Annotated in this window: 51 protein-coding genes and 10 pseudogenes (2 of these 61 running past the window's edge); 23 read left to right on the top strand and 38 right to left on the bottom strand. The window is 40.6% G+C overall.

Annotation, left to right across the window (positions count from 1 at the left end; genetic code table 11):
- The 6 genes and pseudogenes from traC to WH390_RS15385 form a co-directional block, all read right to left on the bottom strand.
- On the bottom strand, positions 1-1995 hold the 5' portion of the coding sequence (traC, locus tag WH390_RS15410) for a type IV secretion system protein TraC (protein ID WP_032116556.1). Its footprint begins 591 nt before the window's first position; 1995 of the gene's 2586 nt are visible here — the first part of the coding sequence; its start codon is at positions 1993-1995; its stop codon lies off the left edge, out of view.
- Positions 1995-2525, bottom strand: coding sequence for a type IV conjugative transfer system lipoprotein TraV (gene traV, locus WH390_RS15405; RefSeq protein WP_032116557.1), 531 nt, complete (start codon positions 2523-2525; stop codon positions 1995-1997). The genes traC and traV overlap by 1 nt, the downstream gene beginning before the upstream one ends.
- Positions 2519-2905 carry a hypothetical protein gene (locus WH390_RS15400; protein WP_032116558.1) on the bottom strand — a complete coding sequence of 129 codons (387 nt, stop codon included), beginning with the start codon at positions 2903-2905 and terminating at the stop codon, positions 2519-2521. The genes traV and WH390_RS15400 overlap by 7 nt, the downstream gene beginning before the upstream one ends.
- Positions 2906-2938: 33 nt before the next feature.
- On the bottom strand, positions 2939-3229 hold the full coding sequence (locus WH390_RS15395; protein ID WP_032116559.1) for a hypothetical protein: 291 nt from the start codon (positions 3227-3229) through the stop codon (positions 2939-2941).
- A complete protein-coding gene (locus tag WH390_RS15390) occupies positions 3226-3981 on the bottom strand; it encodes a TrbI/VirB10 family protein (RefSeq protein WP_395971292.1) in 756 nt (251 codons plus the stop codon). The genes WH390_RS15395 and WH390_RS15390 overlap by 4 nt, the downstream gene beginning before the upstream one ends.
- Positions 3982-4106: 125 nt before the next feature.
- Positions 4107-7076 (bottom strand): annotated as a pseudogene (locus WH390_RS15385) (Tn3 family transposase).
- A 171-nt stretch (positions 7077-7247) separates the two neighbouring features.
- Between WH390_RS15385 and WH390_RS15380 the strand changes: the two are divergent.
- Both WH390_RS15380 and WH390_RS15375 read left to right on the top strand, forming a co-directional pair.
- Positions 7248-8269, top strand: a pseudogene (locus WH390_RS15380) (tetratricopeptide repeat protein).
- On the top strand, positions 8266-8823 hold the full coding sequence (locus tag WH390_RS15375; protein ID WP_032116350.1) for a recombinase family protein: 558 nt from the start codon (positions 8266-8268) through the stop codon (positions 8821-8823). Before WH390_RS15380 ends, WH390_RS15375 begins: the two are co-directional and overlap by 4 nt.
- A gap of 156 nt (positions 8824-8979) precedes the next feature.
- Here the strand turns inward: WH390_RS15375 and WH390_RS15370 are convergent, their stop codons facing one another.
- From WH390_RS15370 to WH390_RS15350, 5 genes are read right to left on the bottom strand one after another with little or no spacing between them, the layout of a single operon-like run.
- Positions 8980-9513 (bottom strand): hypothetical protein, encoded by a 534-nt coding sequence (locus tag WH390_RS15370; RefSeq protein ID WP_395971289.1) that lies wholly within the window; start codon positions 9511-9513, stop codon positions 8980-8982.
- Positions 9510-10190: a type-F conjugative transfer system secretin TraK gene (locus WH390_RS15365; RefSeq protein WP_406850736.1), complete on the bottom strand. Its 681-nt coding sequence runs from the start codon at positions 10188-10190 to the stop codon at positions 9510-9512. Before WH390_RS15365 ends, WH390_RS15370 begins: the two co-directional genes overlap by 4 nt.
- A gap of 29 nt (positions 10191-10219) precedes the next feature.
- Positions 10220-10789 (bottom strand): type IV conjugative transfer system protein TraE, encoded by a 570-nt coding sequence (traE, locus tag WH390_RS15360; RefSeq protein ID WP_395971286.1) that lies wholly within the window; start codon positions 10787-10789, stop codon positions 10220-10222.
- Positions 10790-10798: 9 nt separating this feature from the next.
- The gene (gene traL, locus WH390_RS15355; RefSeq protein WP_395971284.1) at positions 10799-11095 is read right to left on the bottom strand and encodes a type IV conjugative transfer system protein TraL; all 297 of its coding nucleotides are present in this window, start codon (positions 11093-11095) and stop codon (positions 10799-10801) included.
- Positions 11096-11449, bottom strand: coding sequence for a type IV conjugative transfer system pilin TraA (locus tag WH390_RS15350; protein ID WP_290604123.1), 354 nt, complete (start codon positions 11447-11449; stop codon positions 11096-11098).
- A 338-nt stretch (positions 11450-11787) separates the two neighbouring features.
- Between WH390_RS15350 and WH390_RS15345 the strand changes: the two genes are divergently transcribed.
- From WH390_RS15345 to WH390_RS15335, 3 genes are read left to right on the top strand one after another with little or no spacing between them, the layout of a single operon-like run.
- On the top strand, positions 11788-12201 hold the full coding sequence (locus WH390_RS15345) for an N-acetyltransferase (RefSeq protein ID WP_290604125.1): 414 nt from the start codon (positions 11788-11790) through the stop codon (positions 12199-12201).
- A 3-nt stretch (positions 12202-12204) separates the two neighbouring features.
- Positions 12205-12906 carry a PAS and helix-turn-helix domain-containing protein gene (locus WH390_RS15340; RefSeq protein ID WP_290604126.1) on the top strand — a complete coding sequence of 234 codons (702 nt, stop codon included), beginning with the start codon at positions 12205-12207 and terminating at the stop codon, positions 12904-12906.
- A 53-nt stretch (positions 12907-12959) separates the two neighbouring features.
- Entirely contained in the window at positions 12960-14258 is a 1299-nt protein-coding gene (locus tag WH390_RS15335) for a cytosine permease (protein WP_395971281.1), read from the top strand.
- Here WH390_RS15335 and WH390_RS15330 read toward each other — a convergent pair.
- The 4 genes from WH390_RS15330 to WH390_RS15315 form a co-directional block, all read right to left on the bottom strand.
- A complete protein-coding gene (locus WH390_RS15330; RefSeq protein ID WP_395971279.1) occupies positions 14211-14507 on the bottom strand; it encodes a hypothetical protein in 297 nt (98 codons plus the stop codon). The genes WH390_RS15335 and WH390_RS15330 overlap by 48 nt on opposite strands.
- Complete coding sequence (locus tag WH390_RS15325) at positions 14504-15097, bottom strand: helix-turn-helix transcriptional regulator (RefSeq protein WP_406850735.1); 594 nt, start codon at positions 15095-15097, stop codon at positions 14504-14506. Before WH390_RS15325 ends, WH390_RS15330 begins: the two co-directional genes overlap by 4 nt.
- A gap of 245 nt (positions 15098-15342) precedes the next feature.
- Positions 15343-16194: a plasmid replication initiator TrfA gene (gene trfA, locus WH390_RS15320; RefSeq protein ID WP_395971275.1), complete on the bottom strand. Its 852-nt coding sequence runs from the start codon at positions 16192-16194 to the stop codon at positions 15343-15345.
- Between the two features lie 136 nt (positions 16195-16330).
- Complete coding sequence (locus tag WH390_RS15315; protein WP_395971273.1) at positions 16331-16504, bottom strand: hypothetical protein; 174 nt, start codon at positions 16502-16504, stop codon at positions 16331-16333.
- Between the two features lie 1105 nt (positions 16505-17609).
- On the opposite strand from WH390_RS15315, the gene WH390_RS15310 reads away from it, so the two are divergent.
- The 3 genes and pseudogenes from WH390_RS15310 (at position 17610) to WH390_RS15300 (ending at position 20663) form a co-directional block, all read left to right on the top strand.
- Positions 17610-18587, top strand: a complete 978-nt coding sequence (locus WH390_RS15310) for an IS1595 family transposase (protein ID WP_395971593.1) — start codon at positions 17610-17612, stop codon at positions 18585-18587.
- Positions 18586-18810, top strand: a pseudogene (locus tag WH390_RS15305) (HU family DNA-binding protein); the annotation flags it as partial. The gene WH390_RS15310 and the pseudogene WH390_RS15305, both read left to right, overlap by 2 nt.
- 401 nt (positions 18811-19211) lie before the next feature.
- Positions 19212-20663: a UvrD-helicase domain-containing protein gene (locus tag WH390_RS15300; RefSeq protein ID WP_406850734.1), complete on the top strand. Its 1452-nt coding sequence runs from the start codon at positions 19212-19214 to the stop codon at positions 20661-20663.
- A 54-nt stretch (positions 20664-20717) separates the two neighbouring features.
- Here WH390_RS15300 and WH390_RS15295 read toward each other — a convergent pair whose 3' ends face one another.
- On the bottom strand, positions 20718-20945 hold the full coding sequence (locus WH390_RS15295) for a hypothetical protein (RefSeq protein WP_406850733.1): 228 nt from the start codon (positions 20943-20945) through the stop codon (positions 20718-20720).
- 555 nt (positions 20946-21500) lie between these two features.
- Between WH390_RS15295 and WH390_RS15290 the strand changes: the two genes are divergently transcribed.
- The 6 genes and pseudogenes from WH390_RS15290 (at position 21501) to WH390_RS15265 (ending at position 26443) form a co-directional block, all read left to right on the top strand.
- On the top strand, positions 21501-22322 hold the full coding sequence (locus WH390_RS15290; RefSeq protein WP_395971265.1) for an IS630 family transposase: 822 nt from the start codon (positions 21501-21503) through the stop codon (positions 22320-22322).
- 107 nt (positions 22323-22429) lie between these two features.
- Positions 22430-23143, top strand: a pseudogene (locus WH390_RS15285) (reverse transcriptase N-terminal domain-containing protein); the annotation flags it as partial.
- 57 nt (positions 23144-23200) lie between these two features.
- Positions 23201-24360 (top strand): IS3 family transposase gene (locus WH390_RS15280; RefSeq protein WP_395971263.1). Its coding sequence is split into 2 segments (ribosomal slippage): positions 23201-23480 and positions 23480-24360, totalling 1161 coding nucleotides; the frame shifts between segments, so codons are not numbered across the junction.
- A 279-nt stretch (positions 24361-24639) separates the two neighbouring features.
- Positions 24640-24894 (top strand): YoeB-YefM toxin-antitoxin system antitoxin YefM, encoded by a 255-nt coding sequence (yefM, locus tag WH390_RS15275; protein WP_395971261.1) that lies wholly within the window; start codon positions 24640-24642, stop codon positions 24892-24894.
- Between the two features lie 103 nt (positions 24895-24997).
- The gene (locus WH390_RS15270) at positions 24998-25252 is read left to right on the top strand and encodes a Txe/YoeB family addiction module toxin (protein WP_395971585.1); all 255 of its coding nucleotides are present in this window, start codon (positions 24998-25000) and stop codon (positions 25250-25252) included.
- Positions 25253-25621: 369 nt separating this feature from the next.
- Complete coding sequence (locus tag WH390_RS15265) at positions 25622-26443, top strand: IS630 family transposase (RefSeq protein WP_395971259.1); 822 nt, start codon at positions 25622-25624, stop codon at positions 26441-26443.
- Between the two features lie 22 nt (positions 26444-26465).
- Here WH390_RS15265 and WH390_RS15260 read toward each other — a convergent pair.
- Positions 26466-27252, bottom strand: a pseudogene (locus tag WH390_RS15260) (IS3 family transposase); the annotation flags it as partial.
- A 558-nt stretch (positions 27253-27810) separates the two neighbouring features.
- Between WH390_RS15260 and WH390_RS15255 the strand changes: the two are divergent.
- From WH390_RS15255 to WH390_RS15230, 6 genes are read left to right on the top strand one after another with little or no spacing between them, the layout of a single operon-like run.
- Entirely contained in the window at positions 27811-28710 is a 900-nt protein-coding gene (locus WH390_RS15255; protein WP_395971257.1) for an NAD-dependent epimerase/dehydratase family protein, read from the top strand.
- Between the two features lie 18 nt (positions 28711-28728).
- Positions 28729-30027 carry a glycosyltransferase gene (locus tag WH390_RS15250; RefSeq protein WP_395971255.1) on the top strand — a complete coding sequence of 433 codons (1299 nt, stop codon included), beginning with the start codon at positions 28729-28731 and terminating at the stop codon, positions 30025-30027.
- A gap of 28 nt (positions 30028-30055) precedes the next feature.
- Entirely contained in the window at positions 30056-31084 is a 1029-nt protein-coding gene (locus WH390_RS15245) for a radical SAM/SPASM domain-containing protein (RefSeq protein WP_406850732.1), read from the top strand.
- A gap of 26 nt (positions 31085-31110) precedes the next feature.
- Positions 31111-32826 carry a methyltransferase gene (locus WH390_RS15240; RefSeq protein WP_406850731.1) on the top strand — a complete coding sequence of 572 codons (1716 nt, stop codon included), beginning with the start codon at positions 31111-31113 and terminating at the stop codon, positions 32824-32826.
- Positions 32801-33793, top strand: a complete 993-nt coding sequence (locus WH390_RS15235; RefSeq protein WP_395971249.1) for a phytanoyl-CoA dioxygenase family protein — start codon at positions 32801-32803, stop codon at positions 33791-33793. Before WH390_RS15240 ends, WH390_RS15235 begins: the two co-directional genes overlap by 26 nt.
- Positions 33794-33826: 33 nt before the next feature.
- Complete coding sequence (locus tag WH390_RS15230; protein WP_395971247.1) at positions 33827-35098, top strand: hypothetical protein; 1272 nt, start codon at positions 33827-33829, stop codon at positions 35096-35098.
- 20 nt (positions 35099-35118) lie between these two features.
- Here the strand turns inward: WH390_RS15230 and WH390_RS15225 are convergent, their stop codons facing one another.
- From WH390_RS15225 to WH390_RS15205, 5 genes and pseudogenes are all read right to left on the bottom strand, one after another.
- Positions 35119-36162: a threonine aldolase family protein gene (locus tag WH390_RS15225; RefSeq protein ID WP_395971245.1), complete on the bottom strand. Its 1044-nt coding sequence runs from the start codon at positions 36160-36162 to the stop codon at positions 35119-35121.
- Between the two features lie 334 nt (positions 36163-36496).
- Positions 36497-36900 (bottom strand): annotated as a pseudogene (locus tag WH390_RS15220) (type II toxin-antitoxin system VapC family toxin).
- Complete coding sequence (gene vapB / locus WH390_RS15215; RefSeq protein WP_026823397.1) at positions 36893-37132, bottom strand: type II toxin-antitoxin system VapB family antitoxin; 240 nt, start codon at positions 37130-37132, stop codon at positions 36893-36895. Before vapB ends, WH390_RS15220 begins: the two are co-directional and overlap by 8 nt.
- 105 nt (positions 37133-37237) lie before the next feature.
- A complete protein-coding gene (locus WH390_RS15210) occupies positions 37238-37627 on the bottom strand; it encodes a hypothetical protein (protein WP_406850730.1) in 390 nt (129 codons plus the stop codon).
- A gap of 167 nt (positions 37628-37794) precedes the next feature.
- Positions 37795-38953, bottom strand: a protein-coding gene (locus WH390_RS15205) for an IS3 family transposase (RefSeq protein WP_395971238.1) whose coding sequence is annotated in 2 segments (ribosomal slippage) — positions 37795-38680 and positions 38679-38953 — 1161 coding nt in all. Because the reading frame shifts where the segments join, the coding sequence is not laid out codon by codon here.
- Between the two features lie 157 nt (positions 38954-39110).
- Here WH390_RS15205 and WH390_RS15200 point away from each other — a divergent pair.
- Positions 39111-41636 (top strand): conjugal transfer protein TraG N-terminal domain-containing protein, encoded by a 2526-nt coding sequence (locus WH390_RS15200; RefSeq protein ID WP_395971236.1) that lies wholly within the window; start codon positions 39111-39113, stop codon positions 41634-41636.
- A gap of 209 nt (positions 41637-41845) precedes the next feature.
- Here the strand turns inward: WH390_RS15200 and WH390_RS15195 are convergent, their stop codons facing one another.
- From WH390_RS15195 to relB, 6 genes and pseudogenes are all read right to left on the bottom strand, one after another.
- Positions 41846-42787 (bottom strand): Rpn family recombination-promoting nuclease/putative transposase, encoded by a 942-nt coding sequence (locus WH390_RS15195; protein WP_395971234.1) that lies wholly within the window; start codon positions 42785-42787, stop codon positions 41846-41848.
- On the bottom strand, positions 42784-43725 hold the full coding sequence (locus tag WH390_RS15190) for a replication initiator protein A (RefSeq protein WP_395971448.1): 942 nt from the start codon (positions 43723-43725) through the stop codon (positions 42784-42786). Before WH390_RS15190 ends, WH390_RS15195 begins: the two co-directional genes overlap by 4 nt.
- Positions 43726-44668: 943 nt before the next feature.
- The gene (locus tag WH390_RS15185) at positions 44669-45667 is read right to left on the bottom strand and encodes an IS110 family transposase (protein WP_395971452.1); all 999 of its coding nucleotides are present in this window, start codon (positions 45665-45667) and stop codon (positions 44669-44671) included.
- Positions 45668-46177: 510 nt separating this feature from the next.
- A pseudogene (locus WH390_RS15180) lies at positions 46178-46491 on the bottom strand (transposase); the annotation flags it as partial.
- Between the two features lie 189 nt (positions 46492-46680).
- Positions 46681-46944: a type II toxin-antitoxin system RelE/ParE family toxin gene (locus WH390_RS15175; protein ID WP_202962599.1), complete on the bottom strand. Its 264-nt coding sequence runs from the start codon at positions 46942-46944 to the stop codon at positions 46681-46683.
- Positions 46931-47173, bottom strand: coding sequence for a type II toxin-antitoxin system RelB family antitoxin (gene relB / locus WH390_RS15170; RefSeq protein ID WP_026824132.1), 243 nt, complete (start codon positions 47171-47173; stop codon positions 46931-46933). Before relB ends, WH390_RS15175 begins: the two co-directional genes overlap by 14 nt.
- Before the next feature lie 147 nt (positions 47174-47320).
- Here relB and WH390_RS15165 point away from each other — a divergent pair, with 147 nt between their 5' ends.
- Positions 47321-47461 (top strand): hypothetical protein, encoded by a 141-nt coding sequence (locus WH390_RS15165; protein WP_395971455.1) that lies wholly within the window; start codon positions 47321-47323, stop codon positions 47459-47461.
- 9 nt (positions 47462-47470) lie between these two features.
- Here the strand turns inward: WH390_RS15165 and WH390_RS15160 are convergent, their stop codons facing one another.
- The 5 genes from WH390_RS15160 to WH390_RS15140 all read right to left on the bottom strand — a co-directional run bounded on the left by WH390_RS15160 (position 47471) and on the right by WH390_RS15140 (position 52999).
- Complete coding sequence (locus tag WH390_RS15160; RefSeq protein ID WP_032115191.1) at positions 47471-48439, bottom strand: IS110 family transposase; 969 nt, start codon at positions 48437-48439, stop codon at positions 47471-47473.
- A gap of 454 nt (positions 48440-48893) precedes the next feature.
- Positions 48894-49889, bottom strand: coding sequence for an IS110 family transposase (locus WH390_RS15155; protein ID WP_032114711.1), 996 nt, complete (start codon positions 49887-49889; stop codon positions 48894-48896).
- 82 nt (positions 49890-49971) lie between these two features.
- Positions 49972-50325, bottom strand: a complete 354-nt coding sequence (locus WH390_RS15150; RefSeq protein WP_395971578.1) for a hypothetical protein — start codon at positions 50323-50325, stop codon at positions 49972-49974.
- A 3-nt stretch (positions 50326-50328) separates the two neighbouring features.
- Positions 50329-51294 (bottom strand): Rpn family recombination-promoting nuclease/putative transposase, encoded by a 966-nt coding sequence (locus WH390_RS15145; RefSeq protein WP_395971576.1) that lies wholly within the window; start codon positions 51292-51294, stop codon positions 50329-50331.
- 226 nt (positions 51295-51520) lie between these two features.
- Entirely contained in the window at positions 51521-52999 is a 1479-nt protein-coding gene (locus WH390_RS15140) for a UvrD-helicase domain-containing protein (protein ID WP_395971574.1), read from the bottom strand.
- 1 nt (position 53000) lies between these two features.
- Between WH390_RS15140 and WH390_RS15135 the strand changes: the two genes are divergently transcribed.
- Positions 53001-53684, top strand: a complete 684-nt coding sequence (locus tag WH390_RS15135) for an IS6 family transposase (RefSeq protein ID WP_395971333.1) — start codon at positions 53001-53003, stop codon at positions 53682-53684.
- A gap of 45 nt (positions 53685-53729) precedes the next feature.
- Here WH390_RS15135 and WH390_RS15130 read toward each other — a convergent pair.
- From WH390_RS15130 to WH390_RS15110, 5 genes and pseudogenes are all read right to left on the bottom strand, one after another.
- A pseudogene (locus WH390_RS15130) lies at positions 53730-54152 on the bottom strand (IS21 family transposase); the annotation flags it as partial.
- Positions 54153-54369: 217 nt separating this feature from the next.
- Positions 54370-55389, bottom strand: coding sequence for an FAD-binding oxidoreductase (locus WH390_RS15125; protein WP_406850761.1), 1020 nt, complete (start codon positions 55387-55389; stop codon positions 54370-54372).
- A gap of 85 nt (positions 55390-55474) precedes the next feature.
- Positions 55475-55735 (bottom strand): annotated as a pseudogene (locus WH390_RS15120) (integrase core domain-containing protein); the annotation flags it as partial.
- Positions 55736-55967: 232 nt separating this feature from the next.
- Positions 55968-56825 (bottom strand): sugar phosphate isomerase/epimerase family protein, encoded by an 858-nt coding sequence (locus WH390_RS15115; RefSeq protein WP_395971570.1) that lies wholly within the window; start codon positions 56823-56825, stop codon positions 55968-55970.
- A 187-nt stretch (positions 56826-57012) separates the two neighbouring features.
- A pseudogene (locus WH390_RS15110) lies at positions 57013-57671 on the bottom strand (IS91 family transposase) (it continues 557 nt past the right edge of the window).

The raw sequence follows: 57671 nt of genomic DNA, 5'->3' as shown, positions 1-57671 counted from the left end.
GAGCAAATCACGATTGGCTTTTAAGCCACCGAGTTCGGTGACCACAAAGCGCATATCGGGCTTTAAGGTCGGCTCGCTGCTGTTAAAATATTTGCCATATATCCCTTTGGTGGTGTATTTGTTTAGCAGTACCAGAATTTCATCAATGCGACCGGTGATACGGCTAGCTTCCTGGATTTTACCGCGATGTTTTTTTAGATAATTAACGACATCATCGATACGCATATCCTGTTTTTTGTTCGGCCAGGATTCAGTGATGGCTTCGAGTATCAATGATTCATGCACTTCATCCATCAATCCATTGGGACTGGCCAGAATGCACAACTGGTCACGAATGCGCTCAGCGCTCAAGGTGATATCGGTAATGTTGGCAAACGGATTAAAGCGCAAGGTTTCTCCGTTAATGTAGGTGCCACCCACACTCTGGCAAAACGCCTTGTAACTATCACCAATATCAAAAATGGACAAATACCCGCCACTGTCTAATACCTGCCTGGCAATCGTTTGTGCCAACACCGATTTCCCTGCGCCTGAGGTGCCCGATTCAAACCAGTTAAAGTTAGTATTCGGCAAACTTGCGTCAAAAATATCGAGAAACGCCAGTTGATGGCGGTAACTCGGGAACACTATCCCCGCCTGACTGAGTTTGTTATCGGCGATAATCGGCATGAGATTGACCGCCTGAAAAGATTCTGCCCGTTGAATGGCACCCGTTTTCAAGAAGTCTTTCCAGAGCTTCGGATTATCACCTACCGCGAAAGGCAAATGACCCAGGAAGTTTCGCATCTGCATTAAATCCGCTCTCACCATATTAAGCCCCTGCATCGAAAAGGCTTTTTTGGTGCGTTCAGCTTCTTTAGCCGCTTCCTCTTCATCATCACGACAAAAGAGCGTGACGCCAAAATAATAACCGGACAGTGACGTCGCGGTAGAGAGCAACCCTTCGCGCAAACTTTTCCATTCGGCGTGCTGGCGTTTGGTTGAGGGAATATATTTGGCGTAGGAGGAGACGACCTTTTGCTCCAAACTCAAGAAATTCTTATTGGCTTCGGCCTGACTACGAGACTGGTCTTCGGTTTGTATGATAAAACTCATCACAAACGGGCAACGGATGCCGTTTTGCGGATTGAGTAAATTAGAAATGATGTTGCCGTTTTGCCAGAGATAGTGCTCTCTGGGATTACTGTCGAGATTAAAATGAATGGCACGGGTCGAAAACGGGTTATCTTCTTCATTGCGACCGGTAATTTCCACATACCCAGGCTTAAACCAGTAGCAGGTGTTGTTCTGCACAATCTGCTGATTAATGTCTTTGTCTTCTATCCATTCTGATGAGTACGGTTTTAATCTTTCTGTGTCGGGGTTAGTCATTTCGCGCATCATCTGCAAAAAGCGGGTGATTGACGCATTTTCGGCATGAATATCCGAGGCATTGAGTGCACTTAACAGGTTACGGCGGATTTCACGCACTTTAATGATTTCACTTTCCGTTATCCGCTTCCATGGCTGGCAGAACGCAAAAAACAGATGGTAATCTCTCAGCGTCAACGGCAGATTTTGCGGATTGGTAAATTGATTACGCGCCGCGTCAAGATAAAATCCCTGCGTAATTTGATTGCATTCGTCGGCACGATTGCCCTGCCAGCTAAAATCACGCAATCCGGTGGTTAATTTCTCGTACACCGTTTGATTGGACAGTAAAATCACCTGCAGCGGAATATCGCGCGGCAGATTGTTTTTCACCAGCTCTTCGAGTGATTCCACCAGTTTTTCATTGGCACCGATTAAGGGTTGCGCTTCCAGTAAAAAACCTAATGAGTTCTCGTTAATAAAAAGCTGATGGGCGCTGTCATAATCCCTGTAGGGCAATAGGTCGCGTAAATGCGGATAATCCATCGCCTCGAGCTTTTTCGCCGTTTCACGGGTGGTGTCTTTTTCCATCAAGGCGTTACCCACCAGTTCAATGATTTTAAGTGGATTGACGTGTTTTAACATCAAATCGTCTCCACATTTGCCCAGGTGGCCGGGGTGGTAACGAAATAAACCACTTCGCCGGTATGGACGACCTCATCCGGTGACACATAAGGCGCTATCCAGGCACGCGTAATGCGTTCCGATTGTCGAGAGGGGGTGCGGGTTTCAGACAGACAAGGACTTGCCGGACACGCAGCACTGGATTGTACGGGGGCGTTATTCGTTAGCCAGCGTGATGTAGGCGATTTGACCGTCGTCGAGCGCGGATAGTTTGCACTTATCGCGCGCTCAGTTAAAAATGTCACCGGTGTTTGTAGATTGCTTAACTGAATTAAGCGGTAAGCCGATAGCGTAAATCCTTTAGCGGACTTGACCACCTCCCCTTTATGTTGGGCGACTGAATAACTGGCAGTATCCGTCATCTCATCGGCTTCACTCATCCAGTAACCCGAGTCTTTAGCAGGTTTACCAAATTCAAACTCACTATTCATGCCGGCGCAACCTGAGAGCAACACAACACTACTGATAAGCCATATACGATAACTCAGCATGATGTTGATTCCTTTCTGTTAAATTTTTTTTGATAAATCGCGACCGTCTGACGCAACAGACAAATGATTAGCGTGATGGCGACGGACAGAAGAAAAACAGGTGTCAGTAGGTCAATAACTTTATCGAACGTTAAGTAAATCGCTTCGGGTTCAAACGGATAGCTTATTGCCAAATTTCCGCTTAACGCAAAAGCGACCGTGAGCCAAACAAACGTTATGGGAAAATAAAGACTGACATTCATTATTAGTTGTAAGCCATGCATTGTTATTTTTTTAACGATTGACGCATTTTGTTTAATCGGCAACATCGCGGTGTTTTTTGTACTCACCCCATTAAGGAGTGGACGTTTGATAATGGATTTCTGCGCTAACGTATTCATCACATTATTCCTCTTTGATTGATTTCACCTGGGTTAATTTCGACGAAAAAGACCGATGGCAAGCCGCAAAAGACAAAGTATCAGTGTGATACAAAGCGACAAGCGAAAAACCGGTTCAAGCAATTGCCATCCCGCATCCATTACCTGGCTCACTTCGCTAAATTTAACGTCCTCATTGATTGATAAAGACCCAACATAAAAAAACATCATCGTTAACCAGAAAAAGATAACCGGTAAGTAAAAAAAGCCTTTTTTAACCTGTTGTAACGTGTGTTCAACGCACTGATTAATGGCGACGAGGATGTTTGTTGCGAATCGATTCATGGCTTCACGCCTCCGTTATTTGACGGTGGTTTTGTGGGTGTGACAAAATCGGATAAATCCATTGAGGCCGCACTGCCCAACTGGTTAAGCAGTTCCGGTGGCAGGTTGGTTTTTACGCTATTGCTGACGTTTTTCGCCAGTTGAGTGGGCGATTCGCTGGCCTTTTTCGCTGCCAGGTCTTCAATAAATTCCGCCTTAAACCCTTTTTGGAAAACCACTTCGACGCGATTGGCTGCCCCAATCGGGATAACTGGATGATACTGCTCAGCGCGTTCAATGTAATAATCTGCCAGTTTATTGGCTGCCGTAGATGCCCCACTTCCTAGCGCTTGTCTGGCGACTTCCTGAGTAGTGGCCTGATGGGTTGCGCCCATGCCGACGGTGGTGTTACCAATTTGCGAGAAGGCGTTACCCAACCCCCCTAATGCACCCGCACCAAAAGCCAGTCCCAGCATGGCACCATTTCGCATCACCGGTATCCCTTTAATCCCGTTTTTGCCATAAAATCCCACATGCCCTTCAACCACCTGGTCAATGTGTTTGTTGTTGATGACACACGACAGTCGCTCGAGTCTCACTTCTGCCCGTTCGCTGGAAATTTCTCCCCAGGCCGATGCAGTGACAAAACAGTGGGTTAATTTATCCAGCTTTTGATTGCCAGGCAGATGGGCAAGTCCGGTTAATTTAAACTGCATGGCCACTTTTTTGGTTTCGCCTTTCACTGACGCGTTGGCATCCGCACCTTCCAGCACGATGGCGGTTGAAAACGTCCCCGAGGGGACATAAAAACCGGATGAGGCCGTGTTTTCTTTTTTCGGATAACTAAAACGGGTACTTTCAAGTAGGGGTCCCCTCAGAAAACGGAAAAAATTGTACGCTAAGACCCGTTGAATCGACGTAATGCCCTGAATTTACTCGCTCCTACTTTAGAACTATTTTTCCAGACGTAATCCCCTGTCAAATTAATATGCTCCCATCCAAGAGGAGATAAATATTTTAGGTGTTCCTCCTCTACAAATTGTCCATGAGCACGTAATGAGTTGATCGCTCTCTCCAAGTAAACCGTATTCCACAATACGATGGCGGCAGTCACTAGATTAAGGCCGCTAGCCCGATAACGTTGCTGTTCAAAGCCCCGATCACGAATTTCACCTAATCGATTAAAAAACACTGCGCGAGATAATGCGTTACGAGCTTCTCCCTTATTCAATCCTGCCTGAACCCGACGGCGTAATTCAACACTTTGCAACCAATCCAGAATGAAAAGAGTTCGTTCAATACGACCCAACTCTCGCAAAGCGAAAGCCAACCCATTCTGACGCGGATAATTTCCTAATTTTCGTAACATCAGTGAAGCCGTAACTGTTCCTTGTTTGATTGACGTAGCCAATCGGAGAATTTCATCCCAGTGGACGCGTATCTGTTTTATATTCAATTTATCATTACTTATTAATGCATTAAGTGCACTATAGGCGTTATTACCCTTTGGAATAAATAATTTAGTGTCACCCAAATCACGAATACGGGGTGCAAAACGAAATCCCAGTAGATGCATCAGACCAAATACATGATCAGTGAAACCGGCTGTATCGGTGTAATGCTCATCAATTCGCAAATCTGATTCGTGGTACAATAGGCCATCCAGCACGTAAGTTGAATCGCGGATACCCACGTTGACAACCTTTGCACTAAAAGGCGCGTATTGGTCGGAGATATGGGTGTAAAAAGTACGCCCTGGACTGCTTCCATACTTCGGATTGATATGTCCTGTGCTTTCTGCTTTGCTGCCTGTTCTGAAGTTTTGTCCATCCGAAGATGATGTCTTTCCATCACCCCAGTTACCAGCAAAGGGTTGACGAAATTGCGCGTTTACCAGTTCTGCCAACGCTGCACTGTAAGTGTCATCCCTGATATGCCAGGCTTGCAGCCAGGACAGTTTTGCGTAGGTTGTACCTGGGCAGGATTCGGCCATTTTTGTCAGACCCAGGTTAATTGCATCAGCTAGGATCGTCGTCATCAACAAATTTTTGTCCTTACTCATATCACCCGTCTTCAAGTGTGTAAAATGACGTGTGAAGCCAGTCCATTCATCGACCTCCATCAACAATTCGGTGATCTTGATATGTGGCAACAGTATGGCTGACTGGTCAATCAGAGTTTGTGCTGCATCCGGCACTGCAGCCTCCAGAGGTGTAATTTTCAAGCCAGAATCTGTAATGATGGCGTCTGGTAGGCTATGGGTGGCTGCCAGATGGTTGACTCTTGCCAACTGTGTTTCCAGCAATTCCAGCCGGTCACGTAGATACTGGTCGCAATCATGGGTCACTGCCAACGGTAATTCACTGGAAATTTTTAGGGTGGCGAATTTCTGGACCGATACTAAGTATTCGTCGAAATCCTTGAATTGACGAGACCCTTGTACCCACATGTCGCCTGAGCGAAGCGCGTTTTTTAACTCCGATAGAGCACATAATTCATAGTAACGTCGGTCAATACCTCCATCGCTCAAGACTAGCTTGGCCCACCGCGGCTTGATAAATTCGATAGGTGTATCCAGTGGCATTTTGCGAATGTTATTAGTGTTCATGCAACGTAGCACATTAATGGCATTGAGTAGACTTTTGGCTACCGGAGCTGCCCTTAGTTTGAGCACAGTAATAAATTCTGGTGCATAACGGCGTAGCATGGAATAACACTCGCCTATGTGATTCAGGAAGTCGAAATCAGCGGGTCCCGCCAATGTTTGTGCCTCTGTAACGCTGGCGGCGAAGGTGTCCCATGACATGATGGTCTCAATGGCGGCAAACGGATCACCACCGCTTTGCTTAGCTTCAATCAGCACTTGACCAATACGCCCATACATTCGCACCTTATCATTGATCGCTTTACCAGAGGCTTGGAACTGTTGCTGATGCTTGTTCTTGGCTGCATTGAACAGCTTACCAATAATGCGATCATGCAGGTCGATGATTTCATCAGTGACTGTGGCTATCCCCTCAATAGCCAGGGCCACCAATGTGGCATAACGCCGCTGCGACTGAAATTTTGCCAAATCAGAAGGTGTCATCTGACCCCCTTCTCGGGCTATCTTGAGTAAACGATTTTGGTGGATCTGCCGCTCAATACCGTCTGGGAGATCAATCGCCTGCCAGAACTTTAGGCGTTCAATATGCTCAAGCATATGACGTGAGTTTGGTTTGATAGGTGATTGACGTAACCAAGTCAACCACGTTATTTTACTCCCTTCCTTAAGCTCTAGAAGGTTGTCAAGGCGCTGGCGATGACTGTTTTTGAGAGAGCCAGTCAATGCTTCGTAAATGTGCCGATTGGCGCGGGTGATAGCTTCAGCACATAGGCGATCGATAACGTCGACGGTTGGAATAATAATATGCCTGTGACGTAACGTATCAAGCATACTATTAGCCAGCACAATGCCCTTATCTGTCTGTAAGGCCAGCTCAGTCGTAGCCTGTAAAACCTGTCGGTAGTGTGTCAACCCGAAGGCCTCCATACCCAGATAAGCGCGCAACTCCAACATGTGCTCTCGGCGTGTAGTTCCCCGCTCAGCATACTGAGACCAGCAGGCCGTATTGATACCTAACTGGCTTCCGACCCATGCTAACAGCGATGTAGAAATAACAGTATCGGTCAATAGACCTTGACCAGGAAACCGCAGCAAACATAACTGGATAGCCATACCCAGTCGGTTGGTATCACCGCGTCGTTGTAGAATAAATGACAGATCAGCTTCAGTGAGTGTGTAATACCGGATCAATTCATCATCGGTATTAGGTTACACCATCAGGTTTTTCCGCTCGGTAGCGGACAACGTTGAACGGCGTGGCATATGCCTCCTTGTTCTTAAAAATGGTCGTTTTTGAGAATTGAATTTATCATTTTTTGCATGACGGATTATCTGGGCTTAGCGATTCTCGAAATCAATTATTGAAACTCTATTCTTAATTCCCTATGCTCTCAATGAGTTTTGATAAAAAATCAGCAGGCAGGTGAGAAAAAAATGGAAAACAAATTGCGGTTTGAAGTACAGGGAGATTTAGGCTGTTTCGTTTACCCTGATGAAAGGTTTGCTCCTTTGCTGGATGAGTTCGAGCATCTGCTTGGTACGCATCAGTCTGGCGAGTTGAATGATAAGCGTTATATTGCCGAACTGAATCGTTTTATCAGGCTGGAGCCAGATCTTATTGATCTTCATGCGCACCTGTCATTTATCTTCCTGGAGCAGGATAAGCCCAAAAAAGCACTGGATGCCGCTCTGGTCGGACTGGCAGCAGGTAACCGCCTTATCCCTGAGAGTTTTTCAGGTGCTATTGAATGGGGATATGTAGATAATCGCCCATACCTTCGCGCTCTGCAGGGGGCGATGCTGGCGTATGTACGCTTACGACGTCATAAAGATGCTGCCACGCTTATTGATAAAATGCTGGCTTATAACCCTAATGACAATCAGGGAGTCGCTATCTGCTGGGCTCGGAAGTACTGCGCGCCGGCGACAAAGAACGGGCGGCCAATATTTTTGATGAGCACGCAGATAATTATCCTCCTTACTGCTATGAGCAGGCCCTTCTTTATATCCTCAATAAAGACTGGGTCAAAGCAGCAACAGCACTTCGACACGGATTCAGCGCGAACAGTTACATCGCTGAAATACTTTCCGGTAACTTCCACCCGCAGCCATTAGCAATATGGCATGGGAGTAATTTAGCGAAACCAGAGATGGCGGCTGACTATATCGAAATGTATGGTGAGCTGTGGTTCCGTCATCCTGAAGCGCTGGCATTTGTCCGCTGGTTATTTAACCATTCCAGTATTATGACCGAACGGGCCTCCCTGATGAAATGTTCTGAAGACCTTTTCAGTGAAGGAGATTTTGATGCCCGTGGGCGTATTATTGACCGTCAGCGGCAGTTGCTGAGTGGAATTGATCATCGGCTTTCAGCGGAGGTCGTTAAGAAGATGAAAAACAGACGAGGGCAGGAAATCTGGCCATGGATGTACACTTTGGGATGTTCTGCCGTATGATGATTGGCTATGCGCGAGTTTCCAGACAAGATCAGAATCTTGATTTACAAATTGAAGCCCTGACCAGAGCAGGGTGCGAAAAAATTTATGAAGATAAAATCAATGGTGTACGAACTGAACGCCCAGGGTTAACCAGAACACTGGAAATGCTTCGAGAGGGCGATACGCTGGTTGTATGGAAACTCGATCGTCTGGGTCGTAGCGTAAAACAGCTTGTTGATATCGCTGGAGAGCTGCACAAACAGGGCATTCAGTTCAAAAGTCTCACGGATGCTATTGATACCGGAACACCGTCGGGGCGTTTTTTCTTCCATGTTATGGCTAGCCTTGCAGAAATGGAGCGAGAGTTGATAATCGAACGTACGCGGGCAGGTCTTGATTCAGCAAAGGAATTCGGGCGTAAAGGTGGGAGAAAACCAAAAATGACCAGCAGTAAAATTGAATCGGCTAAAAAATTATTAGCCAGCGGTATTCCTCCCAGAGACGTAGCTAAAGATCTCGGTGTTTCTGTTCCAACGTTGTACCGTTGGTTGCCGGCATCAAGACATTCTTAGACCATATTCAGGAAATTACGGTTTAAATGCGCCACAAAGAGTAAAACTGGAAGTCTCAGTTCAAATGCACGCACTAGTCGATGAGGCACTGTTGCAGTACGTTTCGCATACCTCTGGCGTAGCAGCGCTAACATCGGCCTGGGAAAATACAGATCGCTACGTCCACTTCAAACAGCTTAACGTACAATTTTTTCCGTTTTCTGAGGGGACCCCAAGTATCCCTTTCGGTGGCAGAATAGCGATTTGAGAGGAATAACCTGTTTGACTTGCCCCTGGTGTTGGACGGCTTTCCATCGCTTTTTTATTACTCTGTATTTCAGCCTGAAGCTGACCCACATTGGCCTTCAACTGGCTATTTTCATTTTTAACCGCATCAAAATCGCGCTTGATGCCCTGAATTTCCTTTAATAGCCCCGCCATTGCCTGGCGGTTTTCTCTTTCGCTTAACTGGGCATCGGTGACCACATTGCCTTGCACCTTGTTATCAAAGGTATTGGTAATCGAACCGGTTAAATCCGGCTCCTGAGCGGTGGAATTACCTGACTGTGCGGTGCTATCAGTGGCGGTTAGTTCAACGCCGGAGGCTTGCTTGTTTATCCACCAAAGCAGTGTAAAAATCGTCACCACTGCTACTCCAATTGCACCAAATAACATCTTTTGATTTTTGCGGATAAAATGATTGATGTTCATTCCGGTTTCTCCTTAATCAGAAGAAACAGCGTGACCTGCTCATGCGGTCGTAAGGTGTTAACGGTCGGATTAAACGCAATGACTATCGTTTGCGGAACCCAGAAGACCCGCTCATTTAACTGAATGGGTTGGGTTGTTTTATTCTCAATATTCACACGTAATAGCCGAAATTGTTTACCCTGAAAACTGACGCTGTCCCGAAAGCGAAAGTTGTTTAACGCAGCGTCTTGCCAATTGACGTTGACACGACCATTTTTAACAAAACCCGTTGGGATGTTGTCGTTCATCGCTGCCGTGAAAGTCCGTGTGATAAACTGACTGTAAGAATCGCTTGTTTTTCCCCACTCCTCGGCACTCGCGTCAGATTTCGCCTCGGTATTCATTACACTTATATTGATGCCCTGGGATTTTTTAATCGGTATCGCATTGACCGTAAAACCAAAGCCCTTTTCGGTTTCAATGTAAAGCGAAAACGGCATCGTTTCCTCGGTGGTAAAAATCAATGCCCCACTGTCAGTGGCTTTTTTATCGGCGAGCTTGCCGGCTGCGCTATTGGCTTCCACTATCCGGTCGTTCATCACCGCAATCACATTGGGTTCACGATTACTCACCATTAGGCGCACCACGCTGTGAGGTGTAACGGTCAGGGTTTCTGCCCAACCCGATGTGGAAATCAAAATAAAACTTAAGCAAAAAAGCAGTTTTTTCATACCGGCAACTCCACAAAATCCGTCAGTTTCAATGCCCCGTCACGCGTCTCGAGGCGCAAGCGATAGTGCTTCTCGACCGGCTCCACGGCTTTAATGCCGTAGAAAAAGTGCAATTCGCCGGTAATGTCCACCACGCCGGTATCAGCGCTCACTTTGACTGCCTTCAGATAGAAGGTAGAGCTGGCTTCATTGATATTCATCCGCTGACGCTCTTCGGCTAACACGGCAATCAGTTTTTCGCGTAAATGTGCATCACTATAGGCCAGCAACAAATCATGACTGTCTTTGATGGTTTGCGCAGAGACGTTAAGACGCAGATTCAGTAGACTTAAGGCCATCAGGCGAAGATAACGTGCATCACCGCGCGTGCCGTAAAAACTAAAACCTTCATGGTCAACCATGGGGGTCACAATCGTTTGATGATTATTGAGAAGCTGGATAGTCAACTCCCTGTTTTGCATCAGCAGTCGGTAGCAAACACCTAAACTTAACACCGTTATCACCACACAGGTCACGACCCCGATGGCCAGTTGTTTTTGTGATGATTTTCGCAGTTGATAATCCATGTAGTCGCCTCACGCTATCCAGTACCGTTTGAAACTCTCGGGTAAAACAGTGATAAAAAAACGCATAATGGAAGTCGGTAAACACCAGTACGCCAGCCCCAACAGATAACTTGACCCTTTGCCCTGCTTAAGTCTGCGAAGCCCGACAAAGGCGACGGCTAATGCGGGGGCAAATATCCACGTATTGACGAAAATCGCACAACCAATAAGCGGCAAGTAAACCACCACCTCATCCATCGTCAGGCCACAAAAACGCCGCTGATGGGTGAGCGTGGTCGGAAACTGATAGCGAGAGGCGGCATTCATTTAAATCAAACCGAAGACCACGTTAACAAATACAATCACCGCAGCAATCCCGCCAAACACCGCCAGATTTTTGGTTTTTACATAAGCAAAAATCGCGGCAAGGATTTCCAGTACGTACAAAATCCAGACAACGGTGGAACCTTTACCGAAGGTGCTTTTCACTACATCCTTGCCGCCACTGAATAAATCCCCTGTTGTCGGTGGATCCGCATAAACCTGCATAGCAGGAATAAACATTAACAATCCAAAAAACATCAGAGTGAATAACGATTGTTGTTGCTTTAAAACCTTAAAGATGGCTACCGCACCCGCAGTGAAAGGGTTTTTTAGGCATGAAGTGACCTTGCCGTTCATTTAAGTCTCCTTAAAACGGTTAATGATTAAATTGAGTAAAAACTTAGCGTTGTGCTGTGCTAACCCTTAGTAAGGGTTGGAATTTAGGTAATTAAAAATTAACAGTGGTTAATTTTAATGTTAATTAATTTCTCCTTTTTAGATTTTTTAAAAGTGAAAATTTTATTTACTTTAAGGTATACCCTAAATTTAGGTATTAAAAGTGCTAAAAATTACGTGGAAATTTTTTAAATTTGTGCTATGGCGACGAGGGGTAATGTTTGTGATTTTTTATAAAAAAACTAAATTATGAAGATATATTTTACGCATTAATCAATAGCAAACAGGATGACATTAATATGGAATTTATACTGAGTGATACCGAAAATGATAAAGAAGAAAACACCATAATAAATAACCTATGGAAACATAATTCACAATTTACGCCTGTTGATATTCATCCTCTAAGAGTGATTTTTCAAGATAACAATCAGATTCAGGGTGGATTAATTGCTAGAACATGGTGGGGAGGTCTTGACATCCAATACTTATGGATAACTGAAAATTACAGAAAAAAGAATATTGGCAAAAAATTAATGCAGATGGCAGAAGATGAAGCGATAAAAAGAAAATGTCACATGGCTTATGTTGATACTTTCGATTTCCAAGCCGTTAATTTTTATAAAAAGCTCGGATACGAAGAATATGGTCACCTGTCCCAGTTCGCTCATCGTCATACCCGATATTATTTATCTAAACAACTAGGGATCTGAGCTATGAATAATAATGCCTATATTGATAGCAACAATAATATTATTGCTCATGCGATTATGATGATAGAACATCTCAACGAACCGTGGGGAATTAAGGATAAAAATTCACACCATGTCTACATGAACAAGGCGGCGCTAAAATTCACAAACACCCCTCAACACTTTGCTTTCGAAGGGAAAAAAGATAGTGAATTTCCTACCCAATGGAGTGAACTGGCAGATGACTTTGTTCAGCATGATAATTTAACCGCAAATACTAATCGAAGTGTCAGAGTAATAGAAACACATTATTGGAATGGCAATAAATGTTTAACCCCTTATATTAGCGAGAAAATTCCGCTTTTAAATTCTCAAAGAGAATCCTTAGGTATTTTATGGAATGCAAAAGAACTCATTTATATCAACCCATTAATTAACATAAATAAAAGAAATCCGACGGTAGTTACAACAGAAATAAAAAACACCCCATTCAACAAAAAAGAATTAAATGTTATTTTTCTTGTACTCCAAAATTTATCTTATAAAGAAATTGCCAATATATTAAATATTGCCCCTCGTACTGTCGAGAGTCGGTTAAAAATCATCTTCAAAAAAACAGATGTGCATTCCCTTTATCAATTAAAAGGCTATTGCAGTCATATAGGCTTGGATAACTATGTGCCTGATTCTTTTTTATGTAAAGGACTTCATTTTATCACAAAATAAAATGGTTATGTGCGGGATAAATACTGCTATTTATAACAAGGTAAACTTATCATATGAACCTAATAGATAACTATCCGACAAGTCGTGTTCCCACTAATATAAGTTTATCATTCCTTAGTGTCACCTTAGTGCATGCGGGCATGTTAACCGCTTTAGATCAATTCATGCTAGGCGCAGTATTAGGTCATTCAATGACTATAGCTGATGCCTTTCTAGCCATTTTTATCAGCAGTATTATTTTTGGGGTGGTAACTTTTGGATTAGGCTTTGCGGGTATGAAAGAGGGGTTATCCAGTAGTCTCCTCACCAGATGGTGTGGTTTTGGACAAATAGGTTCAATCCTTGTTAGTTTGGTGATAGCTATTAGTTTGATAGGCTGGTTTGGCGTGCAAAATGCCGTCTTTGCGAAAGGACTTAATTTTGCATTAGGCGATAAGTTAGGGGTTGAATGGTCAGCAACATTTTCTGGATTATTTTTGACCGTCCTGGTTGCTTTTGGCTTTAAAGCCTTACGATTTACGGCGTGGATTGCCGTCCCGTTCTTTATCATCGTTATTGTCTTCATTTCTGTGAGAATTCTTGATAATCACAATACCATTGAATTAATTAATTCAATTCCTACTGGCGAACCAATGACACTCCCTTCCGCCATTACATTAATTATGGGCGGTTGTATTGTAGCCAGTCTTATTACACCCGATATGAGTCGATATTCAAAAAACAGTCGGCAAGTATTTCTTATGACGATGGTATCCATTATTCTGGGTGAATTTCTGGTTAATGGCCTTGCTATATTATTAGCCAGGGCATTAAATACCGCAGATGTTGTCACTATTATGACCGAGACAGCAGGAGGGATTGGATTGCTGGTTGTTATCTTTTCTACTCTACGTGTCAATGATATTAATCTTTACTCATCATCATTGAGTATTGCTAATTCAATTTCTGTGCTAACGGGCAAAAAGGTCAATTATACGTTAATCACCTTAACAATAGGTATCATTGGAACAACGCTTTCTGTTTTAGGGATTTTGGAAAGATTTGTGGATTTTTTAACGCTGCTTGGTGTGGTCTTTCCCCCTATAGTCGGCGTGATGCTAACTGATTATTTTATTGTCAAAACTCACAGAAATATTCTCAAAGAAACACAACAATATGAAAAAATCCCCGAAAATAAAGACACACCATTTATAGGTTGGTATGCCCTTTTTGCCTGTATAACAGCAAGCTACATTGGATTAACAATAGAAACAGGCGTTCCTACTGTTAATTCCTTGCTTACTGCCAGTGTTATTTATGTTTTACTAAACTTCATCAAAATCCCTTTTTTCATGAAAAAAATAAAAAGCTAATCTTAATAATGGGAGAAATAGTCGCATTTGTGCCACCGCTCTCAATGAGCTAGTCGAGCCTAATTCCAAACGGTGCTGAGCTTCAATCAAAGAAGCTTGGACACTTCGAATAGAGACATGACGGATATCAGCTATATTGGCAATAGGAATACCAATTGCAAAGAGAAAAATATTTTCTTGTTGAGTTTGCGTAAATTCAGGAAACAACTGAGAAAATTGTTTTAGTTCGTCAGAATAAAAAACACTCATGCGATCCCTCCCATTTCTACAAATCCACGTCCCTTATGTATAAATTCAGACGGAATATATCGTTCAAATCCTTGGGATTTGCAAAATGCCCTTAGCTGACAAGCAGAATGCACATCGGCTTTTTCATAGATAATATTTAAATGATGATCAGTTGTTCTCGTTCCGATATTTAACCGTCTGGCGATTTCCTTGCTATTCAAGCGATGCAACGCTAAAAACAGAACTTCCCTCTCTTTATCAGTGAACAGCTTGTTTGGCTTTTCTGTAGTCACGGCATAAGGCGGTATGCCATCGACATACTCCAAGGGTGATAAAAACAGGAACTCGTGGGCGTGGAAGAAAGTGCCTAGGTAGCCATTTTCTCTACAAAAAAGCGGTAAGAAATGAAATTGCCAAACGGTAGGTAATTTCTTGAAATTAGCGAGTAGATTGCACATCAACGAAAAAGGCACTCTTTCAGCGTGAACTTTCTCTATCAACGTTTTCATTTCGACAGAAAAAATCATCGAAGAAAGCAAATCTGACATTGTCATATTCATTTCCAGCTCACCTTCACAATCAACAAAACCAGAAGGTACACCGCTACTCAAAAAGAATTTAATCATCTCGGATTTCATACCGCACCTCCGATACTACGAAGGTACTCGCGCTGACGATTGGTAAGATATTTTGATGTGTGAGCAAAGCTCAAAAGCTGCTCGATTGATATGCCGCACGCTTTCATTATGCGTGCAATATGCGTACTATTTCGCATAGCTCAACTCCTAGCGTTATTAGGGTTTGGGTTAGCTCTGTACGAGTGTAATCAGCACTCATACAGAGCGTTATTTAACCTTCAAATGCTTTCATTTTTCTTAACTACTTTCTTAACGACCACTTTATTCGTACAATCAATTTCGCAATGCCAATCAGTGACATAAGATAACTCTAAAAGAGCCTTTTTTAATTTCTGCTTAAATGTTTTTAATTCACTGACTTCACTACCACATAGTATTTTTATTGTTTCTACCTTAATTGGGAATGATTTAGCATGACTGCTATAAAAACTATACAACCACTGTGTTAGTGGTTTACCTTTTAGTTTTAACCGCAATGTTTTGGTAATTCCAGTCCATCCAACATCACCAAAACAATCAACAATCCTAGGATTCAAAATAAGACAATTTTCACTTGTTTCTTCATCACGAAAATGTTCAGATATCAAACTACCTGAATAAGTATATTTTCCATCTGATATCTCTATATCATTAAATTTTAAACGAAAAAAAACAGATTTAAGCCATTCATGTGCAGATTTTCCAGTATTACGATTTATAGATTTTAGAAATTCATATGAAGAAAACTTAACTATATTTCCCAATGGGATTTGCTGACAACGTTGTAAACATTCCAGCCAAACATCCAAATCTGCTTGATCTAATTGCTCTCCTGAGTATCTAACGGTATAACCGTTTAATGTAGACTTTAATACTCTCTTCTCTATTTTTCTCTTGCCTTTAGCAACTAAACCAAACAAAGCGCTCCTGAGAATAGTGTTAGGAACTGGAATTCTATTTGTTCTAGTGACTGGCAAGTAAACATTATCTTTAAGAGGAATTTTAATGGGATTATTTTTTTCAGAACAGTTATCTTTTTTTTCTGATATTTTATTTGCAATAAAATCAACTCTATCCCATATATTTTTCATTAAATAGCTCCTTGTTGTTTTTCTTTACAAGGAAGCGCCAAAAATTTTATTATTAATGTTGCTGACATAAATGTACCTATAGTATTAGCTGTTAGCGTCTGCCCCTTGTCTCTTCCAAAGTCAAAAGGGGCAGATATTATTTTTTTAAAGCATCAATCATTTCCTGCTTTTTCACAAAAGCACGTATAGCTCCAGCAGTAACCCCGAATTTTTTATGAGTTGCAAGCCAAATTGCTATATCCTCGTAAGAAGACCCTTGAGATCTAAGCCTTAAGATATCTTCTTTAAAATCACTGGTTTTATTTTTCATGATTATTAAATAACCTAATCCTTTTTTTAATTGGACAAAAGCATGGATTTACCAATGAATAATAACTATAAATAAATAAACGAATAATAGCAATAATAATAGTAGTAGTAATAGTAAAAAAACAACAATAAACACGGCATAACGGATACCAAAACACGGCATAGCGGATACCAAAACACGGCATAGCGGATACCAAAACATGGAAAAGAACAAAAAAACAAACGAAATAAGAAACGATAAAATTAATAATAATAATAAATACAATAATTTATATTAATTTAATGAAGTAAATAGGAAGGTGATAGCTCAACTAAATAAGTTCATAAGCTATTGATTTTAAAGGAAAAAAAAACAACAGGGGATTTATGTAACTTATTGAAAATAAAAGAAAAAAAGGAAAAAGAAAATCACCCCAAAAGCCAGCTAATCTTTTATAATCAAAAAAATATAATCTTTTTAATCGGCGTTACCCCTGTGGATAACTTTCCCTTCAACAAAAATCCAGAACCGAAAAATATGTTACTACTGAGTGACCGTATTTCTCTTTTGCTGATAGTGATATTCCGCTTCCTCGTCTGCTCACTCGCTTCGCTCGGTCACAGACTTGCGTCGAGCGGTGGGATTTTAATTAAAAATATTTTTTTGAGTTAATTAACGCTGAAACATTGCACTATAGCGCTGCCCCAGCTAGCATCACTAGGATTAACGTATCCATTAATTCAAGCACACCATGAACAAAACCGAACTTATCAATCAAATTGCTGAAAAAGCCGACTTAACCAAAAAAGATGGCTATGTCTGCGTAAAGTGTGGTTGTGGGCTAAACTGATCATGATTTCTTCCGACGATAGGTATAAATCATGGACGCGATTCAGTTCATGTATAAGAAATTAATACCCAAAACGGTTAAATATTAATCAATTTGGGTATTTTTAAGATTGAAATGGAAATATGTACTCAACCAATCGTCATAAATCGATTTTGAGGTACCCAGAACGCTTTATAAGGCGTTTTCTTGATATAAGTAACCCAATGTAGTGCTTTTGAATTTGAATGCCCAAGAGAGTCTTACAGGCGCTTATAATGTGAATGGAATATATTAAAACTGAAGGACAGTGACAAGTCGTCGCCGGAGGCGACCATCTTGGATCGCTGGATTTCCAAGCTTTCCAGCCTTAATAATGAGCAGCGGGAGCAGGTGAAAGCCTCTCTTTCAGCAGACAAACCTCTCCCGGATGTGTTGAGAACTACACCGGATAACTGCCCACATTACCATCTGGGGGCATTACGACCGTGGGGATCCAGTCGTGGTCTTCCCCGCTATCGCGGCAAATCCTGTGGTAAAACCTGTAACCCACTGACAGGTACGCCAATGGCCCGGTTACGAAAGCGGCATCTCTGGCTGGATTATGCTGATACGTTGATTCAGAGTCTGAGTGTACGCAGGGCCGCAACAGGCTGTGGCATAAACAAGGATACGGCGTTCCGCTGGCGACACCGATTTCTGAAGCAGATTGCCGGACATCAGGCACTTCATGCGTACGGTATCGTCGAAGCTGATGAAACCTTCTTCCTTGAGTCGTTCAAAGGGAAGAGGGGACTTCCACGGCCTCCGCGAAAACGGGGAGGAAAAGCCAGGTTGCGGGGGATATCAGCCGAGCAGATCCCCGTACTGGTGGTTCAGGATCGTAGCGGTCAACATGCCGACTTCCAGCTGGATAAACTTGACATTCGGCATGTCGGAGAGCGGTTAGCGCCCTTGATCGACGCGGATGCGATTCTTTGCACCGACAGTACGAAGATCTATGCCCACGTAGCCCGGGAACAGGGAATACCCCATCGCTCGGTAAACCTCAGGCAGAAGCGCAGGGTCAATGGACCTTTTCATATTCAGAATGTTAACGCCTACGACAGCAGACTGAAAAACTGGATGCGCCCGTTTCATGGGGTCGCCACCAGGTACCTTACGCATTATCTGGGCTGGAGACGCATACTCGAGCGCCATAAAATCCTAATCAATCCTTTGATTTTACTGAAAGAAGCCTTGGGCCTGTTCGATGTACAACATTTAACGCAGACATAGCCAAAAAGATTCAGAGAAGGCACTTAACGCATTCATCGAAACCGTGACAGAAACGCTAAAGGCGGGAGATGAAGTACAACTCGTTGGCTTTGGCAGTTTTCAGGTTAAGCCACGCGCAGCCAGAGATGGACGCAACCCCAAAACGGGTGAGACACTTAAAATTGCTGCTGCAAACGTACCGATTTTTAAAGCGGGTAAGACTTTGAAAGAAGCCGTCAAATAACTGACCGAAAAGCATGTACGAATTAAAACGCCTGTACAGAACACAATTTGACTATTTTCGTACAGGTGTTTTGTGGCGTGTTCGAAACCGAACGATTTTGAACAGCAAAAAACGTCTATCAGAAATTAATAATCGATAAATCTAATCATTTTTGAAAATCAAAACAGAAATACCCGCCATAACCCCCTCTAAAACCGCCTGTAATCCATTCTGAGCGATTTTCTCGATAAAAACGTAATTCGTACAGCCGAAAATTTATCGTCGCTCACAATGCGTTCTCTGTCGCTTTAACTTTAGCATTAAAGTCAAACGCAATATCAAAAACTGCACAGATTTCCCTAAAACACCTATTCAATCAATTTCTGGTAAACTTATAGCATTGAGTAATGCAGGAGAAGATTTTGATAAATCCAACGCCAGAACAACAAGCTGTCATTGACTGGCAGGGAGAGAAGCTCGTTGTTAATGCTTTTGCCGGAACAGGGAAAACCTCAACGTTAGTGAAATATGCCGAAAAACATCCCGAACTCCGGATGCTCTACATTGCGTTTAATCGCTCAGTGAGGGAAGAGGCAGACGAGAAGTTTCCGGCTAATGTGCTTTGTAAAACATCCCATCAACTGGCATGGCCTAGTTTTGGTAGAAATTACGCTAATCGATTAACCCATTCTCTGCGTCTTTTTGATATCGCCAATGCTACTCAGAGTGATGACTGGGTATACGTAAAAGCGATTCAGGACACCTTAAAAAACTTTATGTGCAGTGTGGATAGTCAGATTATGTTACGTCACTGTCCCTCAATATTGATGGGGGAAGTCAAAAAATCGTTTACGGCTCACGAAGTCGTCATGCAGAGTGAACGTCTTTGGCATCGAATGATTGACCTTGCTGATAATTTCCCCGTTATTCATGATATGTATTTGAAGCTGTACCAACTCTCTCAACCTAACCTTTCTCACCGTTTTGACGTTATCTTGTTTGATGAAGCACAGGACGCTAATCCGGTTACTCACGATATCGTTTTTCGTCAAACCACGAAGTTAGTGATGGTTGGTGATGCTCATCAACAAATTTATCGTTTTCGAGGGGCTGTCGATGCATTAAATGCGCCTTCGCTTAGTGATGCTGACCGTCTCTGGTTAACCCATAGCTTTCGCTTTGGTGCCTGTGTTGCGGATATGGCGAATGCATTACTGGCCATGAACGGTGAAACGCATCAAGTGGTTGGTAGAGGTGAAAAGGATGACATTCTTATTGATGTTCCTAAGCAAGGTTTTCCTCACCGCGCCATCCTCAGTCGAACGGTAGCAGGCGTAATTGGTTCAGCACTGGAAGCCAGTAGCAAAAAAGCAACTATCTATTGGGTCAATGGAATTGATGCTTATCGCATCGATGAATTAATTAACCTTCACTGGTTTTCACTCGGCAAGCGAAAAAAGATGAGTCACCAACGGCTTTACACCGAATATCGTAATTATGCGAATTATAAGCACATGGCCAATGCCAGTGGTGACCAAGAAATGTTGCAATCTATCAAAATCATCGAAAAATTTACGCCACTACCAAAGAAAGTGGATGTTTTACGGAAACGAACCGTAGAAACAGAAGAGGAAGCCAGTATTACCGTTACCACTGCCCACCGTGCAAAGGGACTGGAATGGGACATTGTCGAAATCAATAATGACTTTCCGAATAATCTCTTTGACCCTAATATGGACAAAGCAGCTTTTAGAGATGAAGTCAATTTACTGTATGTCTCAGCGACTCGAGCGAAGAAGACACTTATCATCAATAAATTGTTGGTAAATATTTTAGCCAAAGTTGCTGAGAATGAAAAAACGGCACAGACTTAATCCAGTAATGCCTCTAGAAGCGCCTGTAATCGATTGTGAGCCATTTTCCTGTGATTAGCCAAATAAAGATATGCCAGTAACAAAAAATAAACGCACCCGAGAAGATAGGGTGCGTTTTTGTATGGCTGGATTATGATGTCTGAAATGTAATGAATAAATAGCGTATTTAATATAGCCCGCTTGTTTGCCATAATTCAATCTGACGCGAGCAATTATTGAAGATATCGGATGAGTAAAAAATTCACCCCAACACCCCACGATGCCATATTCAAGGTGCGACATGAAAGTCGCTTTTATGATTGTCTCACCCGTCCTTACGGATAGCGAGACCTGTTGTTTCCTCAACAGTAGCCTACCAGAGCATGCGATGTGGGTAACTGCATGGTGTGAAGCCTCTGGGACAATGTAATCCTTATTCAGAAGAGTTTAAGCCGTGAGGCAACTCAACTGCTGGAAGCATCATCCGGCAGGGATGCTAGGCTGAGCAGTATGGCTAACATATGTGAATTACGGTTTAATCCTCGTTACTGACGAACAAGTCAAAGATGCTGACAGACTTGAACCAAAAGGTAAGTGATAGGCTGCCTCAGCTTTTGAATCTGGGCACAGGAACGCAACATCACCGGGGAAGACGTGAAGCCTAACCTGCCCTTGTCATTAAAGCGAAACATGGTAAGCCCGTATTTCTGCTACAAAGCAAAGTTAACCGTAAGGTGAACCTATAGAAATGCGGGTAAAGGATGATCGAGAAAGCGAATGTCACTCTGTAACAAAGTGGATAGGGATTGCGTCTTAGACTATATAGCTAAGCGACTTAATTTTGATTACATTATTTATATGAGCTATTCAATTGATTTTAGACGTAAAGTGATATCTACGATGGAAGAAGAAGGGTTGAGTATCAGAGAAACAGCGAAGCAATTTCGGATTGGCCCTGCCTCTGTATCGCGTTGGATTAATCAAATAGAGCCAAAAGCATCGACTACGCGTCAGCGAAAAATCGATAAATCCGAGTTGATAAAAGATGTTGAACAATATCCAGATGCTTACCAAAAAGAGCGTGCAGAGCGTTTTGGCGTTTGTCAGAAGGCCATTTGGCAAGCGCTTAAAAAGATGGGATTGACCTATAAAAAAACGCTACGTCATCCGAAAGCCGACGAAAGCGCTCGGCAAACGTTTCAACAAAAAAAACAACAGTATGAAGAAGAAGGTAAGCCTATTGTTTTTATTGATGAAAGTGGTTTTTCACACGATACCCCACGGACTCACGGCTATTCCCCAAAAGGTCAACGCTGTTTTGGTTTGAAAAACTGGGGAGCCAAGGGAAGAACAAATGTTATCGGTGATTTATTGGGCACAACGCTGTTTTCTATCGGATTATTTGATATCAATATTAACAGCGATGTTTTCTATGCATGGGTCACCCAAGTCCTTATCCCAGAACTTCCTAAAAACAGTGTAATCATGATGGATAATGCAACTTTTCACAAGAAACAGAGTATTCAACAAGCCATAATCGATGCGGGGCATATGGTGGAATATTTGCCTACATATTCGCCAGATCTTAATCCAATTGAGCATAAGTGGGCACAAGCTAAAAGCAAAAAAAGAGAGAGCGGTTGCGACACAGATATTTTGTTCTCACTCCATATGGTGTAATCAAAATTAAGTCGCTTAGCTATATCATCCCACGTGAAAACGGGCAGACTTCGATCAGGCTTTTCATAACGAGAGAGTTTGATAAAACTTCAATGGAGGAAAAGCAGATGACAACACTGACAAAGAGTGTTGGTGCATCCTCAGTTTATCTGGAACCATGGGACAAAATTCCGTGGAGAAAATGCTACAGAGAAACCAGAAGGCTACAAACCCGTATCGTTAAGGCTACAAAGGAAGGCAGATGGAACAAAGTTAAATCTTTACAACATCTGCTTACCCACTCTTTTAGTGGCAAGGCTCTTGCCGTCAAACGAGTGACAGAAAATCGAGGCAAAAGAACAGCTGGAATAGACAAGAAAGTATGGTCTACTCCACGTTCAAAGTATCGTGCGATCAAAATGCTTATATCTTATGGGTACCATCCTAATTCATTAAGAAGGATTTATATTCCTAAAAACAATGGTAAGAAAAGACCGTTAGGGATCCCGTGCATGATTGATCGAGCTATGCAGGCTTTATATCTATTAGCGTTAGAGCCTGTATCGGAAACTAAAGCAGATCCTCATTCTTATGGCTTTCGTCAGGAAAGATCGGCAGCAGATGCCATTGAGCAGTGCTTTACCGTACTGAACAAAACTAATGCTGCAAGATGGGTTCTTGAAGCGGATATAAAGGGATGTTTTGACAATATATCGCATGAGTGGCTGTTACAGAACGTCCCCCTGAACCATCTAATCTTAAAGAGATGGCTTAAGATGGGATACTTTGAGGGGAAAAAGCTATTCCCTACTGCGAAGGGCACTCCTCAGGGTGTAGTGGTCTAATAAAACTGTAGAGATTTATAGCTTATAATTAAGCAAAATCTTATAGGTATAAACATGCCACGAAAAGTAAAAGTGACCTTTAGCGCAAAGCAAAAACTGGAATATGCAAAACTCATGGTTGAAGGTGGATATAGCAATATCCAAGTTGAAAAAATATCCGGTGCGGGTAAATCTGCCGTATCGCGCTGGAAGCAACAATATCTTGCCGAGTTGAATGGGAATACGCCTGTAAAATCAAAAGCGTTAACGCCCGAGCAACAGCGCATACAAGAATTAGAAGCAAAACTTAAGCGTGCTCAGAGGGATAATGACATATTAAAAAAAGCCGCGGCTTACTTCATCCTCGACAATCAAAACTCAAAATCGTGAAGCAAATGAAAATTATGTACCCCAATTTTACGGTCACTGAGTTATGCCATCTTTTTGAAGTAAGCAGTAGTAGTTTTTATTATGAAACGAAAATACCGACAGTTGAAAATGAAAGGCTGTGTGGCGAAATCAAACGTATTTTTTATACATCGGGCCAAACTTATGGCAAAAGACGTATCCAAGCTGAGTTAAAGGGTTTAGGGTGCCAGATTGGCACTTATAAAATATCAAACATCATGAAATTAAATCAATTAGTTGCAATTAGACCAACGAAAAAGCATTACTATCCCTCATCGGGTAACGAACATCGATATGCCCCTAATTTGCTTAAACGACAATTTTCCCCTCAACAGCATAATCACTATTATGTCGGTGATATCACGTATATTAGATATCACTATGGGTGGAGCTATTTAGCTTGCGTGTTAGATTTAGCCACCAAAGAAGTTATTGGTTATGCCTTATCAACAAAACCGGATACGAAATTAGTGAAAGAAGCCTTAGATAACGCCATTGAACGGCAATTACCGGATACGACAAGTTTGATGTTCCATTCAGATCAAGGTTGCCAATATTCATCGGAGGAGTTTAGGGCGCACCTCTTTGAACGGAAAATAACTCAAAGCATGAGTCGGCGAGGTAATTGCCTCGATAATGCCGTGATGGAAAGATTTTTTAGGAGTTTAAAGACAGAAAAGCTTAACCATTTATCGTTTATGAATCATCAATCTGTTGTCTATGAAGTTGAAAATTACATTCAGTTTTATAATTATTATCGACGCCATTCAACGATTGGTTATTTAACGCCACATCAAAAATATCATGAACTAAAGAATGCCGCTTAGATCTTCTACAGAATTTGTTGACCATTACAGTTTTCGTCTGGTTTCATCGTGCCTCAGCCTTTTAAACAATCTGTTAATATTGTTGTGATGGTATCTTAAATAAAATGGCTATTTAACCAAGCAATATATTAGCATACTGCCGACCACCAAAAACGTAAAAAAGAGGTGTTTGCTATCCATTAACCGGGAATTGTTATTTGATATGTAAGTACAAATATATGTACTTTCTATCAATTTGGCGTATACTGCATATAAAGTAACTTTCTATACGAGGTCAGCATGAAAACTGTAAATTATAGTGAAGCGAGACAAAATTTAACTTCCGTCATGAATGAAGCCATCAATGACAGAGTTCCCGTGTTAATCACGCGCCAAAAAGGAGTGTCATGCGTTTTATTATCTTTAGATGACTTTCAATCATTAGAAGAAACAGCCCATTTATTGCGCTCCCCTGCAAATGCTCGTCACTTACTCGATTCTATTGATGAACTTAATAGCGGTAAAACCGTTATTAAGTTCATTGATAATATTTGATTTTAAAATGTTGATAATTGTTATTAAACAACCCTTATTTCTTTTCTGTAGGTGGTATTGTTGTGCTTTTATTGATGGTTTTTTTACAATGGTTTTTTCTATTATGAACTTAATATTTTCAGACAAGTCATGGGATGATTATCTTTATTGGCAACAATTTGATAAGAAAAATATTAAACGAATCAACGAACTAATTAAAGATATAAAAAGAGAGCCATTTAGCGGTATAGGAAAGCCAGAGTCATTAAAATATAATTTAACAGGCTTTTGGTCTAGAAGGATCACAGATGAGCATAGATTGGTTTATAGGGTTACTGATAAAGGGCTAGAAATAGCCTCTTGCCGATATCACTATTAAATAGTTAATAATGAAAGTATAAATCAGAATCCAAAAATCGGTTTTATTATTACGATGATTGTTTTTATACATTTTAACCAAGTAATGTTGCTTTTAAAAAGCCGTCAAAAACCGGAGTTATCACCATGCAAACTATTTTCATAGTTAACTGTTATCAATAAAAATAAAACCACTAGGACAACTAATCCAATCGGTCAATGTCTCACATAGTTTGAAAACGTAAAAAGCATTTTTAAATTTCGTGCTGTTGCAACCACTCACATTAAATAAGAATGTAATTTACTTTCTTAAATATTGCACCTTCAGCCTCGCATCGTTGGCTGACTCGATGGTATAGCTAAGCGACTTAATTTTGATTACATTATTTACATGAGCTATTCAATTGATTTTAGACGTAAAGTGATATCTACGATGGAAGAAGAAGGGTTGAGTATCAGAGAAACAGCGAAGCAATTTCGGATTGGCCCTGCCTCTGTATCGCGTTGGATTAATCAAATAGAGCCAAAAGCATCGACTACGCGTCAGCGAAAAATCGATAAATCCGAGTTGATAAAAGATGTTGAACAATATCCAGATGCTTACCAAAAAGAGCGTGCAGAGCGTTTTGGCGTTTGTCAGAAGGCCATTTGGCAAGCGCTTAAAAAGATGGGATTGACCTATAAAAAAACGCTACGTCATCCGAAAGCCGACGAAAGCGCTCGGCAAACGTTTCAACAAAAAAAACAACAGTATGAAGAAGAAGGTAAGCCTATTGTTTTTATTGATGAAAGTGGTTTTTCACACGATACCCCACGGACTCACGGCTATTCCCCAAAAGGTCAACGGTGTTTTGGTCTGAAGAACTGGGGAGCCAACGGAAGAACAAATGTTATCGGGGCTTTATTGGGCACAACGCTGTTTGCTATCGGATTATTTGATATCAATATTAATAGCGATGTTTTCTATGCATGGGTCACACAAGTCCTTATCCCAGTACTTCCTAAAAACAGTGTAATCATGATGGATAATGCAACTTTTCACAAGAAACAGACTATTCAACAAGTCATAATCGATGCGGGGCATATGGTGGAATATTTGCCTACATATTCGCCAGATCTGAATCCAATTGAGCATAAATGGGCACATGCTAAAAGTAAAAAAAGAGAGAGCGGTTGCGACACAGATATTTTGTTCTCACTCCATATGGTGTAATCAAAATTAAGTCGCTTAGCTATAATTGTGAGTCTGGCGAAAATGACATTGCCCAGCCCACAGGTTTTCGAGCAAATAAATCCAATACCACCGCCAGATACGCCCATCGTGAGCCTGTCCAAATATAGGTTACATCGCCACACCAAACCTAGTCAGGTCCGGTGACAGAAAATTGTCTGTTGAGAAGATTGGGAATATCAACGCGCTCATCTTCTCCCCGTTTGTATTGATGTTTTCGCGTTTGGCAACTGATAATGTTTAACTCTTCCATTAGTTTACCGGCCAGCCAACGGCCAAGTTTTACACCGTATGTATTGGTAACTATCGTGGCGATACGCCTCGCGCCAGCAGACCCGCCACTGACGTTCCAAGCTTCGCTGACCAGGCTACGTTTTACTGTCCGTTCAGCATCTGGTGCCTTGGGTCGACACCAATAGCGATAACTGCTTCGGTGAATATCAAAAATACCACACAACGCTTTTACCGGATAAAGCGCCCTTAGCTTGTCAACTACCAAGAATTTTTCATTGAGTCCGACATTAAGAGCGCAGTAGCCTTTTTTAAGATGTCATTCTCCATTTCCAGGCGTTGAATTTTTTTCTTCATTCCCTGAACTCAATGTGCTCCGGCGTTAATGGCAGACCAGGGGCTGTTTTTCCTTGACGTTCTAAACGAAGGGCTCTTACCCATCTGCTAATAGCTGAAAGGCTTACATTCATCGCTTTCGCTGCCTCCAGGTGGGTGTAATTTTGGTCAAGGACTAATTTGGCGGTTTCACATTTAAATTCAGCAGTCATTTTTTTACTCATTGGTCCACCTATAAAAATTATGAGGTAAGCATATCACCTCAACTTAGGTGGCCAAATTCAGTATGCCACTACAAGTATCATGACCGAGCTTTAGCGAGCGAATGAACGAGGAAGCGGAATTTCCGTTAACTATTTTCCGTAAATGGAAGAAATTTTGATTAAAGAAGAGCCAAAAGATAAATTGAAGTCAAAGTGATCTCCATCAGTGTTATTAGCTGATCTCCATGCATGGTAATATACACTTTAGAGATTGTCCTAATGCGCTACGTCCCTTTGTTGGAGGTAAGGGGAGATCTATTTAAAATACGCTCTATTGCACAAAATAACCGCATATTGCTCATCAAAACATCATGGCAGTCTGTTTAGAAACTTCACACTCGCCTAAAAAATGGAAAAATCATTTTTTTCACCGCGTTATTCTATCCCAAAATAGTTTTTTTTGTTAAAAAAATTTTGAAACTCTTAGACGTTTAACGTAAATTAATGTAATTTTTTTGTTAATTAAAAAATGTGGGCTAAAATGTAATTTACAGCTATCCACTTTTAATGGAGCGTCCGATGAAAAAAATCTTAATAACCGGGTCAAGTGGTTTAATCGGTCAAGCGCTTTGTAAAAAAATTGATAAATTCTATTGGATAGAAAAATTTGATAGCAAATTGCCTGAAGATTCTTCTGAATACGGTGACATTCTTCTTCCTAAGATATTACAACAACGGCTAAAACATTGTGATGGCGTTATCCATTTAGCCGCTATTTCTCGGGTTATTTGGGGTGAAAAACAACCGGACATTTGTTGGGAAACTAATGTCACGGGGACAAATAATCTCCTTGATTTAGCATACCAATCCCCTAAAAAACCCTGGGTATTATATGCAAGCAGCCGAGAGGTTTATGGGCAGCAACAGTTATTCCCTGTCAAAGAATCAGCACCCTTGCAACCATTAAACATTTATGCCAATTCGAAAGTCACAGCGGAAGGATTGGTTGCAAAATACAAATTAAAGGGATTAAAAACCGCAATTTTACGTTTTTCGAGTGTATACGGAAGTATTGATGATCATCATGATCGGGTTGTCCCCGCTTTTTGTCAAGCTGCTGTCACAGGAAAACCCATTCATATTGAGGGACCCACTAATATGTTTGATTTTACACATGTTACCGATGTGGTTGAAGCGATATTTAAAGTTATAAAGCGTCTAGAACAAGGACAAGAATTACCCACGATGCATATTACATCGGGTCAACCTGTTTCCTTAGAAACACTGGCAAAATTGGTCAACGGCTCTGCCAAGCATCCACTCAAGCTCATTATCGATCCCCCTCGATGTTTCGATGTTTCAACATTTTATGGTGATAACAGCTTAATACGTTGTTTATTGAATTGGGTGCCTAAAATAGATATTGAAACAGGCATTTCCCTGTTAATAAACGATTTTTATCAAAAAAAATCGGCATAATTTTGGCGAGGATTGAAGATGAGAATACTAAAAATCATTCATGGATATCCCCCTCATTATAATGCAGGCTCTGAAGTTTATAGCCAAATGTTATGTCATGGTTTAGCGAAAAATAATGAAGTTCATGTTCTCACTCGAGAAGAAAACCCGTTTGCCGAAGATTTCACTTGGAACATAACACAAGATAATCATCACCCGTCTATTACATTACACAAAATCAATATCCCCCTCGAAAAATACCGCTACCGTTATCAGCACCCATACTTAGATAAGCGAGTAGAATCATTTATTGATAGGATAAAACCTCAGATAGTTCACATTGGACACCTCAATCACCTATCCACTTCATTAGTCGATATTATCGCGAAAAAAAATATTCCGATGGTTTATACGCTACATGATTATTGGTTAATGTGCCCACGTGGGCAATTTATACAACGTAATCCTGATGTTGACTCTCCCCTATGGTCACTTTGTGACGGACAAAAAAATAAAAAGTGCGCAACATACTGTTATTCCGGTTATTTCTCAGGAAATAAAAATGAAAATAGTATTGATATTGCGTATTGGACTAATTGGGTAAAGCGGCGTATGCATCAGATGTATCAGGTTGCAGAAAAAATAAAATACTTTATTGCCCCTTCCTTCTATTTATACCATCGATATATAACCGATTTTGGGCTGCCGCCTCATAAAATGATTTATTTAGATTATGGTTTTGATTTAGATAGACTTAGCCGTCGTCAACGTCTCTCTAAAGAGGATTTTACTTTTGGTTATATCGGCACCCATATTCCAGCTAAAGGGATCCAGCTATTAATTCAAGCGTTTTCTAGGTTGGGAGATAACTGTCGATTACGCATTTGGGGAAGGCCTAGACCGCAAAATACAGCAGGATTACACGTAATCGCCGCAAAACTGCCTTCTCAAGTTCAATCTCGTATTGAGTGGTTACCCGAATACTCTAACGAAAAAATCATTAAGACCGTTTTTAATCATGTAGATTGTATCGTTGTTCCTTCGATATGGGTAGAAAATTCACCTTTGGTGATCCACGAAGCATTGCAAGCCCGAATTCCTGTCATTACCGCCAACATAGGCGGCATGGCTGAATATGTCCATCATGAGATTAACGGACTCTTGTTTGAACATCGAAATGAAAAAAGCTTATCTGAGCAAATGCAACGTTTAGTTAATCATCCCTCATGGGCAAAAAAGTTAGGCCTACGGGGTTATATCCAATCGCCGGACGGTAATATTCCGAGTCAAAAAGATCACGTTGCAGAAATAGAGAAAATCTACAAATCACTACTTTAAAATAGTGACATCTATTGAGGAAATTAAAATGAAACTCGGACCATGGCGTATTACCTTCGATACTAACCCTGATGATTGTAATTTAAAATGCATCATGTGTGAAGATCATTCCCCTTATAGTCTCACTCAGCCTAATAGGATAAAGGCAGGTATACCTAAAAGGCGGATGGATATTGATTTAATCAGAAAGATTCTTGCTGATTCCCAAGGAACTCCATTACGAGAAATAATCCCTTCAACCATGGGAGAACCCTTAATTTATCAACACTTTGATGAAATTATTGCATTGTGCCATAAATATAAAATTAAACTTAACTTAACGACTAATGGAACTTTTCCACGAAAGGGCGTTGAAACCTGGGCTAGGGAACTTATTCCTGTTACATCGGATGTAAAAATATCCTGGAATGGCGCAAGTAAAAACGTACAAGAAAAAATTATGTTAGGAAGCCGGTGGGAAAAAGTCTTAAATAATTTAAAGAAATTTATCATTATCCGCAATGATTATGCAGAAAAGGGCGGAAATTATTGTCAAATCACTTTACAGATGACTTTTCTCGAAACCAATGTACAAGAATTAGCGAACATCGTGCAACTAGGTATCGATATGGGTGTTGATCGTATTAAAGGTCATCATTTATGGGCGCATTTTAAAGAAATTAAATCGTTGTCAATGCGACGAAATGAAGAGGCTATTTCTCGCTGGAATCAAGCGGTTATGCAAGCCAGAACACTCGCTAATACTCATCGATTACCGAATGGTAATTTTATCAAATTAGTGAATATGGACTTACTCGATAAATCGGCTCACCAGGATTTATCGCCTGGTGGGGTATGCCCTTTTTTGGGACAAGAAGCTTGGGTCGCAACTGATGGACAATTTAATCCCTGTTGTGCACCCGATAAAGAACGGCGTCAATTAGGTAACTTTGGGAATCTGAAAAATCAAACCCTTACGAATATTTGGCAAAGTCAATCATATGAAGATCTTAAGAAAAACTATATGCAATACGCGGTATGTAAAGGATGTAACATGAGGAAACCGATCAATTTTTGATGACAAAAATACCCTAAGGAACGTTTATGGACTTGATAAATTGGCAAAAAACGCAAATTTCTCCGTGCGGAACGTTCCATTTGTTGGGGAATATTCCCATCTATTCGTCTCGCTTTAATAAAATTATGAAATACCATGAACCAGGGTTAGCCGCTGTTGAAGATGAATCAGGCGCTTATCATATCAATATTCATGGCTTGCCTAACTATACTCGCCGTTTTTTAGAAACATATGGTTTTTATGAGCGACTTGCTGCCGTTAGAGATAAATCCGGCTGGTTTCATATTAAACCTGATGGGAAGGAATGTTATCCCGCTCGTTATTTATGGTGTGGTAATTTTCAAGAAGGCTTATGTCCAGTCAGAGATAAAAAAAATCATTATTTTCATATTAATCATCACGGAGAAAAAGCTTATAAAGAAATGTACACTTATGTCGGTGATTTTAAAGATGGCGTGGCTGTTATCTGTAACAAAGCGGGATTACATACTCATATCGATAAGCAAGGAAAATTACTTCATCGAAACTGGTTTTTAGGATTAGATATCTTTCATAAGGGCCAAGCTAGAGCAAAAGATAAACAAGGGTGGTATCACGTCGATAAATCAGGCCAGTCACTTTATCCGCAGCGATATGCTCAAGTCGAACCATTCTACAATGGTGTGGCTCATGTGGAAACTTTTTTAGGCGAGTTATTAACCATTGATACTCGCGGTCAAAAAATTATTCAATTACGGCCGGCCAGTCAAAAAATTTGGCAAAAAATTTCAGGGAAAATGGTAGGATTTTGGCAGACAGAGACACTGGCTCTCACCGCTCGTTTGCAACTATTGGATGGTTTACCGGGCACAACAGAAGAGATAGCTAAAAAAATAGGATTACCGTCTAAACATCTCGGAAGATTATTACGCGCCTTATGGGAATTAGATTTTGTAAAAAATGAAACAGGGTTATGGCAATTAACAGAAAATGGAAAGGATTTTGTTCCACATAAAGATAATTTTTTATCATCTGCTGCAATTATGTGGTCTGATGTTTATAGGATAGCTTGGAAAAATTTAGCTAAAATTATTAGTGAGGGGAGAGACAACCCTCATACTTTATTTAAAGTCAGCGCATCAAATGAAAATAGAGAAAGGTATCATCATGCAATTGATGGATACGCCAGAGAAGATTTTTCAGTTTTACTAACGTTGATTGATTGGCAGCAACATCAACAAGTTATTGGTATAGGCAGAAGTGCAAAGGGATTGCTAGAACGAGCCTTAACGACGTACAAACACTTACAGGCATTATTATTAGGCGAGGATTATATTTTTCACCCTATTTCTATCAATTCTTCGCTTAAGTTTCGATATCATTTACAATCACATGTGTTATCTCATCCCTGGCCAAAAATGGCAGATGCTATTTTACTGCCTAGAGTCCTACATTATTGGCCTGACAAACAGGCTATTTCTATTTTACAGAAAGCCCACGATGCCTTATTACCTAATGGGAAAATTTATTTAACAGAGATGCTTATTGACGAAAAAAGACCTGAAGGGGCTTTGCTTGATCTCAATATGCTAGCGGAAAGTGGCGGAAAATTAAGGACGTTAAGTCAGTGGAAAATATTATTAGAGAAATCCTCATTATCTATGCTGCAACACCTAAAAATTAGCGATACGGCGGACCTCTTAGTGTTAAAAAACAACCTTAAAGGAAAATCCCGCAATGCAATCAAAAAGAAGCATTTTTGAAGAGACAGGCATCGTTGTATTAAATAATGCGGTAAATCGTGAGTTAGTTTTATTAATAAATAAAACCGTGACCTTTTGGATAAACACCTATGCAAAGGAATTAGCCTGCGATATTGGAGACTATTTAAAGTCAGTTAGTCGATGGGCACATCCTTGTCTAATGACAGAACAATTCTATCCGTCGATAGAAACTCCGTTGATGGATATTGCAAGGGCATTTATCGGGGGCTCAGTTAGACTACATAAAATAAATATTATCAGTAAATCCGCTTACGCAGATTTACCCGTACCTTGCCATCAGGATATTTCTTATTCCCGAGAAGATCCTTATGAGTTTTCTTTATGGTTGGCTTTACAGGATGTCAATCTTTCTGACGGGGTCCTTGAATTTTTACCATATAGTCAAAAAGATAAAATTGAACCCGCAGTGGATTTTTGGTCTCCTGAGTTTATAGATCACAAACACCAATCCGCTAAATGGCAAAAAAACTTAATCAAGGTACCTGTAAAAATGGGGGATGTGATTGCATTTGATTCAAGAATTTGGCACCGTAGTGCGAAAAACACCTCAGGCCAAAATCGATTTGCATTGGTTACACGTTGGAGTCGAAGTAATCATCCATTATCCCTTGATATACCGGAAAGAATCCCCGCCTATTTTGGGATGTGGACATGTGCAAAAGTGACAGAATCACTGTTAAAAAAAGGACTAGAAAAATTGTCACAGCAAGCTGTAGATGCTGATTTTGCGACGATTATTAAATTGTGGCAAAAACAATTAACTTACCAGAAAAAGCTCCCCTTTAATATCGATACCCCCCAAACCCAAAAAGCCCTAGCAGGGGTCTCTATTCTTCATTACGCTGCCACCTATCACAATGGAGGAGACGCCCAAGGTAAAGTCTATGCACATTTATGGTATAGCCTTTTAAGACCAATAAATCAATGGCTCAATACGGACGGATAAAAAATCCTATTTTAGGAGGATAAGGGTAATACCATGCAGTTAAGTAAAGAATTAACATTCTTATTAAACCAAGAAGCGGATTGGCGTAATAATACGATAAACTTAAACGCCTCAGAAAATTATACCAGCCCAATGATTAAAAAAATCATCGGCTTACATCCGAGTTATGATTTTTATGATTTTCCCCCTTCTGGAGGGGTCATTGTAGGCCCATGGTCCTTTTCTAATACGATTTACCTTCAAAATATCACAAACCATATTAATCAATTGAGTGAGAGTTTATTATCCTGTCCTACTTTAGATACCCGCGCTAAAGGAGGGCAAGCAGCCGAAATAGCTGTATTAACCGGATTGGGAGATAGTAACGACCACGTTTTTTACGTACAAGAAAAAGATGGAGGACATTTTGGATTAAATTTTATCTGTAAAAAAATAGGAATTGTATTAACGCCAATTTGTTTTGATAAGCAAAAATATCAAATAGATGTCGATAATACAATAAAAATCATGCGGAAAGTTTGGAAAAAGAAGCCTTCCAAAAAATTAATTATCCTAAGTCAAAGCTTTATTTTATGCCAACAACCCCTCAAGTATTTCGTGGAAAGGGTAAAAAACAGCTTTTCTGATACCGTGATCACTTATGATATTTCCCACACCTTAGGCCTTATTGTTGGTAAACAATTAATCAATCCAATCACACAAGGTGTGGATATCATCCATGGAAGTACCCATAAGACTTTTCCTGGTCCACAAAAAGGCATCATAGGATTTCCTATCTCATGCAATGAAAATATCAAAAAAAATATAAACCACGCCTTATCCCCAGGGTTGCAATCTAACTGCGGGACATCAGAGGTATTAGCATTAGCGGCTACTTTAGAAGAAATGAAACTGTATGGAAAAGACTATGCTCAAACAACTTGCCTACATGCAAAATATTTAGCGAATCTATTAGATTCATCCGGTTTAAGTGTTGCAGGAAAACAATTTGGGTTTACAGAAACCCATCAAGTATGGGTTACCATTGGTACTGAACAACAGGCATGGCAAGCCTGTGCTAAGCTGCACAATGCAGGAATACGTGTCTACCCTGCCAGTTTACCTTTTGTTAATAGTTGGGGGCTAAGATTAGGCACAAATGCAATGACGCGTTTAGGTTTTTCAACAAATGAAATTAAAAAAGTGGGTCAATGGATGGTAGATATTCTACTTAATAACGTGGAGCCGGAAAAGGTATTCAAAGACGTTCAAAGTCTTATGCAAGAGTTTTCTATAAAAGATGTTCACTTTACCTTTAAAAGTTAACTGGGTATGCAGTATACTCATTAACTATGTTTATCTAAGAAACGTTGAATAGCAGAACTGACCGTGTAAATATTATTTTGAGTGATGCCTTGGTGAACAATCGCTCTAACTTTCTTATCATTTAACGCTAATAAACGGATCCCTTTTTTAATCAGAGCATTAACAAGCTGATACGCTGTACGTGAAGTGCCATATAACTGAAAAATAACAATGTTAGTTTCTATGTCTTCAGGATTGATCTCAATATGTGAATGTCCTGCTAATGACATCGCCAGCAATTTAGCATTTTCGTGATCATCAGCTAAACGTTCTATATTATTATCCAATGCATAAAGGCAACCAGCGGCTAAAATACCGACCTGATGCATTGTGCCTCCCTGTTGAAATTTGTAGTACCAAGCCTTATCAATAAAATCTTTGCTTCCACACAATACGGCTCCCATTGGAGCACCGAGTCCTTTTGAAAAATCTACCCAAACAGAATCCGTGTAACGACAGAACTCTTGGGCAGAGATCGTTGAAGAGACAACCGCATTAAATAATCGTGCACCATCCATATGAACCGCCATCCCATGTTTTTGAGCAACCTGGTGAATAACGCATAAGCTTGATACAGGCCAAACAGCGCCCCCACCTAGATTAGTGGTTTGTTCAATAGAAACCACGCGTTCGCGAGGAATGTTATAGCCTTTTAGTTTGCCAATAGCTAACTCTAATTGTCGTACACTAAAAATACCTTTATCACATTCAATACCTATTGGTGTTGCACTTACTAATCCCGCTGGCAACCCTGATACCAAGTTAGCCGCATGAGCATACTGGTCAAAGAAAATCCGATCACCTGCGCGGTCACACCATACACGGTAGGCTACCCCATTAGACATAGTGCCAGATGGCATAAAAACACCGGCTTCCTTACCCAATAAATGACACACGCGCTCTATTAAAAGATTAACCGTAGGGTCTTCCCCCGCAACTTCATTACCTACCTCTGCCCTATACATGGCTTTTCTCATTGCCGATGTAGGACCAAAGTTAGTATCGCTGAAAAGATCAATTTTCATTTCTACCCCTCGATAATATTAAATCAGAGAATTGACATTGGTTAATATTTTTTTGTATTGAAGTCAGTGCCCCCTCAATTAATCTGTGAGGTAGATATTTATCATTATAGAATTATTGTGCCCGTCCCTTTTGAAATTGTATATAAATTCTTTTTTATTGTCGGCGTATCTTTTTATAGCTAGTCGACATTATTTTGATTACAAAAATATATGTTTTATCCAATATAAATTTACTGATATAGAGCAATTTATTGTAATCATTTTAAAGTCGCCTAGCTATAAAAAACCGATTTCAAACAAAAATACTGATGATGTTGGCTCTACGTAACATCTCTTATAATTGTGTCCAGTCTTCGATTCTTAACCCCTCAAATCTTTCAAACTCTCTAGTGTTGTTTGTTACTACAACAAGCCCTTTGCTTCTGGCATGAGCGGCTATATGTAAGTCATTGTCACAAATGGGTTTTCCTTTTTTTCAAGATTAGCCTTTATATCACCGTAATGAAATGCAGCTTGTTCGTCATAAGGTAAAACGGTTAATCGAGAAACAAAGTCATTAACTGTTGCTAAATTTTTAACAGAGTTCATACTTTTTTCAGCACCAAAAATTAGCTCTGCAAACGTTATCGCAGATATAGCCAGTTGATTAGTATGTTGATTGAATTTAGGCAATAGCGATACGGGTTTCCGTTTAATCGTAAATATAACGATATTTGTATCGAGTAAATATTTAATCAAAGGATTCTCTTTCGCTTGTTATCTGTTCAGTTCTGTTTGATAAAAAATCATCCGTTACAGACTGCTCTGATAAGAAAAAACTATCCCATGCGTTTTGTACAGGAGAAATGATGCGTTCTTTACCCTTCACTCGAACAATAACGTCTTTAACATCATCAGGAAAACGTGTGTCTGCTGGCAGTCGAACATTTTGAGTTCGATTGCTCATAAAAACTTTACCTTGCTGGATCATAGTTCACATCCTCCTAATGTTTGCTATATGGCATCAGTGTATAGCAAGCATTAAGATACACGCAAGAGCAGACAAACGATAGAATATTTTTTCATACAGCCCCCCTTAATTAAGTATTAGCTCTATTTTTTTCTGCACTTTATTAGCCCAATTTTCGGAGTTACCGCAATCGTTTTCTGCACCCACTAGCCGTAACACCCTGCTGTAAACACTCGTACCGACCATGTGCTTGACGCTGTTCAGATATCCATAGAGTGCGTCAGTCACAATTACATCGTCTGGACTCAGGGTTTGACCGCATACCCGACTGCGGATCTGAATGATGTCGTTTACTACGCTCATACATTCAGGGCAGCTTTGCTTGTAGGCGGTCAAATCCTTGTAGGTATACCCCTTTGTACCTTGTTTTTGTGAATAGTCTTCTACAGTTGCTGACCCGATGCCAGCGCAAAGGGGAATGAAAAGCAGAATTAATTTTGTCTTTTTCATTTTCATGTGAATTAATTGGTCTTTGTGGCGTTCAAATAACGAATGTCTTCTTCAATCTGCTGTTCGGCAGTATCTAATACCTTTTCCAGTTCTTCTGGCGTTTTGGCTTGCAATACATCCTGCATTTTTTCTTCCAGCAACATGTGTAATGGTCAACAAATTCTGTAGAAGATCTAAGCGGCATTCTTTAGTTCATGATATTTTTGATGTGGCGTTAAATAACCAATCGTTGAATGGCGTCGATAATAATTATAAAACTGAATGTAATTTTCAACTTCATAGACAACAGATTGATGATTCATAAACGATAAATGGTTAAGCTTTTCTGTCTTTAAACTCCTAAAAAATCTTTCCATCACGGCATTATCGAGGCAATTACCTCGCCGACTCATGCTTTGAGTTATTTTCCGTTCAAAGAGGTGCGCCCTAAACTCCTCCGATGAATATTGGCAACCTTGATCTGAATGGAACATCAAACTTGTCGTATCCGGTAATTGCCGTTCAATGGCGTTATCTAAGGCTTCTTTCACTAATTTCGTATCCGGTTTTGTTGATAAGGCATAACCAATAACTTCTTTGGTGGCTAAATCTAACACGCAAGCTAAATAGCTCCACCCATAGTGATATCTAATATACGTGATATCACCGACATAATAGTGATTATGCTGTTGAGGGGAAAATTGTCGTTTAAGCAAATTAGGGGCATATCGATGTTCGTTACCCGATGAGGGATAGTAATGCTTTTTCGTTGGTCTAATTGCAACTAATTGATTTAATTTCATGATGTTTGATATTTTATAAGTGCCAATCTGGCACCCTAAACCCTTTAACTCAGCTTGGATACGTCTTTTGCCATAAGTTTGGCCCGATGTATAAAAAATACGTTTGATTTCGCCACACAGCCTTTCATTTTCAACTGTCGGTATTTTCGTTTCATAATAAAAACTACTACTGCTTACTTCAAAAAGATGGCATAACTCAGTGACCGTAAAATTGGGGTACATAATTTTCATTTGCTTCACGATTTTGAGTTTTGATTGTCGAGGATGAAGTAAGCCGCGGCTTTTTTAATATGTCATTATCCCTCTGAGCACGCTTAAGTTTTGCTTCTAATTCTTGTATGCGCTGTTGCTCGGGCGTTAACGCTTTTGATTTTACAGGCGTATTCCCATTCAACTCGGCAAGATATTGTTGCTTCCAGCGCGATACGGCAGATTTACCCGCACCGGATATTTTTTCAACTTGGATATTGCTATATCCACCTTCAACCATGAGTTTTGCATATTCCAGTTTTTGCTTTGCGCTAAAGGTCACTTTTACTTTTCGTGGCATGTTTATACCTATAAGATTTTGCTTAATTATAAGCTATAAATCTCTACAGTTTTATTAGACCACTACAGATGAATTTGCACAGAGTCCAAACCGCAAAATACTATTACCAAAAGCTGACGGTACTACAGGTACAATGGAAGTAACGTGTAGAGAGGCTATGAAAGCTATTAAATCTTTGGTGACAAGGGAGAAAAATTCGTTAGCAGACGGAATAATGAATGTTCGTAACTCCTATAATAGGAGATGTAATCAAAACGCTGTAACCTCGAAAGACCGATGTACACCTGCCTTTGCCGAAGATAGTATGCAAAAAACATTACTGTTTTACAGTAATTCGGGAACTGACTTACGACAATTCCAAACAATGTTGTTGATGTACCCGTATATGGTGAATATGCCGAGTACGGTGAATGAAAACGCCTATCACTATTATGCTGCGGTTGCCAAGAATCAATCGCAAATACAACAATCGTTTAAGTGGGCTTCTGAGGGATCGAGTTTCTTAATTTGGGTACAGTATCTTCAATCATTTGTGCAAGCTGCGGTGTACGGATTAGTACCGTTTGTGGCGTTTGCGCTGGCGTTTGGAATGATGGGGATAGGCTTAACCTTAAAATACATTTTGGTTTTGCTGTGGGTTCAAACGTGGCAACCGCTAATGGCAATTATGAACGCCATTTTACTGACGAAAACCCAATCCGATTTATCCGTGTTGTCGTCTGGCATAAACACATTCAATGACCTATATCATATCTTGGATGTGACGCAAAAAAATATCGCTCTAGCAGGGCATCTGATGGCTTCTGTACCTGTATTGGGGGCTTTCGTTGTCTTTGGCTCGTCCTATGCGTTTATGGGGCTGACAAGTGGCTTATCATCCACAAGCGCACCAGACTCAGCACCTTTAGCTCCAGCAGCTACCGATGCAGCACCAATTAACACCACGTCTTCTCTATCATCACATTCAGCCTTTAATGCTGTATCAGCCATGACAGGGACAGACCAAACAGGACCGAGTTTAAATATTGGCAAGACACTATCATCCAATCTTCAATCATCAAGACAAAGACTCGAAAATGCACAAAAACAGTTTAATGCGGTAAGTGGCAGTAACGTAAATGTCGGCACGGGATTATCAGAAACAGGTGGTATAAACCAAGGTTCTAATTTTACTTTGGGTGATACTCATACACACAATCAGGATGTGGGAGTTACAAAACTAGAGTCTGGCGGGGCGGAACATAATAAAACATTGTCAACAAACTCAACTGGAACAATCTCTGCATCTGTGGGGGGGCAAGTTTCGACATCAACACCGAACAAAGGCGGTGGCGGGAAATATCCTGTCTCAGGCTCAATTGCGAGTGCAGTGAGCATAGGTAGTTCTGTAGCAAATTCAAAAACTGATGCAACAAAAATTAACACGGGAGATCAAATATCTAAGAAAACAGGAGATAGTTTAGTTAATGCGAATCAACTATCTGCTTCTCTATCCGATGGTTATCAATATAATAAACAAGGTCAAGTCAGTGGTTCGCATTCAAGAACCAATGGTTATCAGGACGCACTTACAGAATTACAATCAGCACAAAAAGCCTACAATGAAGCAGTCTCACTCAATAATTCTATTGGTACACAACAAACCTTTAAGCCTTCTCAAGTGGCTTATTTGGCAGAAAATAATCAAGATACACTCACCAGTATTGATAATAAAAACTTGGGAAATCAAGAATACCAAAAATCGAAACAGCAATATGCACAACAGTTGTCAACCGCAATGAGTCGTTCAGACGCAGAACAAGCAGCGATTCTGTATGCAGCTAATGACAATGGTACTTTAGCTCCTTATGCAAATGATTTGTTTGGTCCTAGTGTCAATACCGAAGGTTTGTCTTCATCAAAAGTACAAGAAAACGCAAATCTTGCAAACGGAGTAGAAGGAGAAGTTAACAGGGGAATACCAGCGCGTGTAGCAGACGTAAATAATAATGGTTCTTCCATAGACCAAAAAGGCATAAATCAAAAAGATTTTGCTAAAAATGAAACCGACCTATATTACGGGAGTCTAACTCAACAACACTTTGAAAATTTGAAAGATAAATTCTCTCCAGCAGAAGAACACGGTCAAACCGCAATGTTTTATTCCGACCGAAATGCGAAAAGTGCAGAAGCACTAACACATTCTACTGTAAATACCTCTGAATCACTCACGCAGCTTGGAACAGGCATTACGAATGGAATGAAAAATATTACGGGAGATTACGAAAACATTAAAGCAACCGATCAACATGAATTGAGCAAAATAACAGACCGTTCAGTAGTAGGCTCAAGCCTCACACAAGAACAGGCTCGAAATATAGGCAATTCCTTTGCAGAGTTTGGAGCAGTAGCAAAAAATGCAGGAGGCATTCAAACAATAAACGATCAAGCGAGTCGTTTTATGAAAGTGTATAGAGAGAATGGGGGAACAGGTACTGATGCACAAGTGTACACTGCCTTAAATCAGACTCAAAGATCAATGCGTCTAGGCGATGGAATGGCTACATTCAATCACGCTTCAAATGCGCTTGTCGGTGGCAGCGGGGATAAAATACCTCACAATTCAGATCAAAGAACCATATCAGGTATAGATATAACCCCTTATGCTGTACAGGGATGGCGTAGTTTTATAGATAAAAATTGACATCCTACCCGCCCCAAAGAGGCTGTCGCAAAAGAGGTAATATCATGTTTTTAATGATTTAAATGTTTTGATTTTAAAGAAAAAATTAAATTATTTTTATTATAAATCCCTCTTTTTCGACAGACTCTGAAGGACAGGGATTTACGGCGCACAGGGTAAATGCAGCAAAAAAAAGTCTGTAAAGAATTTTGTGTAAATGGCTCCATCGATTAATCCATCAGTGCATTAATCTCAGTATCAGACAGCCCCGTCGATATTTTGACAATCGCCCGATCAACGCCGTTGGCTAAAAGTTGGCGTGCTATGGTTCTGGCGGATTCTTGCCTACCTTTTTGTTCGCCAAGCTGAATACCTTCTTCACGGCCTTTCAAGATACCTTTTTCTATACCTTGCTTCTCGCCCTCTTGCCGTAGCTGCTCTGCAATGGTCATTACCACCTCCCGATAATCAGTCGCTTTCTCCGCAATCTGATACAAAAATTGCTTTGCATCAGAAGTATTTCCTCGTTCTACAATATAACATATCAATCCTCGAAATAGCTCAGGCTCCAATACCCACTGATTGAGCAAGGACGCTATCTCCTGACTTAATTCTAGCATATCACGGGTGCGGATATGCTTCATCACAAGCTCCATCAGCGCAACATGCCGATGCGTGACAATCTCCTCGTCAGGGATAACCGTCACGTCAACCAGTGGGAACGTCTGCATATAGACAGACTTTGCCAGTTCTGGATCACCAAAGCAATCCAACCATTGGGTGCTGTAGGGATACGGCGAGGTTTTACCCTGATAAAACAGCAACGGTATTAACACGGGTAAGGTGTCATTGCCCTGCTCAAGATGGCGCTGCATGGCGGCAACCGCATATCTTAGAAGCCTGAACGCCATCATCTTTTCCGGTCTGCTCTGATGCTCCAATAAACAATAGATGTAACCCCGTCCCGTTGTCGTTTGCACAGAATAGAGCATATCCGAGCACTGGCTACGCAGGTCTGGCTCAATAAAGCTGCCGGACTCCATCGCCAGTGTACTAAAATCACACAATTGACGAAGTTTTTCAGGTAAATGAATTTTCAGAAAGTCCCTTGCAATCGTGATATCACCGAGGAATTTCTTAAACAGGCTGTCGTGGTGGGATAGTTTACTCAATTTCTAGCCCTTTTTTCTGCCAGTGATTTTTTTAACTTATAAATTTCCCGCTTACCTTTTTCCCGTTGCTGCTCATCTTCTTCCTGTTCTGGCGTTAAATTACGGTTATTAAAAATCACCATATCCGCTTTAGCATCGTAACGAATACTGTAATCTGGCAAGTCATTCGCTTTAGCCAAATTCTTCAACATTCTTTTAAATTCTGCTTTATTCGCAGTGCTTCCTGTTTTCAAATGCAGTTTTTCAAGAGATATGGTAAACTCCCCTTGGTTGCCACAATGCTTGCGGACTATCTCATAAATTCGTCGATCTACCGCCTTTCTAATGCGGAAGTAATCGGGGCTTATTTTCAAAACTTTTTTCTTATGCAATGCCTTATACAGCCAATCAGGTAAGGTTATCTCTACCATACCAATATCCAACTTGCCTTTTTTTTCTTCAACTATATGCCAGCTATCGATAAGACCAAAACCTGTTGATTCCTGTTTATCATCAGAATAGGTAATATTTGTTGTAATTCTTGTCCCTGATAGCCTATCCAATGCTTTTTCTAACTCTTGATAAGTTCTACCGCTAATTGTCCTATTAGTTGTGACAAAAAAATCATAAGGAGTGAAACAGACAGTCCTACTGATTGGCTCGTTGTTATTCAGAGCATCCTGCAATTTAGATATCGCATATATCCAAACATCCTTATCAAAAACAGTCGCTATACCTGCCGAGTGAGGTTTTATGGTAAGGCTAACATTTCCTTGTCGATATTCCCGATCATTCGTATCACCCCCTTTAAGGGCAAAAAACGGATGCTCCATACTCGCCATCTCATCGCGAAAGGTGGAAAGTTCTACCTCATCGGCGATAAAAAAATCTATCTCATGCTTACGGGGACGTAACGTTCTCAAGTTGCTTACTCTCGGTTTGTCAGTATGATCGGCCATAGCCTCAACTCCTATCTACGCTAGGGGTAGTGGTTAGAGCCTGTTCGGTGTTGCTGCACATAACAGGCTAGTAAATTCAATAACTTAATAATTTTCGATCTGTGATTTACACATATTCTTAAGCATCAAAAAACGGGATAAATCGAACGAGCAATAATGATGAAATCAATAAACGATAGAAAATCACTGTGATTCACACATATAATACTGTGATTTAAACATAAGTCAATAGATACACTCTCCTTTTTCTCTGTGGATAGCTCACCATAGCTACTGTGATTTACACATAAAAATACTGTGATTTACACATCAGGTACTGTGATCTACACATAAAATACTGTGATTTACACATAGCTAGGCGAAAAAAAATCTTATTTATTATATCCTTGCGTCCGTTTTTTTCCCTCTAACTTGTTTTAACTTATACATAACTAGTCTTTTAACCGAGTTTCACCCCCTTGAACCTGTGGATAACTTCACTTCCAGAAGACCTGCCAATGGCAGATTTTTACTCTTTCCTGATAAAACGCTCCCTGCCAATCTCAGACATCAGTGTGAACGTGCTTCAATCAGCATTGGGTGATCTTCCGCTTCCTCGCTTTTGCTGTTCGTTCCTCGTCGCTACGCGCCTGCGGTACGCCTCAGCAAAAGACTGCGGCGAGCAACTGTCTTGAAGACAAATTCTTATGTCATAAAACCTTTACAGCTTTAATCGAAAGACAACAGAGTGACAGAGCCTTTTTTACCATTAGTGAAATTCCGCTTCCTCGTCTGTTCGCTCGCGGTGCTCGGTCACTTCCTGCGGCGAGCGGGGCGATTTATCAGGCTGTGATCTTATCTGTTCAAACAGGATAAGCCTCGTTACCGTTTTCTGTCAGTTATAAATCATTTTTATCAACGACGTGAGTGTACACAATCCCGTCTATCCAGTTATTTCATGATTTCAGCCCTGACTAACAGTAGAAGCGTTTTTATCGACAATATCATTGTTCCATAATGTTCCATCTCTTATCATCGCATTAAGAATGGTTAATAGTTTTCTCATGCAAGCAACAATCGCCACCTTCTTAGGTTTCCCTGCCTGAACTAATCGAGTGTAAAATGCCTTGATAACCTGATTAAAACGGGTGGCCACTAATGTCGCCATGTACAAGGTGGTACGCGCCCTCCGCCGACCACCTTGAATGGTTCTTTTTCCTCGCATGCGACCTGAATCACGGTTCATAGGCGAAACACCAACCAATGCACTAATTTCCCTACGAGATAATTTTCCTAATTCAGGAACTTCAGCTAGCAAGGTCGCTACACTTACAGGTCCAATACCCTTAACGCTATTTAACAACTCTGCACCTGCTTTGAAGTTTTTTTGGATATACTGAGCCATCTCATCGGTGATATGCTCAAGTTCCTTGTTTAGAGCTTTAACGATAGTGTTAATACTTTTTTGAGTTTGAGAGTGACTTCTGGACAACCGATTACGTTCGGCAACCAGCATTTCAACCAATTGGCGCCTTCGCGTGACCATGGCAGCTAGCATGAGTTCTTCAGTCTTAGGAAGAGGACGAATAAAACGTTCACGCTCTGGATGCCGGTCGACAACATCACCCAACTGGGCTAACATCTGTGCATCGATACGATCCGTTTTTGCTAGACACCCCATGGTGCGAGCGAAAGCACGGGCCTGACGAGGATTAATGACCACCACGCTCAATCCAGCAGCTTGCAGAGCACAAGCAGCAGCAGCCACAAAACCTCCTGTAGCTTCCATTATGACCAACGTGATCGGATGCTTGGCTAATTCAGCCAATAGCAGATCAAAACCTTTAGAATCGTTAGAAACTCTGAACGGTGATTTAGTCTGACCTATCGCTATATCCAAGGTCGCTTTAGACACATCAACACCAACAGTGACCTGAGGGTGAATTGGATTTGGCTGACTCATATTTACCCTTCCTTGCAGATACGAAGTGGATTCAAACAACTGTTCGGGCTTTAGATGAGAGGCTCGGTACATGCGCTATTTGCTCGCCGACGGGCTTTAATCCCTTGGGTGGAGACGTGCTGCATGACCGCGCCAAATCTAACCACAAAACGATATTACTAAATTTCCTAGATACAAGCGGTGAGAGTTACAAGAACTTATTCTTTTTCGATTTAGATGCTTATCAGGGCATAGAGGTATGAAAATCCCTAATAGTGCAAAATACATAACCTATAAATCAAATTTAAGCCCCCTAGAAAGCCTGTAGTGGCCTTTTCTCCGTTTTAAACAGGCAAAGAAGACATTGGAAGTGTAAAAGACCGCTAAAGGGGCTTAGGTGAGATTTTAAAAGACATAAGGTCATCCGTGCATTGATTAAAGAAAATCCCGACCAACCATTGACTTTACGACCATTTGGTCATATAATGTTTTTATTCTCTTTAAGGGATAAATCAAACTGTAAAACAACGCCACGATTTTGAGTTTTGATTGTCGAGGATGAAGTAAGCCGCGGCTTTTTTTAATATGTCATTATCCCTCTGAGCACGCTTAAGTTTTGCTTCTAATTCTTGTATGCGCTGTTGCTCGGGCGTTAACGCTTTTGATTTTACAGGCGTATTCCCATTCAACTCGGCAAGATATTGTTGCTTCCAGCGCGATACGGCAGATTTACCCGCACCGGATATTTTTTCAACTTGGATATTGCTATATCCACCTTCAACCATGAGTTTTGCATATTCCAGTTTTTGCTTTGCGCTAAAGGTCACTTTTACTTTTCGTGGCATGTTTATACCTATAAGATTTTGCTTAATTATAAGCTATAAATCTCTACAGTTTTATTAGACCACTACACCCGAAAAACCAGAATAGACAAAAGCCCCTCAAGGGGCATCCTGTTAGCAGCGTCAGTTAAACCCGTAAATTTCATCACCGATTGCCTGTCCATGCCACTTTTGAGCATTTGTTTTGCAATCTCAACGATAAATATCTTTTCTGTGACCAATATCTATTATTAGAATAATTGATTCTTTATCTTGAATATTTACCACAATTCGATAATTCCCGACCCGATAACGCCATAAACCTTTTTTTTCTCCATTTAAAGATTTTCCATAAATTCTTGGGTTTTTGGTATTAATCAGGTTTTTATTTATCCAGGATAAAATAAATAATTGGTCTGATTTACTGATTCCTTTTAAAGTTTTTACAATATTTTTATGATATTTAACTGTGTACATCATCAAGACCTAAATCAGAGATTAGCTCATCATGATTAATAACATCATCATCAGTCATTTCTTTCATGATTTTATTTGCGCGCTGATAAAGCTTGATATCAATTTCATTTTCAATACGTTCAAGCGCTGACTGTCTTAACAGATTTGAAACAGAAATACCGTTAAAATCCGCAAAATCTTTCAGCAATTCTTTATCTTGTTTGGATATTCTAATGGTTAAATTTTCCATTTGCTCACCTATAATGTAATTGCATTGCAAATACATTATAGGTTAGTGATAACATTTAAGTCAATGACTCGTAGTGACTGCTCCCCACCCTATCGGGCAAGGCTTCCCACTTCGTAGGCCGCAACCGACTGTAGTGGTGACCAGGAAATGTTGCAATCTATCAAAATCATCGAAAAATTTACACCATTACCAAAGAAAGTGGATGTTTTACGTAAACGAACGGTAGACAGTGAAGATGAATCAACGGTTACGGTTACCACTGCCCACAGAGCAAAGCAACTGTCTTGAACAGTATATTTATGGAGCAACGTTATGATACGACTCATCCCATTCTTGGTTCTTTCTGAGAATCGCATTCAGGATAGTCAGCAGTTTGCGCATACAGGCAACCAGCGCCACTTTTTTGGCTTTTCCTGCTGCAACCAGCCGTGTGTAAAATGCTTTTATCACCGGATTGAAACGAGTTGCAACCAGTGCAGCCATGTACAAAGAGGTTCGAACTCCGGCCCGACCGCCAAAAATGGTTCGTCGGCCACGCATGGTTCCCGAGTCTCTATTAACAGGAGCTACCCCAACCAGCGCACTGATCTCCCTGCGCGAGAGTTTCCCTAACTCAGGGACTTCTGCCAGCAATGTAGCAGCAGTCATCATACCAATGCCTTTGATAGTACTTAGCCGCTCTGCAAGCTCGTTGAAATGATCAGTAATATGCTTATGCATATCCTCGTCAATCCGTTTAAGTTCATTTTCTAGTGCATTGATGATGTTACTGATGCTTTTTCTGTTTTGCGGGTGAGATGGATGCATCCGGTTTCTTTCAGCTACAAGCATTGCAATCAGCTGGCGTCTGCGCACCACCATAGCAGCAAGAATCTGACGCTCTGCATCAGGAATAGCCTGGATAAAACGTGACCGCTCAGGATGGCGGTTAATGACATCAGCCATCTGAGCTAAAACTCTGGCATCTATTCTATCAGTCTTTGCCAGATAGCCCATGGATCGAGCAAAGTCTCTGGCTTGCCTGGGATTGATAACGGCAACATCAAAACCTTCAGCCTGAAGAGCGCATGCAATCGCTGCCTCGAGACCACCTGTAGCTTCCATCAGAATCAAGGCTATGTTGTTCTTTTTCAGTTGATAAATGATGGTATCGAACCCGTCAGGGTTATTGCTGACTCTGAACTGCTCAATGTTATTGGTGCCTGCAATATCCAATGAAGCTTTAGAAACATCAATTCCTACACAAATTGGATTTAGCTGACTCATATTACCCATCCTTGCAAATACGTTATGAATTACGGACAACTGTTCGGGTTTCAGATGAGTGGCTAAGTGTATGCATCATTCGCTTTGCTACGGGCTATAAACCCCAGGGACAATCGGATTACATACACCTTGCCAAATCTAATCGCTATTATTATAACCAAATTTCAAGATACAAGTTACCGTCTTGAAAGTCAACCTTAAAAACTAAAAATAACCCATGAATTTAATTCTATAATTTTAGGTTAATTCCGCTTCCTCGCCCGTTCGCTTGCTCTCGGACTCCGGTGAGCGGATAGAGTTAGCTTAGAGGAGGTTTTGTCGCTTAAAGCCAAAACTGGGTTTGCGTTATCATCCGTAAATTGATTTTAAGCCACCTAGGAAGCCCGTAGCACCATTTTCTCTATCTAAGACATCCAAAGTGCCACCTAAAATCTAAGATGGCTCAAACTCGATTTTATGAATTCAAAGTTGGGCTTGAGTAGTTTTGGTCATAAGCTAGACCCGTTTTCAATACTCCATAGCACAGGTGAACTAATTTCCTCATTGCTGCACCTAGAGCTGACATTTTTGACTTACCTCTTGTTAATAGACGATCATACAATGACTTAATATGTCGGTTATGGCGTATTGCTGTTAGAGCTGATAAATATAATTTAGCGCGAATTTCAGATGGTCCTATTTTAGATAGATGGGCACGCCCGTTAACAGAGGTACCTGATCGGCGTTCTACAGGCACTAATCCTAAATAAGCAGCCGCCTGCTCAGCACTATTAAAATCATGACCGCGTAATACCATCAGCATATGACTTCCTACTTGAGTCCCAATTGATTTGATTGATGTCAGTAACTCCATGTCTTTTTTCAACTCAGGATGGTTATTGATATGCTTGGAAATCTCAGATTCAATAGCCAATAACTCTTTTTCTAATACTTTTATGCACTTAACAAGTGATTGCCTAACAACTTTTGGCGTAGGCGTTGTTAAGGTCTTTTCCTGACGGTTTTGTTCACGTAATAAATCAGCTAAAAGCGCTTCTCGACGTTTGATTAATGATTTCAATGCTCGAATTTCTAGTGATGGAGCTATCCATGCTGAAGGCTTTTTTAGCTCCCCATAACAAGCTAAAACGAAGGCATCCACTCTATCTGTTTTAGTTAAAATACCCATGCCTTTTGCAAACTCTCTTATACGATAAGGATTTACGATGGAAACATGAATACCCATATCATAAAGTTCGGTGCAGAGTTGTTCGTGATAAGTTCCTGTAGATTCAAGAGTAATTCTTACATCTTCGAGTAAGCATTTTTGTGTTTTCAGCCACTCTATCAATGTGTTAGCTGAATGTTGATCATTTTTAATGACTTTGTTTTTTTGTTTTCCCTCAATACCCTTAGCTAACAGGCAGATATCTAGCTTTTTTTTACTGACATCTATTCCGATTTGATACATGAGAATACTCCTTTCACATAATAAACCATCATGCCTATTCCCCTTGTACATACAGAGTCAATGCTCTCGGTAACCGTTCAATCTAAATGCTGGCATGAAAGGAGAAACAGAGGGCTTTAACTAAAAAACAAGGTTGTCCCATTGGCGGAGTCACAAGCTCACTCTGTTTCATGTGATGGTAGCTAATCATCACAAATAACAAGATACAAGGCGGTGTCGGTGGTTTCGGTGTTTTAACCTTCACTGCTTGTTTAGGTTTAACAATAGGTTTCTTGGACTCCTGTTTTACTACCTTTTGGGGTTTCGGTTTTTTTGCCTGTTTTTTGGGCGCAGTATTCACCCAGACCTTTTTACCGTAAACAGGATTACTTGAGGTCTGTTCTTCCTGTGAAGCCTTTCTAGGACGATTGAGGGTTAATTGCTTACGTTCTGTCATCGTTTAATCTTTAAACAGGTTAATCATTTCATCATCATTCAAACCCGTAAATTTCATTACAGATTGCCTGTCCATACCACTTTCGAGCATTTGGCGCGCTATCTTCATCGAAGCCTGTTTTTCACCTTCTTGAATGCCTTCAAGTTTACCTTTTTGCATCCCATTTTGTTCACCAATTTGAATACCTTGTTGTATGCCTTTTTGGATTCCTATCTCTTCAATTTGCTGAGCAATAGTCATAAGTGCTCCTTCGTGTTTCTCTGATTGTTTGGCTATCTCAGTGATAAATTCCATTGGTTTTTGAGCATTCCCTTCCTGAATGAGATAGTTAAACATAGTGATAACTTGATTATCAGTATAATAATTATACGACAACAGTTTAACAATGCTATCCAATAGTTCTGTCATATCCCGTCGGCGAATATGTTTCTGGATGAGAGTCAACAAAGCCATGCGTTTATGTTTCATAATCGCGCTATCATCAAGCGTGGTGACATCGGCTAACTTAAAGGGATTGGTGTAGATACTCTTCGCTAGTTCCTTGTCCTCAAAGCAATTGAGCCAATTCGTACTATAGGGATGAGGACTTTGTTCACCACAATAAAAGAGTATTGGGAATACCAATGGTAATTGCTTGTTTCCGGCTTCTAAATGCTTCTGCATTGCTAACATGCTATAGCGCATGAGTCGCCATGCAATGAACTTATCAGGGGTGGATTGGTGTTCAATTAAAACATAGATATAGCCACTTCCCTTTGGGGTGCTGACCGAATAGAGAATATCACTCTGGTAATTTTTCATCTCACTATCGATAAATGAGCCAGATTCCACTTTGAGGCTGTCTAAGTCACACAAGGCTTTAATCTCATCCGGTAGCCAAATGTCGAAAAAATCTTGGGCAGTTTCTTTTTCACTCAGAAACTGCCGAAATACAGCATCATGGGGTGTTGGGGTGAATTTTTTACTCATCCGATATCTTCAATAATTGCTCGCGTCAGATTGAATTATGGCAAACAAACCCATTATATTAAATACGCTATTTATTCATTACCTATCAAACATTATAATCCAGCCATACAAAAACGCACCCTATCTCTTCTGGTGCGTTTATTTTTTATTACTGGTATCTTTTCATGGTTAATCACAGGAAAACGTCTCAAAATCGATTATAGGCCGTTTTAGAGGCATTACTGAATTAATCCTGTGCCGTTTTTTCATTCTCAGCAACGTTGGCCAGAATATTTACCAACAATTTATTGATGATAAGTGTTTTCTTCGCTCGAGTCGCGGAAACATACAGCAAATTGACTTCATCTCTAAAATCGGCTTTGTCCATATTAGGGTCAAAGAGATTATTCGGAAAGTCATTGTTGATTTCGACAATATCCCACTCCAGTCCCTTTGCTCGGTGGGCAGTGGTAACGGTAATACTAGCTTCCTCTTCAGTTTCTACGGTTCGTTTCCGTAAAACATCCACTTTTTTTGGTAATGGCGTAAATTTTTCAATGATTTTGATAGATTGCAACATTTCCTGGTCACCACTGGCATGCGCTATGCGCTTATAATTCGCATAATTACGATATTCGGTGTAAAGCCGCTGGTTGCTCATCTTCTTTCGCTTATCGAGTGAGAACCAGTGAAGGTTAATTAACTCATCGATACGATAAGCATCAATCCCGTTAACCCAGTAAACAGTCGCTTTTTTGCTACTAGCTTCCAATGCTACTCTAATCACACCAGCTATTGTTCGACTGAGGATGGCTCGGTGAGGAAAACCTTGCTTAGGGATATCAATAAGAATGTCATCTTTTTCACCTCTGCCAACCACTTGATGCGTTTCACCGTTCATGGCCAGTAATGCATTCGCCATATCCGCAACACAGGCACCAAAGCGAAAGCTATGCGTTAACCAGAGTCGGTCAGCATCACTAAGCGAAGGCGCATTTAACGCATCGACAGCCCCTCGAAAACGATAAATCTGTTGATGAGCATCACCCACCATCACTAATTTCGTCGTTTGACGAAAAACAATATCGTGAGTAACCGGATTAGCATCCTGCGCTTCATCAAACAAAATAACGTCAAACCGATGGGAAAGGTTAGGTTGAGAGAGTTGGTACAGTTTTAGATACATATCGTGAGTAACGGGAAAATTATCAGTAAGGGCAATCATTCGATGCGAGAGCCGTTCACTCTGGATGACAACATCATTAGCTGTAAACGATTTTTTGACTTCCCCCATCAATATTGAGGGACAGTGGCGTAACATAATCTGACTATCTACGCTACACATAAAATTCTTTAAGTTATCCTGAATCGCTTTTACGTATACCCAGTCATCACTCTGAGTCGCATTAGCAATATCAAAAAGCCGTAGAGAATGAGTTAATCGATGAGCGTAATTTCTACCAAAACTAGGCCATGCCAGTTGATGCGATGTTTTACAAAGCACATTAGCCGGAAATTTCTCGTCTGCTTCTTCCCTCACTGAGCGATTAAACGCAATGTAGAGCATCCGGAGTTCGGGATGCTTTTCGGCATATTTCACTAACGTTGATGTTTTCCCTGTTCCGGCAAAAGCATTAACCACAAGCTTATCGGGTTCTGTCGCATTAAGAATATCTATTTGATAAAATGAAAAGTTAGCTATTTTTATACCGATATGAGATGCCACTATGAATATAGTTAAACAAACTTTTAAACGTCTCCACTATCCCGTCGAAGTTATTTTAGTTTGTCTACATTGGTATTTAGCTTATTCATTAAGTCTGCGTAATCTCGAAGAGATGATGCAAGAAAGGGGTATATTTGTTGATCACTCTACGATCCATCGTTGGATATTACGATTAACACCAAAGCTGGCCAGTGTTGCCCGAAAGAAACGAAAAATCTATGGTGGCAGCTGGTATCTGGATGAGACCTATATAAAAATAAAAGGGAAATGGCATTATCTTTATCGAGCGGTAAATGGTCATGGCGAAACCATTGATTTCATGTTAAGTAAAAAGCGCAATAAGAAATCCGCCTATCGGTTTTTAAGAAAAGCTATTGTTCAAAATACTTATCCAACGGTGATTAATATCGATAGAAGCAAAGCAAACAGAGCAGCCATTCAATTAGTTAATAAACCCGATCTCATGATAAAAAGCCGGCAGTGCCGTTATCAAAATAACATCGTGGAGCAAGATCACCGTTTTATTAAAAAACGCTATCGATCGAGGTTAGGATTTAAAACGTATCAAACGGCAAAAGTGTTATTGGAAGGAATAGAAATACTGCATATGCTTCATAAACAACAAATCCCTATCAATGGACAAACGCTCTCTCCGGTAGATGCCTTTTATGCTTTAGCTGCCTAACAATTCCTTTAAATACCACAAATCAAACTTTTCACATTAATGCGACAGAGCCCCTTTAAGTTCAGTGAAATCGACGAACGCACGCGCCCCTGGTTGGTGCTCTTGAATAAACATGACTTCTTTTTCACCACCGTACTGACTTTTCCAGATCCTGATGCGGCGTTGCAGCGTGCGCAAGATCGAATCGGGGTACTGCCCTGGATATATCTCTTGGAGATGCTCCAGAACAGTGATTGGTGTCAGTGCCGGTTGCTGTTTCAGCATAGGTTCAAGAACACTTTGCCAGATAGTTTCTAGTGGATCTTTGCGAGTTCGCCAGTGATGACTGCCAACGGGCTGGTGCTGGCCTTTATCGATCCGTCGTGCCGAGCGCACAGAGATACTGCTTTTGGCGGCAGCAACCTCCTGAGTCGCGCCTTTGTTGCGATTTTTCATATAGAGATGGACCTGTTTGTTGGTGAGAGCCACAACATCTCCAGAGTGGGGTTGGTTGTGATCTCAGATTACAAACCGGCCAAACTAATTGTCGCGTACCGGCCAGATTAATTGTCGTCAGATACCTCTACTTAGGTGGCCAAATTCAGTATGAAATGACACTTACAATAATAGTTGGTCAATTAATTCGTTACTGATCGACATTTTGTTGTCATTTAATTATTTTTTATCAAAATGCCATTTCCACAGTTTATTTTACATTCCCGGTATTTACCGTACAGTAAAAAGAATCAGCCCGAAACTGGTCTGCTGACAGCCTACAACGAGCGACTAATAACTCAAAAGTATCGCTAATCATATCTGGTGTTCCGCAAGCATAAACATCGTATCCGCTCAAATCGTTAATGTCAGATTCGATCCAATTTTGCACATGCCCAATTCTACCAGACCAACAATCCAGTATATCTGGACGTGATAAAACGGGAACGAATTCGAAATTGTCGTATTTTGACGATAGATTCGCAATAGATGTTTTGAAATACCAGTCTGAAATACCTCGTCCCCCCCAATACAACTTGATTATTCGATCCCTGGGTATTGCTCCGCTCTCTAAAATGGCCTTGATGGGAGAAAAACCTGTCCCAGTTGCTATAAATAGAATAGAACGTGAAGAATTCTGGTTAAGAATAAAATCTCCATATGGACCATATATCCATAGTACATCTCCAATATTGATTGAGTCGCATACATAATGCGAAAAAATCCCATTATCATGCCATCTAACGTGTAATTCGATTCGTCCATCTACTTGAGGGATATTTGCGATTGAATAGGCCCTGGATATACCGCAAGAACTCTCAACATAAATGTATTGTCCAGGAATCGGGTTAATATGAGTATGGGCAGACAATTGTAATGTCAACACAAATACTTTACCATAAAGTTGCTTATCTAATAAGATAGAACCTTCTTTATGAGTTTTTGGCGTTGTACTCCAAACATCCTGTTCACACACAATATCACTGGTTGCGGTCGCGCAACAAGGCAGAAAATAGTTTTCTGCAACTTCAGCATCGCTCAAACAGCTGCTGAAACCTGACAAATATTCTATTTTGCCCTTCAATAATCTGGTACGGCAAAGCCGGCAGGTTCCGACCAGACAACCATGTTGGAGCTTAATGCCAGCGTCTTGGGCTGCCTCTAATACCGTTATTCCCATAGGTGACTGGAAGCTTATACCCTCAGATTTCAAAAATATGTTGTAACTCATATGCTATCTTCTTAGGCAATCATTGAACGTGGCATCCTTGTTTAAGGTAGCCATATTTGTTATTATCAAATCATGAGTATAGCGGTCAAGTAAATTTGGCCCCCGTACCTGACTGTTGACGGAACAGTCGCTCTGATTCATTTGGCGTTAATCCACCGTTATAGCAATGGGGTCTTACATCGCTATAGTAGTGGGTTATGTACCGAATAATGGCTGACTGGGCTGTACTGCAGCTTTGGTAACCAGCTGTCGGCATCCATTCGGTCTTCAGGCTACGGAAAAATAACTCCATTGGGCTATTGTCCCAACAGTTCCCCCTGCGGTTCATGCTTTGAGTCATCTGATAACACTACAATGCCTGTCAACTACTGAGAACTTTTCAGTGAGTCCGACATTAAGAGCGCAGTAGCCTTTTTTAAGATGTCATTCTCCATTTCCAGGCGTTGGGGTTTTTATTCATTGTCCTTAGCTCAAATTATTCCAGCCTTAGTGGAAACCTAGTCGGTATCTTGCCCTGGCGTTCTAAAAGAAGGGTGATTACCAATTGACTAATGGCTGAAAAACTTACAATTATCCCACTACAGGGCAGAATTTAAATGTTTGACATAATCTCTTCCTGCTTGAACAAAAGTGTCAGGAGTAAAGCCGCCACCTGACTCTTCAATTATAAAATTTCCTTGATAGCCTTCCTCCTGCATGAAAGTGAGCACTTGATGAAAATTAAAATTCCCATACCTCAGAGGTAAGTGTACATGTTTACCATTAAGTACATCATTGAAATGAGCGTTACATACATTAGGTATAATACTTTTTAGTTTTTTCAAATATGACTCTGTATTAAGCTGATGGTAGAAAGAATGAAAATGCACTAGGTCAAGAGTCAAGCCAATATTGCATTCATTACTTATATAATTGTGCTGCTCATCTGAAAGGAGAATGTATTTCTCGCGGTCATTGCCTGTATTTTCCAGTAAAATACTAATACCAAAATCTGTAGCGATTGCCGCTAGACTTTCCAGTGATTTTGTTAGCTGACAAAAATCGAAGTCTCTAACTCCGTTCTGATTGTACTCTATATAACCGGGATGCAAGGTTATAATTTTAACACCTATTTCTGAAGCTTTAACTATATATCGCCTTATATAATCGACAGCACTAATTCGAATGACTTCGTCTTTGTTAGCAATGTCGGTATTTATTCCGATGTACGGAGCATGAGCAGAGAAATAGATACCCGCTTTCTCATGAACATGGTTTAATTTATTGCGCTGCTTTTCCCAATGGTTAGGATTAGAATCAATAATGGCTCTGAACTGTTTCTCAAATTCAATTTCTATTACTAAATATGAATCAGAGAGATTATCTACTAAGCCAGCCATATCTGCAGGGTTGTCGAATATATTTGTGGAAATTCCTATTTTTGAAGCAAGGTTCAATGTATAAGAATTTCAAAAATAATTTAACGAAAAATTAACATTAATTATTAAGCAGCATAACGGGTATCAAACGTGATTTTTTTCTTTTTGAGGCGAGAGAAAGATTTGTCAATAAGCGGTAATGATGTTTTTATGAACAATATGAGTTAACTTTGTACAATTGAGTGGATTTTAAGTAGATCTCCCCTTACCCCAAAAAGGGGACGTAACGCATTCGAGCAATCTCTAAAGCATGATCGACTAATTGAGCTATCCTCAATCCTTCGATAAAACGAGAAAATTTCATCCTGCCACCACAAAGAATGCAACTAAACGGATCGACTCCTAAAAACCGCTGGCTTAGCAGGGTAAAAGTCATCGAACGTTTTCTTTTGAATGCCGATTGTCCCACTGCTTTTCTAACAATATCGAGTAATTTTCCCACCACTCGATTTGCCAAAAACCAAAATAACGGATCATCCGAAAATGTTTCTCGGGGATCTGTTTGATAAGCCGTAAAATTAATTCTTTCTGGGTTAAATCTAAATTTTTATAATGACCGGTATTATGGTCGAAAAACCGCAACGTAATGCGACTTCCTCCATCATAATGCGCTAGCCTTGCGCCAGAGACTGGCGGTTTCTTCAGGTAACGCCCAATATACTTTGCTGTTTTTTGGGCATTGGATGTCGGGTCGGCAAAATAAACATGCCAATAATCTTTACCTTCAGCATTTTTCCCTGCATTCAGAATAAACCGCTTCCACTCATCATAATCTCTTATGTGCTGTAAACTTTCAGGTAGGTAAATTTTCCCCAGACAGAAAGAAGATATTGTCGAATATTCCACATCCAACGTTTTCTGACT

Origin of the sequence: Candidatus Arsenophonus nilaparvatae (assembly GCF_045346035.1) — a bacterium.
Classification (GTDB): Bacteria; Pseudomonadota; Gammaproteobacteria; order Enterobacterales; family Enterobacteriaceae; genus Arsenophonus; species Arsenophonus nilaparvatae.
The sequence above is the reverse complement of the archived record's forward strand: the minus strand, read 5'-3'. Positions and strand labels throughout refer to the sequence as shown.

Bases quoted from the DNA above. Each gene is read 5' to 3' on its own strand.
- WH390_RS15345 (WP_290604125.1), top strand. From the start codon at position 11,788: ATGGAATTTATACTGAGTGATACCGAAAATGATAAAGAAGAAAACACC.
- WH390_RS15155 (WP_032114711.1), bottom strand. From the start codon at position 49,889: ATGTATCAAATCGGAATAGATGTCAGTAAAAAAAAGCTAGATATCTGC.
- yefM (WP_395971261.1), top strand. From the start codon at position 24,640: ATGAAAACTGTAAATTATAGTGAAGCGAGACAAAATTTAACTTCCGTC.
- traE (WP_395971286.1), bottom strand. From the start codon at position 10,789: ATGGATTATCAACTGCGAAAATCATCACAAAAACAACTGGCCATCGGG.
- WH390_RS15335 (WP_395971281.1), top strand. From the start codon at position 12,960: ATGAACCTAATAGATAACTATCCGACAAGTCGTGTTCCCACTAATATA.
- WH390_RS15200 (WP_395971236.1), top strand. From the start codon at position 39,111: ATGAAAGCTATTAAATCTTTGGTGACAAGGGAGAAAAATTCGTTAGCA.
- WH390_RS15295 (WP_406850733.1), bottom strand. From the start codon at position 20,945: ATGTCGCACCTTGAATATGGCATCGTGGGGTGTTGGGGTGAATTTTTT.
- WH390_RS15135 (WP_395971333.1), top strand. From the start codon at position 53,001: ATGAATATAGTTAAACAAACTTTTAAACGTCTCCACTATCCCGTCGAA.
- WH390_RS15265 (WP_395971259.1), top strand. From the start codon at position 25,622: ATGAGCTATTCAATTGATTTTAGACGTAAAGTGATATCTACGATGGAA.
- relB (WP_026824132.1), bottom strand. From the start codon at position 47,173: ATGGAAAATTTAACCATTAGAATATCCAAACAAGATAAAGAATTGCTG.
- traV (WP_032116557.1), bottom strand. From the start codon at position 2,525: ATGCTGAGTTATCGTATATGGCTTATCAGTAGTGTTGTGTTGCTCTCA.
- WH390_RS15270 (WP_395971585.1), top strand. From the start codon at position 24,998: ATGAACTTAATATTTTCAGACAAGTCATGGGATGATTATCTTTATTGG.
- WH390_RS15400 (WP_032116558.1), bottom strand. From the start codon at position 2,905: ATGAATACGTTAGCGCAGAAATCCATTATCAAACGTCCACTCCTTAAT.
- vapB (WP_026823397.1), bottom strand. From the start codon at position 37,132: ATGATCCAGCAAGGTAAAGTTTTTATGAGCAATCGAACTCAAAATGTT.
- trfA (WP_395971275.1), bottom strand. From the start codon at position 16,194: ATGAAAAATATATGGGATAGAGTTGATTTTATTGCAAATAAAATATCA.
- WH390_RS15150 (WP_395971578.1), bottom strand. From the start codon at position 50,325: ATGACAGAACGTAAGCAATTAACCCTCAATCGTCCTAGAAAGGCTTCA.
- WH390_RS15190 (WP_395971448.1), bottom strand. From the start codon at position 43,725: ATGGCCGATCATACTGACAAACCGAGAGTAAGCAACTTGAGAACGTTA.
- WH390_RS15340 (WP_290604126.1), top strand. From the start codon at position 12,205: ATGAATAATAATGCCTATATTGATAGCAACAATAATATTATTGCTCAT.
- WH390_RS15240 (WP_406850731.1), top strand. From the start codon at position 31,111: ATGGACTTGATAAATTGGCAAAAAACGCAAATTTCTCCGTGCGGAACG.
- WH390_RS15350 (WP_290604123.1), bottom strand. From the start codon at position 11,449: ATGAACGGCAAGGTCACTTCATGCCTAAAAAACCCTTTCACTGCGGGT.
- WH390_RS15185 (WP_395971452.1), bottom strand. From the start codon at position 45,667: ATGAGTCAGCCAAATCCAATTCACCCTCAGGTCACTGTTGGTGTTGAT.
- WH390_RS15165 (WP_395971455.1), top strand. From the start codon at position 47,321: ATGTTGCAATCTATCAAAATCATCGAAAAATTTACACCATTACCAAAG.
- WH390_RS15175 (WP_202962599.1), bottom strand. From the start codon at position 46,944: ATGTACACAGTTAAATATCATAAAAATATTGTAAAAACTTTAAAAGGA.
- WH390_RS15225 (WP_395971245.1), bottom strand. From the start codon at position 36,162: ATGAAAATTGATCTTTTCAGCGATACTAACTTTGGTCCTACATCGGCA.
- WH390_RS15210 (WP_406850730.1), bottom strand. From the start codon at position 37,627: ATGAAAATGAAAAAGACAAAATTAATTCTGCTTTTCATTCCCCTTTGC.
- WH390_RS15125 (WP_406850761.1), bottom strand. From the start codon at position 55,389: ATGAGTTACAACATATTTTTGAAATCTGAGGGTATAAGCTTCCAGTCA.
- WH390_RS15255 (WP_395971257.1), top strand. From the start codon at position 27,811: ATGAAAAAAATCTTAATAACCGGGTCAAGTGGTTTAATCGGTCAAGCG.
- WH390_RS15330 (WP_395971279.1), bottom strand. From the start codon at position 14,507: ATGAGTGTTTTTTATTCTGACGAACTAAAACAATTTTCTCAGTTGTTT.
- WH390_RS15245 (WP_406850732.1), top strand. From the start codon at position 30,056: ATGAAACTCGGACCATGGCGTATTACCTTCGATACTAACCCTGATGAT.
- WH390_RS15160 (WP_032115191.1), bottom strand. From the start codon at position 48,439: ATGAGTCAGCTAAATCCAATTTGTGTAGGAATTGATGTTTCTAAAGCT.
- WH390_RS15375 (WP_032116350.1), top strand. From the start codon at position 8,266: ATGATGATTGGCTATGCGCGAGTTTCCAGACAAGATCAGAATCTTGAT.
- WH390_RS15395 (WP_032116559.1), bottom strand. From the start codon at position 3,229: ATGAATCGATTCGCAACAAACATCCTCGTCGCCATTAATCAGTGCGTT.
- traL (WP_395971284.1), bottom strand. From the start codon at position 11,095: ATGAATGCCGCCTCTCGCTATCAGTTTCCGACCACGCTCACCCATCAG.
- WH390_RS15290 (WP_395971265.1), top strand. From the start codon at position 21,501: ATGAGCTATTCAATTGATTTTAGACGTAAAGTGATATCTACGATGGAA.
- WH390_RS15230 (WP_395971247.1), top strand. From the start codon at position 33,827: ATGCAGTTAAGTAAAGAATTAACATTCTTATTAAACCAAGAAGCGGAT.
- WH390_RS15315 (WP_395971273.1), bottom strand. From the start codon at position 16,504: ATGAAAAATAAAACCAGTGATTTTAAAGAAGATATCTTAAGGCTTAGA.
- WH390_RS15145 (WP_395971576.1), bottom strand. From the start codon at position 51,294: ATGAGTAAAAAATTCACCCCAACACCCCATGATGCTGTATTTCGGCAG.
- WH390_RS15370 (WP_395971289.1), bottom strand. From the start codon at position 9,513: ATGAACATCAATCATTTTATCCGCAAAAATCAAAAGATGTTATTTGGT.
- WH390_RS15250 (WP_395971255.1), top strand. From the start codon at position 28,729: ATGAGAATACTAAAAATCATTCATGGATATCCCCCTCATTATAATGCA.
- WH390_RS15235 (WP_395971249.1), top strand. From the start codon at position 32,801: ATGCAATCAAAAAGAAGCATTTTTGAAGAGACAGGCATCGTTGTATTA.